Origin of the sequence: Halochromatium salexigens (assembly GCF_016653295.1) — a bacterium.
GTDB classification, from domain to species: Bacteria; Pseudomonadota; Gammaproteobacteria; order Chromatiales; family Chromatiaceae; genus Lamprobacter; species Lamprobacter salexigens.
The window spans coordinates 48,797-106,467 of the sequence record NZ_NHSF01000051.1 but is presented as its reverse complement, the minus strand read 5'-3'; the positions used below and the strand labels follow the sequence as shown (position 1 = coordinate 106,467).

Annotated in this window: 44 protein-coding genes and 5 tRNA genes (1 of these 49 cut by a window edge); 29 read left to right on the top strand and 20 right to left on the bottom strand. The window is 63.1% G+C overall.

Going from position 1 to position 57,671, the window contains the following annotated elements; genetic code table 11:
• A protein-coding gene (modB, locus tag CCR82_RS07775) for a molybdate ABC transporter permease subunit (RefSeq protein WP_201244815.1) crosses the window boundary here: on the top strand, window positions 1–616 show its 3' portion. Its footprint begins 62 nt before the window's first position; 616 of the gene's 678 nt are visible here — the last part of the coding sequence; the start codon falls outside the window, past its left edge; its stop codon occupies window positions 614–616.
• A gap of 68 nt (window positions 617–684) precedes the next feature.
• Window positions 685–1,791, top strand: coding sequence for a molybdenum ABC transporter ATP-binding protein (gene modC, locus CCR82_RS07770; protein WP_201244852.1), 1,107 nt, complete (start codon window positions 685–687; stop codon window positions 1,789–1,791).
• A gap of 43 nt (window positions 1,792–1,834) precedes the next feature.
• Here the strand turns inward: modC and katG are convergent, their stop codons facing one another.
• The 4 genes from katG to CCR82_RS07750 form a co-directional block, all read right to left on the bottom strand.
• The gene (katG, locus tag CCR82_RS07765) at window positions 1,835–4,006 is read right to left on the bottom strand and encodes a catalase/peroxidase HPI (protein ID WP_201244814.1); all 2,172 of its coding nucleotides are present in this window, start codon (window positions 4,004–4,006) and stop codon (window positions 1,835–1,837) included.
• Between the two features lie 72 nt (window positions 4,007–4,078).
• A complete protein-coding gene (locus CCR82_RS07760) occupies window positions 4,079–4,786 on the bottom strand; it encodes a LysE family translocator (RefSeq protein ID WP_201244813.1) in 708 nt (235 codons plus the stop codon).
• 175 nt (window positions 4,787–4,961) lie between these two features.
• Window positions 4,962–7,034, bottom strand: a complete 2,073-nt coding sequence (locus CCR82_RS07755; RefSeq protein WP_201244812.1) for a YgiQ family radical SAM protein — start codon at window positions 7,032–7,034, stop codon at window positions 4,962–4,964.
• Between the two features lie 4 nt (window positions 7,035–7,038).
• A complete protein-coding gene (locus tag CCR82_RS07750) occupies window positions 7,039–7,926 on the bottom strand; it encodes a phosphoribosylaminoimidazolesuccinocarboxamide synthase (protein WP_201244811.1) in 888 nt (295 codons plus the stop codon).
• A 141-nt stretch (window positions 7,927–8,067) separates the two neighbouring features.
• Between CCR82_RS07750 and CCR82_RS07745 the strand changes: the two genes are divergently transcribed.
• From CCR82_RS07745 to recG, 3 genes are read left to right on the top strand one after another with little or no spacing between them, the layout of a single operon-like run.
• Window positions 8,068–8,460, top strand: a complete 393-nt coding sequence (locus CCR82_RS07745; RefSeq protein ID WP_201244810.1) for a Rid family detoxifying hydrolase — start codon at window positions 8,068–8,070, stop codon at window positions 8,458–8,460.
• A 19-nt stretch (window positions 8,461–8,479) separates the two neighbouring features.
• Window positions 8,480–9,607: a lytic murein transglycosylase B gene (gene mltB, locus CCR82_RS07740; RefSeq protein WP_201244809.1), complete on the top strand. Its 1,128-nt coding sequence runs from the start codon at window positions 8,480–8,482 to the stop codon at window positions 9,605–9,607.
• Window positions 9,608–9,624: 17 nt separating this feature from the next.
• Complete coding sequence (gene recG / locus CCR82_RS07735; RefSeq protein WP_338073138.1) at window positions 9,625–11,814, top strand: ATP-dependent DNA helicase RecG; 2,190 nt, start codon at window positions 9,625–9,627, stop codon at window positions 11,812–11,814.
• Window positions 11,815–11,836: 22 nt separating this feature from the next.
• Here recG and CCR82_RS07730 read toward each other — a convergent pair whose 3' ends face one another.
• Genes CCR82_RS07730 through CCR82_RS07690 form a run of 9 tightly spaced genes read right to left on the bottom strand, consistent with a single transcriptional unit; the run spans window position 11,837 to window position 24,589 of the window.
• Window positions 11,837–15,682, bottom strand: a complete 3,846-nt coding sequence (locus tag CCR82_RS07730) for a helicase-related protein (RefSeq protein WP_201244808.1) — start codon at window positions 15,680–15,682, stop codon at window positions 11,837–11,839.
• 28 nt (window positions 15,683–15,710) lie between these two features.
• Window positions 15,711–16,274, bottom strand: a complete 564-nt coding sequence (locus CCR82_RS07725; protein ID WP_201244807.1) for a Uma2 family endonuclease — start codon at window positions 16,272–16,274, stop codon at window positions 15,711–15,713.
• Between the two features lie 41 nt (window positions 16,275–16,315).
• Entirely contained in the window at window positions 16,316–19,510 is a 3,195-nt protein-coding gene (locus CCR82_RS07720; RefSeq protein ID WP_201244806.1) for a DUF1156 domain-containing protein, read from the bottom strand.
• A 5-nt stretch (window positions 19,511–19,515) separates the two neighbouring features.
• The gene (locus CCR82_RS07715; RefSeq protein ID WP_201244805.1) at window positions 19,516–19,878 is read right to left on the bottom strand and encodes a HepT-like ribonuclease domain-containing protein; all 363 of its coding nucleotides are present in this window, start codon (window positions 19,876–19,878) and stop codon (window positions 19,516–19,518) included.
• On the bottom strand, window positions 19,875–20,165 hold the full coding sequence (locus CCR82_RS07710; protein WP_201244804.1) for a nucleotidyltransferase family protein: 291 nt from the start codon (window positions 20,163–20,165) through the stop codon (window positions 19,875–19,877). The genes CCR82_RS07715 and CCR82_RS07710 overlap by 4 nt, the downstream gene beginning before the upstream one ends.
• Before the next feature lie 33 nt (window positions 20,166–20,198).
• Window positions 20,199–20,438 carry a hypothetical protein gene (locus tag CCR82_RS07705; protein WP_201244803.1) on the bottom strand — a complete coding sequence of 80 codons (240 nt, stop codon included), beginning with the start codon at window positions 20,436–20,438 and terminating at the stop codon, window positions 20,199–20,201.
• A gap of 38 nt (window positions 20,439–20,476) precedes the next feature.
• A complete protein-coding gene (locus CCR82_RS07700; RefSeq protein ID WP_201244802.1) occupies window positions 20,477–20,629 on the bottom strand; it encodes a type II toxin-antitoxin system HicA family toxin in 153 nt (50 codons plus the stop codon).
• Between the two features lie 60 nt (window positions 20,630–20,689).
• Window positions 20,690–21,319, bottom strand: a complete 630-nt coding sequence (locus CCR82_RS07695; protein WP_201244801.1) for a DUF7680 family protein — start codon at window positions 21,317–21,319, stop codon at window positions 20,690–20,692.
• Between the two features lie 9 nt (window positions 21,320–21,328).
• Window positions 21,329–24,589: a DUF499 family protein gene (locus tag CCR82_RS07690; protein ID WP_201244800.1), complete on the bottom strand. Its 3,261-nt coding sequence runs from the start codon at window positions 24,587–24,589 to the stop codon at window positions 21,329–21,331.
• Window positions 24,590–24,741: 152 nt separating this feature from the next.
• Here CCR82_RS07690 and ubiA point away from each other — a divergent pair, with 152 nt between their 5' ends.
• Complete coding sequence (ubiA, locus tag CCR82_RS07685) at window positions 24,742–25,659, top strand: 4-hydroxybenzoate octaprenyltransferase (protein WP_201244850.1); 918 nt, start codon at window positions 24,742–24,744, stop codon at window positions 25,657–25,659.
• Between the two features lie 171 nt (window positions 25,660–25,830).
• Here ubiA and CCR82_RS07680 read toward each other — a convergent pair whose 3' ends face one another.
• From CCR82_RS07680 to hemA, 5 genes are all read right to left on the bottom strand, one after another.
• On the bottom strand, window positions 25,831–26,367 hold the full coding sequence (locus CCR82_RS07680) for a hypothetical protein (protein WP_201244799.1): 537 nt from the start codon (window positions 26,365–26,367) through the stop codon (window positions 25,831–25,833).
• A 66-nt stretch (window positions 26,368–26,433) separates the two neighbouring features.
• Window positions 26,434–26,844 (bottom strand): hypothetical protein, encoded by a 411-nt coding sequence (locus tag CCR82_RS07675; RefSeq protein ID WP_201244798.1) that lies wholly within the window; start codon window positions 26,842–26,844, stop codon window positions 26,434–26,436.
• Between the two features lie 13 nt (window positions 26,845–26,857).
• Complete coding sequence (gene prmC, locus CCR82_RS07670; protein WP_338073137.1) at window positions 26,858–27,766, bottom strand: peptide chain release factor N(5)-glutamine methyltransferase; 909 nt, start codon at window positions 27,764–27,766, stop codon at window positions 26,858–26,860.
• Window positions 27,767–27,783: 17 nt separating this feature from the next.
• Window positions 27,784–28,863, bottom strand: a complete 1,080-nt coding sequence (gene prfA / locus CCR82_RS07665; protein WP_201244797.1) for a peptide chain release factor 1 — start codon at window positions 28,861–28,863, stop codon at window positions 27,784–27,786.
• Window positions 28,863–30,137, bottom strand: a complete 1,275-nt coding sequence (gene hemA / locus CCR82_RS07660; protein WP_201244796.1) for a glutamyl-tRNA reductase — start codon at window positions 30,135–30,137, stop codon at window positions 28,863–28,865. The genes prfA and hemA overlap by 1 nt, the downstream gene beginning before the upstream one ends.
• Window positions 30,138–30,350: 213 nt before the next feature.
• Between hemA and CCR82_RS07655 the strand changes: the two genes are divergently transcribed.
• The 6 genes from CCR82_RS07655 to pth all read left to right on the top strand — a co-directional run bounded on the left by CCR82_RS07655 (window position 30,351) and on the right by pth (window position 35,463).
• Entirely contained in the window at window positions 30,351–32,072 is a 1,722-nt protein-coding gene (locus CCR82_RS07655; protein WP_207190943.1) for a tetratricopeptide repeat protein, read from the top strand.
• A 14-nt stretch (window positions 32,073–32,086) separates the two neighbouring features.
• Window positions 32,087–32,965 carry a 4-(cytidine 5'-diphospho)-2-C-methyl-D-erythritol kinase gene (ispE, locus tag CCR82_RS07650; protein WP_201244794.1) on the top strand — a complete coding sequence of 293 codons (879 nt, stop codon included), beginning with the start codon at window positions 32,087–32,089 and terminating at the stop codon, window positions 32,963–32,965.
• Between the two features lie 15 nt (window positions 32,966–32,980).
• Window positions 32,981–33,055: transfer RNA gene (locus tag CCR82_RS07645), tRNA-Gln, on the top strand.
• A 57-nt stretch (window positions 33,056–33,112) separates the two neighbouring features.
• Window positions 33,113–34,066, top strand: a complete 954-nt coding sequence (locus tag CCR82_RS07640) for a ribose-phosphate diphosphokinase (protein WP_338073139.1) — start codon at window positions 33,113–33,115, stop codon at window positions 34,064–34,066.
• Window positions 34,067–34,162: 96 nt separating this feature from the next.
• Window positions 34,163–34,801 carry a 50S ribosomal protein L25/general stress protein Ctc gene (locus tag CCR82_RS07635; RefSeq protein ID WP_201244793.1) on the top strand — a complete coding sequence of 213 codons (639 nt, stop codon included), beginning with the start codon at window positions 34,163–34,165 and terminating at the stop codon, window positions 34,799–34,801.
• A gap of 77 nt (window positions 34,802–34,878) precedes the next feature.
• Complete coding sequence (gene pth / locus CCR82_RS07630; RefSeq protein WP_201244792.1) at window positions 34,879–35,463, top strand: aminoacyl-tRNA hydrolase; 585 nt, start codon at window positions 34,879–34,881, stop codon at window positions 35,461–35,463.
• Between the two features lie 75 nt (window positions 35,464–35,538).
• Here pth and CCR82_RS07625 read toward each other — a convergent pair whose 3' ends face one another.
• Together CCR82_RS07625 and CCR82_RS07620 are read right to left on the bottom strand one after the other, a co-directional pair.
• Window positions 35,539–37,038 (bottom strand): OmpP1/FadL family transporter, encoded by a 1,500-nt coding sequence (locus CCR82_RS07625; RefSeq protein ID WP_201244791.1) that lies wholly within the window; start codon window positions 37,036–37,038, stop codon window positions 35,539–35,541.
• A 280-nt stretch (window positions 37,039–37,318) separates the two neighbouring features.
• Window positions 37,319–38,656: a UDP-glucose dehydrogenase family protein gene (locus CCR82_RS07620; protein WP_201244790.1), complete on the bottom strand. Its 1,338-nt coding sequence runs from the start codon at window positions 38,654–38,656 to the stop codon at window positions 37,319–37,321.
• A 189-nt stretch (window positions 38,657–38,845) separates the two neighbouring features.
• Between CCR82_RS07620 and CCR82_RS07615 the strand changes: the two genes are divergently transcribed.
• From CCR82_RS07615 to tuf (CCR82_RS07535), 17 genes are all read left to right on the top strand, one after another.
• A tRNA-Tyr gene (locus tag CCR82_RS07615) sits at window positions 38,846–38,930 on the top strand.
• A 127-nt stretch (window positions 38,931–39,057) separates the two neighbouring features.
• Window positions 39,058–39,131: transfer RNA gene (locus CCR82_RS07610), tRNA-Gly, on the top strand.
• Window positions 39,132–39,196: 65 nt separating this feature from the next.
• Window positions 39,197–39,272 (top strand) — tRNA-Thr (locus CCR82_RS07605).
• Between the two features lie 96 nt (window positions 39,273–39,368).
• On the top strand, window positions 39,369–40,559 hold the full coding sequence (gene tuf / locus CCR82_RS07600; protein WP_201244778.1) for an elongation factor Tu: 1,191 nt from the start codon (window positions 39,369–39,371) through the stop codon (window positions 40,557–40,559).
• A gap of 82 nt (window positions 40,560–40,641) precedes the next feature.
• Window positions 40,642–40,717: transfer RNA gene (locus CCR82_RS07595), tRNA-Trp, on the top strand.
• 30 nt (window positions 40,718–40,747) lie between these two features.
• Window positions 40,748–41,125: a preprotein translocase subunit SecE gene (gene secE, locus CCR82_RS07590; protein WP_201244789.1), complete on the top strand. Its 378-nt coding sequence runs from the start codon at window positions 40,748–40,750 to the stop codon at window positions 41,123–41,125.
• A gap of 4 nt (window positions 41,126–41,129) precedes the next feature.
• Window positions 41,130–41,663 carry a transcription termination/antitermination protein NusG gene (nusG, locus tag CCR82_RS07585; protein WP_201244788.1) on the top strand — a complete coding sequence of 178 codons (534 nt, stop codon included), beginning with the start codon at window positions 41,130–41,132 and terminating at the stop codon, window positions 41,661–41,663.
• A gap of 143 nt (window positions 41,664–41,806) precedes the next feature.
• Window positions 41,807–42,241, top strand: a complete 435-nt coding sequence (rplK, locus tag CCR82_RS07580) for a 50S ribosomal protein L11 (protein ID WP_201244787.1) — start codon at window positions 41,807–41,809, stop codon at window positions 42,239–42,241.
• A complete protein-coding gene (rplA, locus tag CCR82_RS07575; protein WP_201244786.1) occupies window positions 42,241–42,936 on the top strand; it encodes a 50S ribosomal protein L1 in 696 nt (231 codons plus the stop codon). The genes rplK and rplA overlap by 1 nt, the downstream gene beginning before the upstream one ends.
• A gap of 301 nt (window positions 42,937–43,237) precedes the next feature.
• Window positions 43,238–43,765 carry a 50S ribosomal protein L10 gene (rplJ, locus tag CCR82_RS07570; RefSeq protein ID WP_201244785.1) on the top strand — a complete coding sequence of 176 codons (528 nt, stop codon included), beginning with the start codon at window positions 43,238–43,240 and terminating at the stop codon, window positions 43,763–43,765.
• A gap of 74 nt (window positions 43,766–43,839) precedes the next feature.
• Entirely contained in the window at window positions 43,840–44,220 is a 381-nt protein-coding gene (gene rplL / locus CCR82_RS07565; protein ID WP_201244784.1) for a 50S ribosomal protein L7/L12, read from the top strand.
• A gap of 186 nt (window positions 44,221–44,406) precedes the next feature.
• Window positions 44,407–48,558 carry a DNA-directed RNA polymerase subunit beta gene (gene rpoB, locus CCR82_RS07560; protein ID WP_201244783.1) on the top strand — a complete coding sequence of 1,384 codons (4,152 nt, stop codon included), beginning with the start codon at window positions 44,407–44,409 and terminating at the stop codon, window positions 48,556–48,558.
• Window positions 48,559–48,696: 138 nt separating this feature from the next.
• Window positions 48,697–52,920, top strand: coding sequence for a DNA-directed RNA polymerase subunit beta' (gene rpoC / locus CCR82_RS07555; RefSeq protein ID WP_201244782.1), 4,224 nt, complete (start codon window positions 48,697–48,699; stop codon window positions 52,918–52,920).
• A gap of 422 nt (window positions 52,921–53,342) precedes the next feature.
• Window positions 53,343–53,717 (top strand): 30S ribosomal protein S12, encoded by a 375-nt coding sequence (rpsL, locus tag CCR82_RS07550; RefSeq protein ID WP_201244781.1) that lies wholly within the window; start codon window positions 53,343–53,345, stop codon window positions 53,715–53,717.
• A gap of 85 nt (window positions 53,718–53,802) precedes the next feature.
• Window positions 53,803–54,273 (top strand): 30S ribosomal protein S7, encoded by a 471-nt coding sequence (rpsG, locus tag CCR82_RS07545; RefSeq protein WP_201244780.1) that lies wholly within the window; start codon window positions 53,803–53,805, stop codon window positions 54,271–54,273.
• 52 nt (window positions 54,274–54,325) lie between these two features.
• Entirely contained in the window at window positions 54,326–56,422 is a 2,097-nt protein-coding gene (fusA, locus tag CCR82_RS07540; protein ID WP_201244779.1) for an elongation factor G, read from the top strand.
• 58 nt (window positions 56,423–56,480) lie between these two features.
• Complete coding sequence (gene tuf, locus CCR82_RS07535) at window positions 56,481–57,671, top strand: elongation factor Tu (protein ID WP_201244778.1); 1,191 nt, start codon at window positions 56,481–56,483, stop codon at window positions 57,669–57,671.

The following is a 57,671-nucleotide window of genomic DNA, read 5'->3' as shown; positions in this document are numbered from 1 at the left end:
CACGCTGATCCTGTTCGCGGTCGGCACGCCGGTCGCCTGGTGGCTGGCGCGGACCCGTTCGCGCTGGAAAGGGCCGATCGGCGCCGTGGTCGCGCTGCCGCTGGTGCTGCCGCCCTCGGTGCTGGGCTTTTACCTGCTGGTGGCGATGGGGCCGAATGGGCCGGTGGGGCAGCTGACCGAGCGCCTCGGCATCGGGCTCCTGCCGTTCACCTTCTGGGGGCTGGTGGTGGCCTCGGTGTTCTACTCCTTTCCGTTCATGGTGCAGCCGGTGCAGAACGCCTTCGAGGCCATCGGCGACCGCCCGCTGGAGGCGGCCGCAACGCTGCGCGCCTCACCGCTGGATCGCTTCTTCAGCGTCGCCCTGCCGCTGTCGCTGCCGGGCCTGATCACAGCGGGCATCCTGACCTTTGCCCACACCGTCGGCGAGTTCGGCGTGGTGCTGATGATCGGCGGCAACATCCCAGGGGTGACCCGGGTCGCCTCGGTGCAGATCTACGATTACGTCGAGGCGCTGGAATACGCCAACGCCCACCGGCTCGCGGCGGTCATGCTGGTGTTCTCCTTTCTGGTGCTGTTGATCCTGTATGTCTGGAATCCAGGGGGGAAGAAGCGGTGAACGAGATGGAAGCAACGACTCCACCAACGAGAACCACAGCAACCACGGCCGCTGGCGCCCAAACCGGCATGCTGCCGCAGATCGAGGCGCGTTTCCGGGTCGACTGGCCGGGCTTCACGCTGGCCTTGGATGAGCGGTTTCCGGCGCGCGGCGTCACCGCACTGTTCGGCCATTCTGGTTCCGGCAAGACCACGTTGCTGCGCTGCATCGCCGGTCTGGAGCGCGCCGCGCAGGGATACCTCAGCGTCGATGGCGAGGTCTGGCAGGATGCCAAGACTTGGGTGCCGACCCATCGGCGACCGATCGGCTATGTGTTCCAGGAAGCGAGCCTGTTTCCGCATCTGACGGTGCTCGGGAATCTGCGCTATGGGCAACGGCGCAGCCAGCCAAAGGGCAGGGCGAAGGAGCAGGGGCCAGAGACGGGTCAGGCCACGTTCAGCCTCGAGCAGGCGATCGAACTGCTCGGTATCGGTCATCTGCTGGCGCGCAGACCCGCGGCGCTCTCCGGCGGTGAACGCCAGCGCGTCGGCATGGCGCGGGCGCTCGCGGTCGACCCGCGCATGTTGCTGATGGACGAGCCGCTGGCGGCGCTGGATCTGAAGCGCAAGCAGGAGATCCTGCCGTACCTCGAGCGCTTGCACGATGAACTCGACATCCCGGTCATCTATGTCAGCCACTCCCCGGACGAGGTCGCGCGCCTGGCCGATCACATCCTGGTGATGGACGCCGGTCGGGTACTGGCGAGCGGACCGCTCAACGAAACGTTGTCACGGCTCGATCTGCCGATCCGCCTCGGTGAGGATGCCGGCGTGGTCCTCGATGGTCGGGTCGCCGAGCGCGATGCGCGCTGGCATCTGCTGCGCGTGGCCTGCTGCGGCGCGAGCCTCTGGACCCGCGACACCGGCGCCGAGATCGGGGCGCATGTGCGCCTGCGCATCCTCGCGCGCGATGTCAGCCTCACCCGCGAGCCGAGCCATGAGAGCAGCATCCAAAACACGCTGCCGGCGAAGGTGCTCTCTCTCGGCGACGACAGCCATCCGGCACTGCGGCTGGTCAAGCTCGAGGTCAGCGGCTCCACGGTGTTGGCGCGGGTCACTCGTCGTTCGGCCGAGCTGCTCGGGCTGGAGCCCGAGCAATCGGTCTATGCGCAGATCAAAGCAGTGGCTTTGCTCTAATCCTAGCCTGCGTATCATAGCGCCCGGTTGCCGTGCCGATTCGCTAGCGATCGAAGCGATCCGCGTTCATGACCTTGGTCCAGGCGGTGACGAAATCGCACACGAACTTTCCCTGGTTATCATCCTGTGCATAAACCTCCGCATAGGCGCGCAGGATGGCGTTGGAGCCGAACACCAGATCGACGCGCGTCGCGGTCCATTTGGCCTCGTCGGTCTTGCGCTCACGGATCTCGTAGAGCCCGTCGCCGGCCGGCTCCCAGCGATAGGCCATATCGGTGAGGTTGACGAAGAAGTCGTTGCTCAGCACGCCTTCGCGCTCGGTGAAGACACCGTGCTTGGTGCCACCGTGGTTGGTGCCGAGCACGCGCAGGCCGCCGACGAGCACGGTCATCTCGGGGGCGGTGAGGCCCATCAGTTGGGTGCGATCGAGCATCAGCTCTTCGGGGGTCACGGCGTAGTCCTTTTTCAGCCAGTTGCGATAACCGTCGTGGATCGGCTCCAACGGTTCGAACGACTCGGCGTCGGTCATGGCGTCGGTGGCGTCGCCGCGACCCGGCGTGAAGGGAACCTCGATGTCGATCCCGGCCGCCTTGGCGGCCTGCTCGATGCCGACACTGCCGGCCAGCACGAGGGTATCGGCAACGCTGGCCCCGCTCTCGGTGGCGATGCCCTCGAGCGCGCCCAGTACCTTTGCCAGCCGCGCGGGCTCATTACCCGCCCAATCCTTCTGCGGGGCTAGACGGATGCGTGCGCCATTGGCGCCACCGCGCATGTCGGAGCCCCGAAAGGTGCGCGCGCTGTCCCAGGCGGTGGCGACGAGCTCGCTGACGCTAAGACCGCTGGCGGCGATCTTGGCCTTGACCGCGTTGATGTCATAGTCGGTGCGGCCGGCGGGAATGGGATCCTGCCAGATCAGGTCTTCGTTGGGCACATCGGGGCCGATGTAGCGTGCCTTGGGGCCCATGTCGCGGTGGGTGAGTTTGAACCAGGCACGGGCGAAGACTTCCGCCAGATCATCCGGGTCCTTGTAGAAGCGCTCCGAGATCTTCCGATAGGCCGGGTCCATCTTCATCGCCATGTCGGCGTCGGTCATGATCGGGTTGTAGCGGAGCGACGGGTCTTCGACATCGACTGGCTTATCTTCTTCCTTGATGTCGACCGGTTCCCATTGCCAGGCGCCGGCTGGGCTTTTCTTGAGTTCCCACTCATGGTCGAGCAGCATCTTGAAATAGCCGTTGTCCCATTGGGTTGGGTGGCTCGTCCAAGCGCCTTCGATGCCGCTGCCGACGGTGTCGCGACCGATGCCGCGCTTGGTCTTGTTGATCCAACCTAGGCCCTGATCCTCGAGCGCGGCGCCTTCGGGGTCTGACCCCAACAGCTCCACATCACCGTTGCCGTGGCATTTGCCGACGGTATGGCCGCCGGCGGTGAGGGCGACGGTCTCTTCGTCGTTCATCGCCATGCGGGCGAAGGTCTCGCGGACGTCGTGAGCGGTCTTCAGGGGGTCGGGTTGGCCGTCGACGCCCTCGGGATTGACGTAGATGAGGCCCATCATGACGGCAGCGAGGGGGTTCTCGAGTTCACGCTCGCCGGAGTAACGGCTGTCTGGATTGTCGCTGGTCGCCAGCCATTCCTTTTCGGACCCCCAGTAGGTGTCTTTCTCCGGATGCCAGATGTCATCGCGGCCGAAGCCAAAACCGAAGGTCTTTAGACCCATGGATTCATAGGCGATGGTGCCGGCGAGGATGATCAGATCGGCCCAGCTGATCTGGTTGCCGTACTTTTTCTTGATCGGCCAGAGCAGCCGGCGTGCCTTGTCGAGGTTGACGTTGTCGGGCCAACTGTTGAGCGGGGCAAAGCGCTGATTGCCGGTACCGCCGCCGCCACGGCCATCGGCGATGCGGTAGCTGCCGGCGGCGTGCCAGGCCATGCGGATCATCAGGCCGCCGTAGTGGCCCCAATCCGCCGGCCACCAGTCTTGGCTGTCGGTCATGAAGGCGCGCAGGTCTTGCTTGAGGGCTTCGACGTCGAGTTGTTTGAGCGCTTCGCGGTAGTCGAAGGCCTCGCCCATCGGATCGGTCTTGCGGTCGTGCTGATGGAGGATGTCGAGGTTTAGGGCCTTTGGCCACCAGTCCATATTAGAGGTGCCGGCGGTCGTATTGGCGCCGTGCATGACTGGGCATTGGCCTGAGTGCGTTGGCTGATGCGTTTCCATCGTTGCCTCCGTTCGTGGGTGTGTCGACTGAGCGTCGCTTATCTTGGGTACGAGTAATGCGCAAGCGTCAGGCTACGGCGCGCTGACTGCGGCGGCTAATCGTTTGATTGTCACACTGTCATCGGCGCAACCTATGACGAGATCGTAGGCCAGCCGAGTAGCGCCTGATTGGCTGGCAACGATGATGGCCAGTGCCAAAAGAAGTCCACCGAATAGGCGATCGATGAGTCCGGCATGGCGCGCGAGCAACGGCAGCAGCCCCGCCTGCACGACCACCAGCACGACAGCGGCATACCAGAGCGCATCGATGCCGCCAATGGTCAATACCAGCACTGCCTTCGCCACGAGATCCTGATCGGGACTGGTGAAGGGTGCGAACAGCGCCAGCATGAATATCGCGAGTTTCGGATTGAGGAAGGCGATCAGGAAGCCGTCGCGTGCGGCTGATCCACGGCCACTGAGTGACGTTGCGCGCTCATCGATCTGAGGCACGCGCTCGCGACCGCGCAGGGCGTCGAAGGCCAGGTAGCCCAAGTAGCCGGCCGCGGCCAGCTGCAACAGGGCGAACAGCAGTGCCGAGGAGGCCACCACCGCGGCCAGGCCGGCGACGGTGAGCAGGGCGTAGAGAACGACGGCGAGCCCATGGGCGAGGGCTGCCGCGAGCCCAGCCGCGCGGCCACCGCGCATCAGGCTGCCGAGCACCACAGCGAGGCTCGGCCCCGGCGTCATCGCGCCGAGCAGGCAGAGGAGGGCGAGTGAGAGCCAGGTTGTGGGGCTCATGGAATCACGGAATGAGCGGCTGGTTGAGTCATCGGCCGCCGATACGCGGCGGTGACCCGCCTGAGTGTCGTCACCACTTACGTTTGTCGGCGACGGGCGGCGTGGACAACGGGCGGGTGAGGACCATGGCGCGGGCAGGGAAGGAGCCTGAGTGCTTGATGGATGCCTTCCTTCCTTAGGTCGGGCGTCGTCGGGCGTTACCCGCACGCTGTCGACTCCGATTCGACCGCTTGCCGCTGATCGGCTGGTCGTCTGCTCGAGGCTTTGCAATGCTCGTCGGCTGAAAGCTCGGCACCAGGTGACGCTTGCCATTACCGATCAGGTCGGCGTGGCCCATGCGGCGCAGGGCCTCGCGCAGCAGGGGCCAGTTGTCTGGATCGTGCCAGCGCAGGAAGGCCTTGTGCAACCGGCGCTGGCGCTGGCCGCGCACCACGCTGACGCGCTCGGCCCCGGGTCGCACCGGTCGCAGCGGGTTCCAGCCGCTGTGGTACATCGCGGTGGCCAGCGCCATCGGGGTCGGCAAGAAGCCCTGAACCTGATCCGGACGAAACCGGTTGCGCTTGAGCCAGAGTGCGAGATTGAGCATGTCCCGGTCGCTGGTGCCGGGATGGGCGGCGATGAAGTAAGGGATCAGGTACTGCTCCTTACCGGCCTCGCGCGAGAACTGCTCGAAGAGCTGGCGAAAGCGCTCGAAGCTGCTGATGTCTGGCTTGAGCATCTTCTCGAGTGGGCCGGTCTCGGTGTGCTCCGGGGCGATCTTCAGATAACCGCCGACATGGTGCGTGACTAGCTCGCGCACATAAGCCGGCGAATGCACGGCCAGATCGTAGCGCAGCCCGGAGGCGATCAGCACCCGCTTGACGCCAGGCACCGCGCGCGCCTTGCGATAGAGCTGGATCAGCGCCGAGTGGTCGGTCGACATGTTTTTGCAGACATCGGGGAAGACGCAGGACAGCCGCCGGCAGGCCGATTCGATGGCCGGATCACGGCAGGCGAGGCGGTACATGTTCGCGCTCGGCCCGCCCAGATCGGAGATGGTGCCGGTGAACCCCGGCGTGCGGTCGCGGATGTCCTCGATCTCGGCCAGCACGGAGGCTTCAGAGCGGCTCTGGATGATGCGCCCCTCGTGCTCAGTGATCGAGCAGAAGCTGCAGCCGCCGAAGCAGCCGCGCATGATCGTCACCGAGAAGCGGATCATCTCCCAGGCCGGGATGCGCGCATCGCCATAGGACGAGTGCGGCCGGCGCGCGAACGGCAGCGCGTAGAGCCGATCCATCTCGGCGGTGGTCAGTGGGATCGGCGGTGGGTTCAGCCACAGATCGCGCTCGCCGTGCGCCTGTACCAGCGCGCGGGCGTTGCCGGGGTTGGTCTCCAGATGCAGCAGCCGCGCGGCGTGGGCGTAGAGCATTGGGTCCGCGCGCACCTGCTCGAACGAGGGCAGGCGCAGGACGCAGCGGGTGCGTTCGATGGCTTGCCGTGGGGGTCGGGAGCGATTTCGAGCGCGATCAGCGCCCCCATCCGGGACACTGGCATCGGTTTCGGTCCAGCCCGCGGGCCGCTCGCCACGGCGAGTCAGATAGCCCGTACCGCGCACATTGCGAATCTCCTCGATCGGCTCACTGCGGGCGAGACGGTGGGCGATCTCGCAGATGGCCCGCTCGGCATTGCCATAGAGCAGCAGGTCGGCCTTGCTGTCGATCAGCACCGAGCGGCGCACCTGGTCGGACCAGTAGTCGTAGTGGGCGACCCGGCGCAGGCTCGCCTCGATGCCGCCGAGCAAGATCGGCACCTCCTTGTACGCCTCGCGGGCGCGCTGGGCATAGACCAGCACCGAGCGATCCGGCCGCCGACCGCCGGCACCGGCTGGAGAGTAGGCATCATCGGAGCGCGGACAACGGTCGGCGGTGTAGCGGTTGACCATCGAGTCCATATTGCCGGCGCCGATCCCAAAGAACAGGTTGGGCGGCCCGAGCGCGGTGAAGGCCTCGTCCGAGGTCCAGTCCGGCTGCGCGATGATGCCGACGCGAAACCCCTGCGCCTCCAGCAGCCGTCCCATTAAGGCCATGCCGAACGAAGCGTGGTCCACATAGGCATCGCCAGTGACGATGATGATGTCGCAGCTATCCCAGCCGAGCAGGTCCATCTCCTCACGGGACATGGGCAGCTCGGGGGCGATACCGAGCTTATGGGCCCAGTGCTTGCGGTAGCCGAAGAGATCGGGGGGCGATGTCCATGCTTGAGTGAACATCGCCTCAGGCCGACTCTGTCAGCCGCCGTTCGGCCTCGGCATACTTGGCGGCGGTCTGGCTGATGATACGCTCTGGCAGCCTCGGGCCGGGCGGGGTCTTGTCCCAGTCCAGGGTCTCGAGGTAGTCGCGCACGAATTGCTTGTCGAAGCTCGGCGGGCTGGTGCCCGGCTGATAGTGGTCGACCGGCCAGAAGCGCGAGGAGTCAGGGGTCAGTACCTCGTCGATCAGGTGCAGCCGGCCATCGGTGTCGAGGCCGAATTCGAACTTGGTGTCGGCGATGATGAGGCCGCGCGCGCGCGCATGAGTGGCGCTCTCTTGGTAGAGGCGCAGGCTGATCGCGCGCACCTGCTCGGCGAGTTCGGCGCCGATGCGATCGACGGCGCCGGCGAAGTCGATGTTCTCGTCATGATCGCCGACGGCGGCCTTGGTCGAAGGGGTGAAGAGCGGCTCCGGCAGGCGCTCGGCCTGGCGCAGGCCGGGCGGCAGCGCGATGCCGCTGACCGCGCCGCTGGCCTGGTAGTCCTTCCAGCCCGAGCCGATCAGGTAACCGCGCACGATGGCCTCGATCGGCAGTGGCTCGAGCTTGCGCACCACCAGGGCACGCTCGCCGAGCACGCGGCGCTGCTCGGGATCGGTGACGAAGGTCTCGACCGACAGCGCGCTGAGCTGGTTGGGAACGATGCTTGCAGTGCGCTCGAGCCAAAAGCGGCTGACGCGGCTGAGCACCTCGCCCTTGCCGGGAATCGGCTGTGGCAGCACCACGTCGAAGGCGGAGAGGCGATCGCTGGTGACGATCAGTAGGTGCTCATCGCCGGCGGCGTAGATGTCGCGGACCTTGCCGCGATTCAGCAGCGGCAGTTCGCTGAGGTCGGACTGATAGAGGGTGCTCATCTCATTTGCGGGTGGCTTGGCCGAGCTGCGACTATACCAATCTTGGCGGCACGGTCAGCGGGCCGCTGCGGTCCGCTATACTCGCCATATCCTAGCAGCGGGCGATTCGCCCCGATCGACTGACGAGAAGGAGGCGCCTTCATGGCCAAGCAGATCATCCAGACCGAACAGGCGCCGGCGGCGATCGGTCCCTATTCGCAGGCGGTGCGAGCGGGTGACACGGTTTACCTGTCCGGCCAGATCCCACTGATACCAGACACCGGAGAGCTGGTGACGGGCGATATCCAGCTCCAGGCGCGGCAAGTGTTCAACAACCTCGCCGCAGTGGCCGAAGCCGCTGGCGGCGGGCTCGGCGAGATCGTCAAGCTCAACATCTTCCTGACCGATCTGGCGCACTTTCCTCTCGTCAATGAGGTGATGGCCGAGACCTTTGCCGAGCCCTATCCGGCGCGCGCGGCGATTGGGGTCGCGGCGCTGCCAAAAGGCGCCGAGATCGAGATGGATGCGATCATGGTCCTCGATGCCGACAACTGACGCAAGGCCGCTGATACTGATGTCTCACCTCACCCTGACCGCCGCGTTTTGTCTCGCCTTGGGTCTCGGCGCCTGTGCCTCCCAGCCGGCTCAGCAGGCGGAGGCCGCAGCGCACCCGACCATGGCTTCAACCACGCACGCGAGCGCGGCGAGCCGAGTCAACCGCGGCGACTACGCCGGCCGCGACGATGTCGCGCGTTTCATCGACCAGATGCAGGCCAGGGGGCTGGATCGCGACCAACTGGTGCGCACCTTTGAGCGCACACGCCAGGATCCATCGATCATCAAGTACATGGATCGGCAATGGCGACCCGCCTCGGGCCCAACCGGCGCTTGGACGCGCTACCGCGCCCGGCACATCACCCCGGGGATGCTCGACAGGGGCAGCGCCTTCTGGACCCGGCATGCCAGCACTTTGGAGCGCGCCTCGAAGCAATACGGGGTTCCTCCAGCGTACATCGTCGCCATCATCGGCATCGAGACGCGCTGGGGCGGTTTCATGGGCACGCATCGGATCATCGATGCACTCGCGACCCTCGCCTTCGACTATCCGCGGCGTGCCGATTATTTTCGCAATGAACTCGCTGAGTATCTGCTCAAGGTCGAGGATCAGGGTCTCGATCCGCTGCAGCCGGTCGGCTCCTTTGCCGGCGCCATGGGGCTCGGGCAGTTCATGCCGTCGAGCTGGCGTGATTACGCGGTGGATTTCAATGGCGATGGCCGCCGCGACCTCTGGGACCCGGAAGATGTCATTGGCAGCGTGGCCCATTACTTCCAAGCGCATGGTTGGCAGCCGGGCGCTGCGGTGGCTGTCCGCGCGCGCGGCGGTGCGGGTCTGCCTTGGTCGACCGAGACCGGCTTCAAGACCCGTTATTCGGTGGCGAACCTCAACGCGAAAGGGATTCAGCCGGCGGTGGCGCTTGCCGATGATCGCCAGGTCAGTCTGTTGCGACTGGATGCGGCCGGGGGGGTCGAGTACTGGGTGGGCTTCGAGAATTTCTATGTCATCACCCGCTACAACCACAGTACCTATTACGCCATGACCGTGCATCAGCTCGCCGAGGCACTGCGTGCGCGCCGTGGTCTCGAGCAGCCCAGCTTGCGGGTGAGCGATCCGCCCGAATTCGCCGCCAACGCTGCGGATTGACCGGGCTGAGTGACCGAGTGGCTGACTTAAGCGCGGGCTTGGATCAGACCCCGGTCGAACGGCTCAGGGGCGTTGGGCCGCGCATCTGCGAGCGGTTGCAGCGACTCGGGATCCTGACGCTGCAGGATCTGCTCTTCCATCTGCCGCTGCGCTATCAGGATCGCACCCTCCTGCGGCCGCTCGCCGAGCTGGTCCTCAACGAAGAGGTGTTGGTCGAGGGCGAGGTCGTCGATGCCCAGATCGCGCACGGTCGGCGCCGTTCGCTCAAGGTCCGCATCGATGATGGCCGGGGCGCCCTGCTGCTGCGCTTCTTCTATTTCAGTCGCGCCCAGGTCGAGGCGATGCGCCCGGGGCGGCGTCTGCGCTGCTTCGGCGAGGTGCGGCAAGGGCCGCAGATGCTGGAGATGGTACATCCAGAGCTGCAGGTGCTGGAGGGGGTCGCCGAGCTGGCAATGGGCTTGGCGATCAGCCCGGAAACCGGTTCGGAGGCGGCCCCGGAGGATGACGCGCTGGCTGATGCGGTAGCCGATGTGGCCTCAGAGCGACGGCTGACGCCGATCTATCCAGGGACCGAAGGGCTGCAGCAGGCCAGTCTGCGCGCGCTCACCGACCAGGCGCTCGACTGGCTGCGGCGTGACCCGGATGCGCTCCAGGATTGGATTCCCGCCAGCCTGACAGCGCCGTTAAAACTGCCCGCGCTCGTCGACGCCCTGTTCCTGCTGCACCGACCGCCGGCCGATGCAGGCGCCGAGCTGACCGACGCCTTGCTCGAGCGCAGCCATCCCGCCTTCTTGCGCCTGGCCTTCGATGAGATGCTGGCCCATCAGTTGGCCTTGCGCCGTCTGCGCCGCGCGCGCAGCGCCCAACGCGCGCCGGTGCTCAGCGGCGATGGCGGGCTGCGCGAGCGGCTGCGGGCACGGCTGCCGTTCGCGCTCACGGGTGCTCAGCAGCGGGTGATCGCTGAGATCGCCGCCGACATGGCGCAGTCGCGCCCGATGATGCGCCTGCTGCTCGGCGATGTCGGTTCCGGCAAGACCGTGGTCGCCGCGCTGGCCGCGCTGCAGGTGATCGAGGCCGGTCATCAGGTGGCGCTGATGGCGCCGACCGAACTGCTCTCCGAACAGCATCTGCAGAGCCTGCAACAGTGGCTGGCGCCGCTCGAGATCGAGCTGGCCTGGCTCTCCGGGCGGCACGCCGGCAGCGAGCGCGCGGCGATCCTCGAGCGCATCGCCGCCGGGCAGGCGCGGGTAGTGGTGGGCACCCATGCGCTGTTCCAGGCCGAGGTGCGCTTCGCCGAGTTGGGGCTGGTGATCATCGATGAGCAGCACCGTTTCGGCGTCCATCAGCGCCTGAGCCTGCGCGAGAAGGGCGAGCGCGAGGGGCGCATCCCGCATCAGCTGATCATGACCGCGACCCCGATCCCGCGCTCGCTGGCGATGTCGGTCTACGGCGATCTTGACCTCTCCGAGATCGACGAGCTGCCGCCGGGGCGCCAGCCGGTGAAGACGGTGGCGCTGCCGGAGACGCGCCGCGAGCAGGTCATCGAGCGCGTGCAGGCGAGCTGTCGCACTGGCCGCCAGGCGTATTGGGTCTGCACCCTGGTCGAGGAGTCCGATGCGCTGCAGGCGCAGGCGGCTGAAGACGCCGCCGCCGATCTGCGCGAGCGTCTGCCGGGGCTGCGCATCGGTTTGGTGCACGGTCGCATCAAGGCCCAAGAGCGGGCGCCGGTGATGGCGGCGTTCAAGGCCGGTGACCTCGATCTGCTGGTGGCGACGACGGTGATCGAGGTCGGTGTCGATGTGCCCAATGCGAGCCTGATGATCATCGAGAATCCCGAGCGGCTGGGGCTGGCGCAGCTGCATCAGTTGCGCGGGCGCGTCGGTCGCGGTGCCATCGAGAGCGCCTGTGTGCTCATGTATCACCCACCCTTGACGCATGCAGCGCGCGAGCGCATCGATATCCTGCGCCGTGAAGCGAGCGGTTTTCGCATCGCCGAGGCCGATCTGCGCATGCGCGGCGCCGGCGAGGTGTTGGGAACCCGGCAGGCTGGTGCGATTCAATTCCGGCTGGCCGATCCGATGCGCGACAGTACGCTGATCAACGCCGCGCGGCAGGCGGCCGATCAATTGCTCGCGCACTGGCCCGAGCATGTCGAGCCGCTGATTCGCCGCTGGCTCGGTCGCCGTGATGACTATGGTCAGGTGTGAGGCAAGGCGACTACGCCTCATTTCAGCCGTTTCGCGCTCGTTCGCGCAGTGCCTTGGCGACATTCGGCCCAGTGCGGGTATGCTTCTTCATCTCGCCCAGTTGCCGCAGTAACAAGGCGCGCACGACATCCAGCAACAACGGGTCGCCATCGACCATGATCGCCGAGTCGTTGTTCATGATTGGCCAAAGGAGTTTGTCTTTTAAGGCTAGTATGGCGTTGCGGTCAGGCACCTCGCAGTTGAAGTGGACGACCGGCGTTGGGCGCGTCTTGACGTCCGCTTGAAAGCGTTCGAACTCAGCGATCTGCTGTTTCACCGTGTCCGGGTCTTCTTTGAGCTTCTTGTTTGCGAAATGCGCCGCTGCTGTCTCCAAAAGCACTCGTTGTTGACGCCCCAGTTGGTCGGACTGGGGATAGATGGCCGGTATCGACCGGGACACGAGGGTGATGGGCTGCTCGTCCACCTGTCCTGCTGCTAGGGCATCATCGACACTCGCCAGTCGCTCACCGCCCACTTGCAGGGCCGTCAATGGCCGACGCTCGACCCAGCACTGTTGGATCGTATCAAAGGGTGGCTCCGTGGGCTTGAGCACATGGTCGAGCAGTCGCTCAAAGAGCGGATCACCGTAGGTCGCAAAGTGCAGTGGCCGTCGGTCTTCCTGCCCCAGTCCCTGCTCGAACAACACACGCGAGCTGGTCAATAAAGTCGGCTCAGTGAGCCCAAGCACGCCTTCCAGCACCAATGCCTCGCCCTGCCGGAAGGTGTCGATGCGCGCACCCAGCGCATGCAGATAACCGCCAGGTCGGGCGCTCTCGCTCAACACCTGCCAGAGGCTGTCGAGACTCACGGGCAACGGCTGTATCTTGGCCTCTGCGTCCAGTTGCTCATAGGCGCTCTTTTGCGCTTGCGCTGGAAATTCGGTGAGTCGCTGGCGCTCGCTGATCTGCACGGCATGCGCCTTGGCGCGGCGCATCAGCTCCTCCTCGTCGATCTGCCCAGGCTCATCCTTGGATTTGGCGAAGTCCTCGAAATCCTCGGGCTGTATCGGTAGCAGCGAGAACTGCAGCTCGCCCGAGACGCTGATGGCCTCGCGAAACCGCTTGACCAGCCGTGAATATACCACCTCCTCGACGCTGTCCTGATAGAGGTAGTTGTAGACCTGGATCTGCGCATGATGCTGGCCGATGCGATCGATGCGCCCAATGCGCTGCTCGAGCATCATCGGGTTCCAGGGCAGGTCGACATTGATCAGCAGATCGGCACTCTGCAGGTTCAGGCCCTCGGCGGCGGCATCGGTGCACAGCAGGATGTCGATATGCCCGGCGACGAAGCGCTGCTTGATCGCGGTGCGGTCCATGCTTTCTGGCTGATGCGCGCCGGCCCGGCGCAGGCTGCCGCCGAGCCCCGAGAAGGTGCCGATCGGACACTGCGGGAGGCGGCGGCACAGCTCCTGATGCAAGGCCGTCAAGGTATCCCCGTAACGGGTGAAGACCACCAGCTGACGCACGCGATCAGCGCCCTGGCGTCGCCGCTGCTCGATGTGTTCGAGCAGCCGATGCGTCTTTTTCGGTACGCTCGGTAGCCGCCGCATGTGCTGCAAGAGGGTCTCGACCGCCGTCTGCTCCCAGGTGAGATCGCTCTCGCTGCGATTCTTCAGGACCAGTCCCTCGACCTCGGCCTCGTCGAGTTCCTCCAGTGCCTCGCGATCCTCCTCATCGAGGCTGATCTGTTTCGCTTTATGGTTCAGAGTCTGCTCGATCTTGCTCAGGCGCCGCTCCAGTGAGCAACGCAAGGCATGGAAGGATGAGGCAAAGCGCAAGCGCAGAAAGCAGAGGTAAAAGCCGATGGCCGCGCGCTGCTTGCCTTCCGTCATGTTGGCATTGATGCGATCGGCCAGCTCGGCGCAATACCGTTGCAGGTGCTCGTAGACCTCGAACTCGACGCCCTGCAGCGCGATGATGCACGGATGCACCTCGCGCCAAGCGAGGTTGGCATTCAACAGTCCTTCCTGCTGGTAGGCGCGCAGCAGCGACCGGCTATGGCGCAGCATGCTGCGCCCGAGCGGCGCCAACAGGCTCAGGGACGGTTGCAGCTCGTGCCAACCACCAAGCGGCGGCTGGCCGCTATCGACAAAGTCCTGCAGCCCCATTTTCCCGAACAGGCTCAGCACCTGCTCTTCGACGAACCGCCATTGCGCCGGTGAGGAGGTGCGTGCCTCGCGCAGATAACGGCCAAGCCATTGGGTCTCGTACTCGGCCAGTGACTCGCCTTGCAGCAACCGCTCACGCACCCGATAGAACAGCTCGCAGAGGTCTTCGCTGAACTGCACCGCGCCGGCGGAGGGCATCAGCTTGAGCAGGTCGAAGGCCTCGACGCGATTGAGCTGCATCGGCGTCGCGGTGGCCAGCAGCAAGGCGCGCGATCGGCCGTAAAGCGCATCACGTAGCTCCTGATACAGCTTGTTGTAACGTGGCATCTGCGCGCTGTTGTCCGGGGACTGACGGCGCGCCTTGTGCGCCTCATCGACCAGCACGAGATCGGTCTCCGGGAACTGGGCCAGCAGCCGACCACCCTTGCGGTTGATGATCAACCCGGTCGAGATGATCTCCAGCGGGGCGTCGAACATCCTGCCCTTGCCGCTGATCGGCTCGCCCGTGCGCAGCTCGATGCGCTCCCAATCGCCGCTGCGACGGGTCCGCCGCACGAACGGCAGCATAAACTTCTCGGCCATCTCGTTGAGCCATTGCGAGGTCAGCGAGGCCGGGGCAAAGACACGGATGCTCTTGGCGCGACCGCTGAGCCAGAGCGCCCGAAACGCCAGCCCTGCCTCGATCGTCTTGCCCAGGCCGACCTCATCGCAGAGCAGATGATTGCGCGGATAGGTCTCCAGCAGGCGCCGCGCGACGAACCGCTGATGCGGCCAGGGCTCGATCGGCGTGGTCTCCAGGGCGGCCCGTTCGCCGCCGGGCAGCAAGGGCGCCAGTCGGATCATGGCGAAGCGCAGCCGTTCGCTGAAGCGGGGCGCGACGACCTCATCCGGGTTGTCTTGGGCGTCTCCGTTTGTCTTCTCTGGCGGTGGCATCGGCATCGGCGTGCCGTCGATCTCCCGCAACACACCGGCGCTGTCGGCGATCTGGATCAGGCGCTCGCGCACCGCCTCGGGCAGCGACAGTGTGCGGATAAAGGCATGCTTGCCCCGCCACAGCGTCTCGAAGCTCGCCCGCTTGCTCGCCAACAGCTTGCGGTTCCAGTCGATCCAAGACGGCTGCACGGTGATGTTCTCGGCATTCACCGCCAACGCGGTCTGCGATTCATTCATCGAGCCGGAGATGAACAGCGCCTCTTGGCCATCGCTGAAGATCGCCCACTTCTCATGCAGATAGCCATCCTGGGCATAATCCAATGGCTTCGGCGTTCCTTGATCTGGCCCTGGTTGGCCATGCACCCGTAAGCCAACACGCACCTGCAAACAACCATGGGCGATCATCCAGCCCAGCAGCTCCACACCTTGGCGCACCGACGCTGGCCACTCTGGCGCCCCCGCCAGCGCGGCCAACATCGGCTCGGCGGCACGCTGCTGATGACCCTGCAGAATGGCCTCGGCATCCTCGGGCGTTAGTTGCAGACCGACGATGAAACGCGCCTTGCCACCCTGCGCGACGAAGCGCGAAAACCCTTGCGAGGCCGCCGCCAACGAGGTCGAGGTGAAATAGCCGGCAACGCGGTCATAGCGCAGCGAGCGCGAGAGGGCCGGGATGTAGAAGTCGTGCAGGATGTCGACCGGCTGACCGTCAGGGCGCAGATCCGAGGTCGCGTAGCATTGCTCCCAGTCATAGGCCTTGAGGCTGAGCGACGCCGTTGCTGACATGGCTGCAGTTCCGCGCTAGCCCGCCGCGCTAGACCCAAAGCACGGCGAGCTTGAGCTCCAGTGCCTCGAAGGGTGGCGCCCGCACGCTGGTCGCTTCGGCGGCCTCGAGTAGCAACCGCCAGGTGCCCTGTTCGAGTCCATAGACCTCCAAGGTGCGCCGCGTCGGATCGACGAGCCAGGCGTATGCGACGCCATAGTGGGCATAGAGCGGTAGCTTGATCTCGCGGTCCTTGCTCGCGGTCGAGGGCGAGAGGATCTCGCAGACCCAGTCCGGCACCACCTCGAAACGATGGCCCTCGGGGATGCGCGGCATCCGTTCGCGTCGCCAGCCGGCCAGATCTGGCACGGCGACCTCCTGGTCGCGCAGGAAATGGACCTCGGGCTCGACCAGAATCCACCAACCGCCAGGGCCGCCGTCGCCCTCATCGTAGCCACGGCCGATGCGCCGATCGAGACCCACGCTGACCCGCCCATGCGGCCCACTCGGACGTGGTTGGGTATAGAGCTGTCCATTCAGGATCTCGCCGGTCAAGCCTTCAGGCAGCGCCTGCAATTGCTCATAAAGAGTGAGTTGATAGGCCAAGGAGACCATGTTGTCGATACCGGTTGCCCTGTTCTCGTTGAGCGCTGGCGCTAAAGCTCGTAGTCGATCAACAGCGCCTCGCGGCGCAGCGCCTCGTCGTCGCACTCGTTGGCCCAGACCTTGAGCAGTCCGCGTAGCGCGGCGCTGTCGCGTTTGTCGTGGGTGCCGAGGTAGTTACGCGCGGCGACGATACCGCCCTCGCGATAGATGCTGATCAGCCCGCAGAGCACGTCCCAGAGCGCCTGCGGATGCTCGAGGCGTTGCTCGGCGCGCTCCTCGGGCTTGAGCAGCCGCAGCTTGCTGCCGCGAATCGCCAGCGGTGCGGCCCGTTCACCGTCGCTGGCACTGGCGTAAGCGACCAGGTCATCGCTGACGCGATAGTTGCCGTTGCGCTGTTGGAGATGGAAGCTCAGCGAGCGGCTTATCTGCAGCGCATCATCGAACGCGAACTCGCCCAGCCCATTGATGCCGAGCGCGATCACCGCCAGGCGCGATTCGCTGTCGAGATCCTCGACCGTCACCAGCCCACCGGAGAGGCGGCTGACCTCCTCCTCGGCCACCACGCGCGCCGCCTCCTGCATGGCGCGGGTAGGCGGCACGTCTTCATCGCCGTCTTGGACCGGCCAATGTTCCGAGTAGACGCGCAGCGCCCGGCCCCAGGAGGCAATCATGCGATCGACCGGGTTCAGGTTCAGACGTGCAAACTCGGTCAGTCCCTCGCGCACCGCCGTCTCCAGTCGGCCACGCACCTCGTAGGCCCAGCTCGACGGCTGGCGTGCGCTGCGATCGGCGGGGCGGCAGGCGATGAAGATGGTCGAAGCCGCTGCGGCTAGGTTCATCTGATGTGTGGAGTAGCCGCCCTCCGACTGGACTGGCATGCAGGCGGTGATGTCCCAGCCGGCCTCGATCAGGGCGTTGGTCAGGGTCTCCCAGGCATCGGCGCCCTTGTGGGTGAACATCAGCGTCATCAGGCCCTCGGGCTTGAGCACCCGGCGGCACTCGGCGAAGGTCTCCTGCATCAAGGTTTCATAGCGCGCCTTGGCCAGTTTCGCCGAGCCATCGCGCGCAGGATTGGCGACCACCTCGTTTTGCTTGTCGGTGACCTCGTCGTCGAACCAGCCCGGATAGAGATCGCCGAGCGAGCGTTTTTGCCAGACGTAATAGAAGTCCGACAGCTCGCTGTACTGCACGTTGTCGTAGTAGGGCGGGTCCATGACCACGGCATCGACGCTCTGATCGGCGATGCCTTGGAGCTGTTGCGATGGTCCCAAGGTTTGAATCAAATCACCCGGCTGCAAGCCTTGCTGGTGGCGGTTTGCTAGCAGTTCGGCGATGCCTTGGTAGGCATCCAACACCTGCGAGATTCCCCAGCGGAAGCCCGAGGATGGGCCGGAGAAGACCATTTCGCCGAAGGTCCATTGAAGCGCGAAGTTGTGCCGGCTGAAGGCTCCCTTGACAATCCCTTGCGTATATTCCCAGCGCGTATGGCTGCAGTTGTAATCGATGCCCTTATCGAGCATAAACTGGAGATAGGTCACCACAGCCCGTCCTTTCTCCTCCCCCAGTTCCTCGAGAATCCTCGGCTTGGCCTCGCTCAGTGCTTCCATCACCGTCAGATGTCCAAGCAACTGGCGCGGCGTGAACATGTCAATCCACAGGTTCTCGCCATACATGCGATGACCGCGGTCGTAGTTGGAAATCTCGCCGATGGACTCATTCGGCACCAACCCCTTCATCTCGAAGTCGAACCGCCGTGCCTCCAGCTCCGCCGAGGCCGCCGCAAGCGCCTGCTGATCGATCTCGTTGGGCGCGCGGAAGTAGCGCACCTTGCTGGTCTTGATCTCGCCCTTGCGCGCGCCGCTGGCGAAGCGCTGCACCTCGCCATGCTTGTCGAGCTTTGGCTCCAGACGAATGCCGACCACGCAATAGAGCACATCCTGCCAACGTCCCAGCTCGGACTCGCCGCGCGCCTGACGCTTGATCTCATCGCCCGCGATTGCCTGATGGCAGTGCACGCACTGGCCAACGCCGCGCGTGACGGTGCCGGCATCCAACGTGCGCGCGTCTGGCTTGCGCCCCTCGCTGCCCAGCACATAGGGCTCGAAGCGCACCGTCTTGTCCGCTTGCGGCTGCACATCGACCGCCCATTGCTCGCCCTCCTTCGATAGCCAAAGGGAGTTGAGCAGCGGTGCCTCGCCGCCACAGTGGGGGCAGGTGACTTGGCGGCAGTAGAGCAGCCCCATGTGGTCGTGCTCGGTCGCGTACTCATCCACCAAATCAGGGCGTCGCTGGAGATGCCGCTCAAGCGCCACGCGCTGATCTGACGGGATTGGGCTGAACGGCGTGAACGGCGCCATCTTCGCTTCGACGGTCTCGCGAAGGGTATCGCCCCAGCGCGCGATGTCCTCCAGCAAGGCCAGCCCGTAACGCGCCGGATAATCCAGCGTCGCTTTGAGGATCACGCTCGCCACCGGATTCAGCTCATTGGCGATCACTCGATGACCAAGGCGCAAGGCCTCGAATGGGATCGATCCGCCACCTGCGGTTGGATCGAGCACGACCTTTCGCTGCGCCTCCGGCAACGGTTTGGTTGGGGTTTCAAAGGCGCGTGAGTAACCGTAAGAGTCCTCGTCATCCCAACGCAGCGATCTGCCTAAAATTACCTGGACATCATCGCGCTTGGCAAAGGCGATCTTGTCCTTGACTCCGGCTGGATCGGCAACTGCCTTGATGACTTGGAGTGCATTGCCGGGTTCAATCGCAATGCTAGGCAGCGCTTGTACTTCCGCTTGCCAAGCTTGAAGCACCGGATCATTGGCATAGTCTGGACCAGCTGATTCCAACTGGACGATGAGGTCACGACAGCGTGCCCGACGCTGGTGTTCTTTATCGAGCGCAGCAAGCACGGTGTCGTCGATCGGCAGTAGCCAATGCTCTGGATCGTTGTCATCGCGGACCAGGCGTTTTGTGATGGTCTCGCTGATCAAGGTCCAACGCTCATCTCCGATTAGCGCTTGCCAACGTACGATGCCAAGATTGCGGATGAAGGCTTCCGGGTCAGCATCTGCCGGCAGCAAAGAGGCCAGGATCGCCGCGCGGCTCGGCGTCAGCGGGCGGCGTGCCCACCAGACATGCAGGCGATGCGTCGGCGGTGCCTTGCCGGTGTCACGCTCGCGCCGGGTCTCCGCTCCCACTTGATGGCAGGGAAAACCGGCCTCGATCAGGCGTAAATCGTCTTTGGCCATGGTCTTTACGCCTTGAGTTGAGAAACTAGGCTTTGAAGTTGAACCCGAAGATCAGGCAGATCGCGCTGCACAACGGTCCACACAATCTCGAGATCCACGGACCAGTAGCCATGACTGATTCGGTTACGCATGGCATACAGCGCAGACCACGGAATGTCTTGATGCTGCGCGATCAGATCAGGTCCGTGGAGTTGGACGTTGCGAGAGGCCTCGCCAATGATCTCGAGGTTGCGGATCACCGCATCTTGAAGCTGCGCGTTATCGACGAAGGCCTGTTTAGAGGCTTGATCGGTATAGGCTTGAATGCGATCGATGGCCTGCAAGATGTGTCCCAGATAGTCTGGCACGCGCAATGTCTTGCTGTTCATACCGGCCGCGCCTCACTGAGAACCCGATCCCGAAATTCGCTCGGCAGGGCCTTCGGTGTCAGCACATCGATCGGAATGCCAAGTTGCGACTCCAATTCCACCTGGATGCGAGCGATATCGAGCAAGGAGGTTTCTGCTGTTGGCTCAACCAGTAGATCCAGATCGCTTTCCTCACCATCGGTGCCCAGCAGCACCGACCCGAACACGCGCGGGTGACTGGCCCGGTGCGCGGCAACGATGCGACGGATGGTTTCACGGTGTTGCTCAAAGGCAATGGAGGGTTTCATGGTATGGTCCCATGTGAGATTAACTGTTGCGGTTCATGCCATTGCGGAAATCTTCTCCACCATACCTCGGCCAGCGGTTGGGGGAGGCAAAGGATGTCCATCTTGTTTGATCAGCTCTATCCACTCATCGACGATCTTGCAGAGTTCCGAGTAGACCTGCTCTTCGTGATCACCGTGACAGCACGGCCCGATGATCCCAGGACACTGACCGACAAAACACTGGTCCTCATCAGACCACTCGACAACTTTGAGATACCGAGCGCTTTCTTTCATTGCTTCGACTCTTTGATCTTTTGTTTCACCTCGCGCTCCTAGTATGGCTTGGCGTCATCGCCAAGATTCTCCGAGAGCGTCATTCGAGAACCCTTGTGATGTTGAAGGTTCCTGTGGCTTCCTTTTCCGCCGCGATTCACAAAGCCGGCCCGCTCAAGATCGCGAAGCAATTCTCGTATCTTTCGAGGCATTTTTCGTTATTGTCAGAGTAGCAACTGTTGCTGCCTTAGCGCGCCAACAAGGCGTTCAGTCTAGCCCCGCGCGCGGATACGCTCCAACACCAGCGGTAGGCGCTGGTCGCCCGCATCACCACACAGCATCAGCCGCAAGCCGCTGATCGCCCAACTGCGCAACACCGGGTCGGCGGTGGTGACATTGGCCAGCCAGTAGACCGCCTCTTCGCGCGAGAGGAGCGCCACACGCCGTCCGATCAGCTCGATGCGCGTGACATCCTTGACCTTGCCTTGCAGCCGAAAGAACAACGCCAGACGCGCCCCGGCCGCCTCATCGAGGGGCAGATTCAGATCGGTCTCCTGCAGACCTTGCGCGGACATGAAACGCTCCAGCCCCAGCGCAATGCCTTGGTCATCCTTGACCGCTTCGAGGATGCGCCTGAGCACGGGCAAACAGGCGCGCACCCCGTCGCCATGCAGACTCCCGCGCTCGACGTGTTTGGCGCGCGGGTTGGTCAAGCCCGCGGTGTCGTCGCGATCCTCGGGGGCGATGCGCTCCTTGACGATCAGCAGGGGCGGCGGCAGGTCGCTGCGGCGCGTGATGCGCAACAGATAGGGCGCGCGCTTGGCTTGCTTGGCCAGTTGGGCGTGATCGGCGGGAGCGCCGGGACGCGCTCGCCGCGAGGTCGCCTGAGCAGAGGTGGGCATGAGGCGGAATTATCCTTCGAGTTGCTTGAGCAAGCTCAGGAACTTGCAGTTGGGGTCAGGCTCGCCGAGGGTCAGGCGGACCTCGCCGTTGTTGTCGAACTGCAGCCGGTTGTTCAGCGCGGCGAACAGGGCGCGATTGTCGACCAGGTCGCCAACCGTGGTGGAACTCACCGCGAACTGGAAGGGCGCCTTGTCGTGCAGTTGAGCCTCGATATTGAGCATCGCCACTTGGGTCTTGGATTGGCTGAGCGCGGTGCCGGCGAGCAGATTGAGGATCTGCTTGATCTTATCCTTGTCGCGCAGGGTGAACTGTTGCTGCTGGACCTTAGGTGGACTGATCCAGCCGCGCGCCTGGGCCTCATGGTAGGGCATGACGATGCCGGTCTTCAGCGCATCCAGCGGCAGGCTGTCACCGGTCCGGGCCTGGTCTGGGTCGGGGGTGCCGGCGGCATCGAAGGACTCGGCGGGAAAGACCACCAGTTTGCGCTGCGCGAGGAGGTTGGTCAGTTGCTGGCTCAGCACGTTGGGATCGACCTTGTCGTGCTCCTGCTCGACGCTTGCGGTCAACGCCTCCAGGTCGAGTGTCGTGCGGCTCTCGATGGTCTGCTCCAGCCAATCCGCGACGGTATCGGGTCGGCGCTCGATGTCTTCCAGCCAGCCCAGTTGCTTGGCGTGCTCCTTGGTGCAGAGGATCCAGCCGCCAGGCTCGGCCAATGGCTCGACGGTGAGCGGTGGTGGGTTCTCCTTGTGGTAGAGGGCTGTGGGCTTATGCGCCTTGGGGTCCGGCATCTCGCCCAGGCACCAGGCGCCGCGCTTGCTGCCCTCGACCAGGATCGGGGCCAGCAGGTCCGGACGCTGCAGGATCGGCCAGTGGCGTCGGGTGGCGAAATGCATGACCAGCGTGCTCACGCTGACCTGCGGGTACTGATCGAAGAACAGTTTGCCGAGCAGGGTCTGGGTCTCGGCGGTCGGTGCGCGCGCTTCGGTGATCAACTCGCCCTCGTCGGCCAACTGCCTGAGGATGGCATCTTCCAGGTGCAGCCCACCGGAGCCGCCAGCGGTCGGTCCAGCGCCGCCTTTGCCCAGGTCGCGCGTGGCCACCCGTCCTTGGTCACGACTGGGAAACAGCAGGTAACGGTAGGACGTTTCGATCGCGGTGCGCAGCTCGGCCGGACTCTTGGCCGCGCGCTCCTTGAATTCGGTCTTTTGCAGTTGGTCGTGGCTCACGCCCCAGTTCTCGGGATTGGCCTTGAGGCGCTCGACGGCGATGGCCTTGTGCGCCAGGGCCAGGATGTGTTGGCGTGTGCGGCGCTCCTGCTGGGTGCGGGTCTCGTTCCAGACCGACTCTTTGATGTAGACGACGCTGGGTGCGAGCAAAAAGACCTGGTTCTGATACTCACGGATCGCGCTCCCGCGCTGTTCGATGAAGCGCACCGGGTCGAGTTCGGCGGTCTCGAAGCGGATGATGCCAAGCTGTGGTTTGGGCGATTTATCCGGGATCGCTTCACCGTCGCTGATGTTGGCGTGAACGTCGAAGACCGCAGACCGATCGACCAGCGTCCGCACGACTTGCTCGACCCGATCCAGCGCTTCGTCATCGGACACATTGCCCTCGATGCGGCGCAGGATATTGTTCAGCGTCGGCACGGTGTCGGCGTACAGGCGCCCGTTGCGGTTGCGCAGGTAGTTCGCTTCGGATTCGATCTGCGCGAGGGCGGAATGGACGGTCGCCGGTTTGATGGCCGGCGAGGCCATTTCGTACACCGCTGAGGCCAGATCGATGCCAAATTTCTCATCCTGCAGACCGCCGCCGCGGCCGACCAGGCTGTGCAGGAATACCACCCGCCAGGACCATTCATGCACCGGGTAGCCGTCTGGATGCGGGTTGCCGTGATCCAGCTCGCCGGCGACGCTGAGGCCGGTCGCGGCGGTGCCGGCGACCTTGCTGATGTCGGCGTCGAGCACGGCTTGCAGGTCGGTGTTGCCGGTCTTGCCCAGCAGCTCGCCGCGGATGGTGCTGTCGGCGAGATCGAGGTGCCCGGTCTGGATCAACGGGATCGCCAGCTTGGCCTCCCAGATGCGCCGCACCGCACGCGCCAGAGTGCGCAGCAGCCCGCGCGTGCTCTGGAAGGTCTCGACCTGTGCGAGTTCTTGGGAGAGGAATTCGATCAGCTTGGGATGGAAGGGGTAATGGGCGATGAGTTCGTCATGGCGGCGCGGATTGCTGGCTTCGGCGGGCAGGTCGGTGCCGGCCTGGCGATAGGTCGCGGTGAAGGCATCGGCGATCTGCACAGCCGCGTCCTGGTCGACGCGGGTAAACAGACGTTTGGCCATGATGCGCGAGAGATCGCCCTCCTGCACCGGGGTCGTCGCACCGGCGGCGCGATTGACGACATCGCGCATCTCCTTTTGCGCATCCGAGACGATCGCCTCGGCTTGACTCTGGCTCATGCCGTGGGTGCTCTTGAGCTGGCGGATGAGCTTGTTGAAGTCGCCAAAGGCGTTGCTGACCGAGGCCAGGCTGATGACGACCGCGATGTTCGGGCGCGACTCGGTGTAGGTCGACAGCGACATCAGGAACGCCGCCGCCTGCTGGGCACCGAGTCCTGGGAAGGCCGCCTCCATGCGCGAGAGATACTGCGCGATCTCGTCGATCAGGATGAGGGTCGGCCGCTCACCGAGCAGGGCGTCGAAGAAGGCTTCCGAGCCGGGGGCCGAGGCGTCATCGAGGCGGGCCTGGATCGGCACTTGCTGTTCGGGGGTGAGGATGTCTTGGGCGATCAGCCACCAGAGCGTATTCGGCTTGGGCTGTCCACCGTCGACGCCTTCGCGCAGGGTATCGACCGTGTCCCCGATCACGCCGACGACGCGAATCGCACCCGGCGGCGCGAGGCGTTCGGCCGGCACGATGCCTGCAAGAGGCTCGGTGAGGGCTTGGCCCTGCTTGGCGGCATGGGTGAGCGCGATCAGGGTGTGGGTCTTGCCGCCGCCGAAGGCGTTGTCGATGCGCTGGATCGCCGGACGGGACAGATCGCCCTGATTGAGTCGCGCCAGGACATTATCGAGGATGCTGATCAGCCCTTGCGTGGGGTAGGTCGCATCGCGGAAGAAGGCGACCGGATCGGAGTACAGGGCGCTTGCTCCCTCGCGCGCCTGCCCCTTGGCGTAGTCGGTGAGCACACGGCTCAGGCGGGCGGTGAAGATCTCGGGGTTGAAGGTGCCGGCGAGGATTTCGGGGCGCGGTTGGCAGCTCGATAGGACGTCTTGCATGTCAGCTCCCTGCGGTTGTGAACGTACTCTTTCACGGCCTTGGCGGATTGTACAGCGACCGCTAGTGTTCCATGACCCTCGATGAGCGATAACAGGATACAATCGGCGCCCAAACAGGCTCAGGGATGAAATTCGGAGTGAAAAAAATTGCAATGAGTGTTCGCGAGACCAAGCTTCACGATCACCGCCCTCTTACGTCACAGCTCGGCTGGCGGGTTCGGCTCGATGCCTACTATCGGTTGATTCGGCTCAATAAGCCGATCGGTATCTTCCTGTTGATGTGGCCGGCGCTCTGGGCGCTCTGGCTCGCCGGTGAGGGCCAGCCGCCCTGGCCGGTGGCGCTGATCTTCGTCGCTGGCGTGGTGCTGATGCGCTCGGCCGGCTGCGCGATCAACGACTATGCCGACCGTAAGCTGGATGGCCATGTCGCGCGCACCAACACGCGGCCGTTGGCACAGGGCCTGATCAGCCCGATCGAGGCGGTGGCGGTGTTCGTGCTCCTGAGTCTCGCCGCCTTCGCGCTGGTGCTGCTGTTGAATTGGCAGACCATCGCCATGTCGGTGGTGGCGGTGACGCTGGCGATGATCTATCCGTTCATGAAGCGCTTCACCCATGTGCCGCAACTGTTCCTGGGCGCGGCCTTCGGCTGGGCGGTGCCGATGGCCTTCACCGCGATTCAGGAGACGGTCCCGCTCTATGCCTGGGTGTTGTTCGTGGCCACGGTGATCTGGGCGCTGATCTATGACACCGAATACGCGATGGTCGATCGCGAGGATGATCTGAAGATCGGCATCAAATCGACCGCGATCCTGTTCGGCCGCTGGGATCGGCTCATCGTCGCGCTGCTGCAGGTGCTGATGCTGCTGATCCTGATCTGGGTCGGCGTCCAAGCGGGGCTGGGCGCGGCCTATTTCGTCGGACTCGCCGTCGCTGGGGCACTGTTCGGTTACCAGCAATGGTTGATTCGGGCGCGCGCGCCGGCGCGTTGTTTCGAGGCCTTTCTCAACAACAACTACTTCGGCATGGCGGTGTTCCTCGGTCTGGTCTTCGACTATCTGCTCGCGCCCTGATCCAGCGCCGCACTGGCTGCCCATCTCTGACCCCGATGAAGACCTTGGGAGGAATCCGATGACCGCGCAATCCCTGTCCTCGGACGCTATCTAGACAGGCAGCAGTGGCCGTTGCAGAAGCCATTCAGGCACGGAACTGGACCGCCGCGCGAGCCGGATGTCAGGTGCTTCTCAGGCGACAGCATTGGGAGTGGGTTCCTCTTCGATGGGCTTGGCTTCAGGATTCGGAAACCGCTCAACTACCCAAGCCGGCAGCTTGGCCTGATGGGCATGATAGAGGGCGTCGGATTCGATGATGATCAGCACCAGCACGGTGACCATGATCGGCAGGATGCCGGTGCCGACGACCAGCGCGATGGCGGCCTCCTTCATCAGCCCGCCATAGGTATGGCCGAGCCAGCCGAGCGTGATGACCAGGCCCGATAACACCAGCATGCCGATGAACAGGCGGCTGCGCCGCGCGCAGACCTGCCAATGACACATCACGTACCAGGGATCGCGGCCGATCGAGCGGCGCGCGCGCCAGAGCGTAAAGCCGAGCAGCGAGAGCGAGACGGCCGGAATCACCGCCATCACCCAGGGAAAACTCCCCGCGATCCCTCCGGCGGCGACGGCCATTAGGATATGATTGCCGATCAGGTTGGTGAGAAAGAGTTCGTGCGGGATCTTGGCTTTCTTGATCTCGTGGTCGCTGACGTCAAAGCGCATCGATGACTCGGTATGATCCAGGGAATCCCTGGATCATATAAGACGGATCGAAGACTGTCATCTCTATCAGAGATATCGGCGCCAATGCTCGGGACGGGGATCGCGACAGCCGTGCTCGAGGTTCTCCCAGCGTTTTGCGAACACCAACTTAGTGGAATTGCTATCGCTGCGTGCCCAGCCGTGGTTCTCGCGATAGGTCTCTTCGGTGTAGTAATAGAGTGAGCGTTTGAGTTTGAAGAGCAGGGCGCCGTCGAGGTGCAGCCCGAGTTCGCCCAGGGCGGTTTCGAGTTCCTCAAGGCAGGTCTTGCGTAGGTCGTAGGTCAGATCAAGCAGGATTGGCGACAGGGGCTCGGCTTGGATGACACCGTCGACCTCGGCCAGGAAGACTGCCGCAGTGCGCGCGTCGTTACGCTCTGGATGCAGATCCCGAAAATGGATCTGACGATGTTTGATGCGGTCTGGGTCGGGCTTTTCCATAGGCGAAGTATGCTCAATCGAGCGGACGCTGATCAAGGTTTTCGTGCGGGCGCGCGTTCAGGCGAGGGCTGAGGATCGCCTGTGTCACCCGTTCCTGACCGGCAAGGTCGCGCCAGGTTTCAATCGCCTCAAGCCCCTGCTGCTGCATGAGCGCGCGCACGTCCGCGCCCTGATCCCAGCCGTGCTCGATCGCGAGCAGTCCGCCGGGTTTCAGGCAGCGGGGCGCATCGGCGATGAGCGCGCGAATGGCGAGCAGACCATCGGCCCCGGCGACGAGCGCGGCCCGGGGCTCGAAGCGCAGATCGCCCTGGCCGAGATGCGGATCATCGGCACGCACATAGGGTGGATTGGCGATGAGCGCATCCAAGGAGGCGCGGCCCAGTGCGCTCGACCAGTGGCCGCGCATCAGACTGAGGTTGTCGAGCTGAAGCCGCGCCGCGTTCAGGGCCGCGATGGCGAGTGCATCGGGGTCGCGCTCGAGGCCGATCAGAGACCAACGGGGGCGCTCATGCGCGAGCGCGGCGGCGATGGCACCGCTGCCGGTGCCGAGGTCGGCGACGCGCAGTGCTTGGTCCGCCGGCAGGGCTCGCAGGGCCAGCTCCACCAGGGTCTCGGTCTCCGGCCGCGGGATCAGAGTGGCGCGGCTGACACGAAGCTCGAGACTCCAGAACGCGCGCTGTTGCAGCAGGTAGGCGATTGGCTCGCCGGCGACGCGCCGTGTCAGCAGTTGTTCGAACCGCTGCCGCTGGGCAGCGTCGACCGCTCGTTCGGGCCAAGCGAAGAGCTGCCCGCGCTCGAGTCCCGTGGCGAGACTCAACAACAGGTCGGCCTCGAGTGCGGCGCTGGCATAGCCGGCTGCCGCCAGGCGCTGGCTGGCCGCGCGCCGCAGTTCGCCAATACCGTCGTCCGCTGCGGCGCTCACGGGGGCGGATGCGCCGCTCAGGCGGTCGTCAGTTCGGCGAGCAGGTCGGCCTGATGTTCCTGCCGTAGCGGCTCGACGACCTGATCGAGATGGCCCATCATCACCTCATCGAGCTTGTAGAGGGTCAGGTTGATGCGGTGGTCGGTGAGGCGGTTCTGCGGAAAGTTGTAGGTGCGGATTCGCTCGGAGCGATCACCGCTGCCGACCTGCAGCCGGCGCGAGGCGCTCTGCTCGGCGGTCTGTTCGTCCTGCGCGGCCGAGAGTAGCTTGGCCTGCAGCAGCGCGATCGCTTTGGCGCGGTTCTTGTGCTGCGAGCGCTCGTCCTGGCATTCAACGACGATGCCGCTTGGCAGATGGGTCAGGCGGACCGCGGAATCGGTCTTGTTGACGTGCTGACCACCGGCGCCGGAGGCGCGATAGGTGTCGACCCGCAGATCATTGGGGTCGACGCTGATCTCGTCGACTGCATCGACCTCGGGCAGGATCGCGACGGTACAGGCCGAGGTATGGATGCGTCCCTGGGATTCGGTCTCAGGGACGCGCTGCACGCGGTGGGCGCCGGACTCGAATTTGAGCCGAGAATAGACGCTACTGCCGCTGATGCGGACCGCCACCTCTTTATAGCCGCCCATCTCGCCGTCGCTGGCGTTGATGATCTCGTGGCGCCAGCCTTGTAGCTCCCCATAGCGCAGATACATGCGCAGCAGATCGCCGGCGAAGAGGGCCGCCTCGGCGCCCCCGGTGCCGGCCCGGACTTCGAGGTAGATATTGCGATGATCATTGGGGTCCGGCGGGATCAGCAGTCGGTTGAGTTCGGGCTCGAGCTGTTCGCGTTGCTGCTCGGCGGCGTCGAGTTCCTCGCGCGCGAGCGCGGCCATCTCCTTGTCGGCGAGCATCGCGCGGGCCGAGGCGCTCTCGGCCTCGAGATCCAGATAGCGCTGCCAGCAATCGATCAGCGGCTCGAGCTGCGCGTATTCGCGCCCGAGGTCGCGGAACTGGTTTTGATCCGACTGCACCTCGGGCTCGGCTAGCAGGGCGGTGATCTCGGCAAAGCGCTCGGCGAGCCGATCGAGCTTGCCCCGAATGGATGGGTTCATCAGTTGCCGGTGTCTTGACCCTGGGAGAGCTGGAACAGCTCATTGGCGGCGTCAAGCAGCTCCGATTGCCCCTCGCGACCGGCCTGTCGTAACCGCACGCTGGGCTCATGCAGGAGCTTATTGGTTAGTACGTGGGCCAGATGGTGCATCACCTCGTTGGCGGGCTTGCCGGCGGCGAGTTGTCGCGCGGCGCGCGAGACGGCCTCGTCGCGCACGCATTCGGCGCGGGCACGGTAATCCTGGATCAGGGAGACGGCATCCAGCGAGCGCACCCAAGCCATGAACTCGGTGGTATGCAGGTCGATGATCTCGACAGCCTGCTCGGCGGCATGGTTGCGCGAGCGCATGCCCTCGTCGACCACGCCTTGCAGATCGTCGACGGTGTAGAGATAGACATCGCGCAGCTGCCCGACCTCGGGTTCGATATCGCGCGGTACCGCGATGTCAACCATGAACATGGGCCGATGCCGACGCTGCTTGAGCGCGCGCTCCACTGTGCCCTTGCCGAGCACCGGCAGCGGGCTAGCGGTCGAGGAGACGACGATGTCGGCCTCGGGCAGATGGCTCGCCAGCTCGGTCAGGGCGATGGCGTAGCCGTCGAATTGGACCGCTAGCCGGTGTGCACGATCGACGGTGCGGTTGGCGACGATGATGCGCCCGATGCCGTGTTGATGCAGATGCCGGGCGGCGAGTTCGACCGTCTCGCCGGCACCGACCAGCAGGGCGGTCTGCTTGGAGAGATCGCTAAAGATCTGGCGTGCCAGGCTGACCGCGGCAAAGGCCACCGAGACTGGACTGCTGCCGATGGCGGTGTCGGTGCGCACCTGCTTCGCGACTGCGAAAGTGCATTGGAATAGCCGTCCCAGGAGCCGGCCGCTGCTGCCACCCTCGCAGGCGGTCTTGAAAGCGGCCTTGACCTGCCCAAGAATCTGCGGCTCGCCGAGGACCATCGAATCCAGCCCGCAGGCGACCTTGAAGAGATGAGTCACGGCGTCACGATCCTTATGCATATAGAGATGCTGGGCGAACAGCTGCGGCTCGATGCCATGGAATTGGCCGAGCCAGTCGCGCACCGGCACCTCGATATCGCGGCTCTCCGAGGCGCAATAGATCTCGGTGCGATTGCAGGTCGAGACGATGATCGCCTCGTCTGCTGGGCTTTGTTCGAGCAGCGTCCGCAGTGCGGCGACAATGACGTCCGGCCCGAAGGTCAAACGTTCACGGATGTCGACAGGGGCTGTCTTGTGGTTGAGTCCGAGTACGATCAGTGGCATGGCGGAATGAAGGGCTAGCCGGTTGTCTGCGATGCTCTCCGGCCCGCACAACGGCAAGGACGGTGCTTCGGGGCCGCGAGTGGTTGCTTTCCGCGATAGGAACTGCATGAGTATACTGCGATCGAAGCACTTAACCGGCTGATCGCGGTCAACCATCTGCCTGCCCCTTGATCTATGCGCAACCGAACTCTCGCCCCATTTCTTTTAGTCCCGATGCTCGTGTTGATCGCCTTCGCGAGCAATGCTGATCAGCCGCCATCCCATGCGACTCCAACCGAGTCGACTGCGGCGCCTGGCTCATCCGCACCCGCGCCCGCCGTTGCGCAATCACCGACTACGCTGAGTCCCGAACTCATCTATGCCGCGCTGGTGGCGGAGGTCGCGCTTCAGCGCGGCGATTACGACGCGGCCTTCGAGCATTTTCTGCGCGCCGCCGAGCTAGCGCGTGAGCCGAGCCTAGCCGAGCGCGCCGTGCGTTCGGCGTTAAACGCCAAACGCTCGGCGGCGGCGCGACAGGCACTCGACCTCTGGACCGACCTGGAACCCGATGCTCCCCAGGCCCATCAACTCGCGGCCTTTCTGGCGTTGGAGGCGGGTGATCAGGAGTGGGCCTTGGCCTCGCTGGAGCGGGTGATCGAGCTCGCTGGGGTTCCGGGTCAGGGCTACCTTCAGGCCGCGCAAATCCTCGGCCGGCTCCCCGATCCGGCGGATCGCCTCAGGGTGATGCGGAGGTTGGTCGATGCGCTCGACGCGCAGGAGGATGCCGACGCACAGTTTGCGCTCGCGACCTTGGCTGCCGCCGCCAATCAGGATGAGGTCGCGATACAGCTTGCTGAGCGCGCTGCAAAGCTGCGTCCAGGCTGGAGCGATCCGCAATTGTTTCTGGTGCGCCTATTGGTCAGGCGCGAGCAGATCGAACAGGCGCACGCGATGCTTGATCGCTACCTCGGCGAGGCGCCTGCCGATCCTGAACTCAAGCTGATGAAGGCGCAGTTGCACATGGATGCCGAGGAGCCAGAGCAGGCATTGGCGGTCTTCGATGAGCTGCTCAAGCGTGACCCGGAGCGTCCGGATGTCTTGATGGCCGCGGCTGTTTTAGCCCTTGAGATTGGCGACCTCGATAAGGCGCGACGCTTTCTCGAAGCGCTGCAACGCCTTGAGGAGCGTCCGAATGATGTCGCCTTCTTGCTCGGCCAGGTCGAGGAGCAATCGGGCAACAGCGACGCGGCATTGGCGCTGTATGAGCAGGTGCGCGGGCAGAACCGGACCAGTGCGCAGGTGCGGATCGCTAGCCTGTATGCGAAAGCAGGCGAGATAGCGCGCGCGCGCGAGCTGCTTCAGCAACTGCGCGATCAGTCTCCCGGCCAAGACGTGACCTTCTATCTGATTGAGGGTGAGTTGTTACGCGCGCAGGGGCTCGACCAGCAAGCTCTCGATGTTTACGACAGGGCCCTCGCGGAGCAGCCGGCTCATGTGGATCTGCTTTATGCCCGCGCGATGCTGGCCGTTGGTATGGACAAGGTTGGGATGCTTGAACGCGATCTGCGGCGCATCCTGGTTGATCACCCCGATCACGTCGACGCACTCAATGCCCTCGGCTACACTTTGGCAGATCGCACGGATCGCCTCGATGCCGCCCAGGCCTTCATCGAGCGCGCGCTGCAATTGCGCCCCGATGATCCCGCCATTCTGGACAGCATGGGCTGGGTGCTCTACCGCAAGGGCCAGGCGGAAGACGCCGAGGATTATCTGCGCAAAGCGCTCGAGCAAGGCTTCGATGCCGAGATCGCGGCCCATCTTGGCGAGGTACTCTGGTCCCTGGGGCGCAAAGATGAGGCGCGGGAGGTGTGGGGGCACGCGCTCGACGAGGCGCCGGAGCATGAGTATCTGTTAAGGGTGCTGAGTCGCTTCCGCTTCTCGCACACCGATCACTAATGGCGCCGGCGCCGATGGGAATTCCGCAACCCGCGTCGGATGGCGCCTGGCTGGCGCCCGCGAAGCTCAATCTAATGCTGCGTGTACTCGGGCGCAGGCCCGATGGCTATCATCGATTACAGACCGTTTTTCAGTTTGTCGACCAGTGCGATCGGTTGTTCTTCGAGCCGCGTGCGGATGGGGGCATCGAACGTCTTGGTGGGCCGCCCGAGATCCCGCCCGAGCAGGATTTAGTCGTGCGCGCGGCGCGCGCGCTCCAAGAAGAAACCGGCTGTGACGCGGGAGTGGACATCCGCCTCGAGAAGCACTTGCCGATGGGTGGTGGACTCGGCGGTGGCAGTTCGGACGCGGCCACGACGCTGCATGCCCTGAACCGGCTTTGGGGAACCGCGCTTGCCACCGAGCGGCTCGCGGAGATCGGGCTGCGGCTTGGCGCCGATGTGCCGGTATTTGTGCGCGGGGATGCAGCCTGGGGTGAGGGTGTTGGCGAAAGTCTGGTCCCGGTTGAGCTGCCAATGCCTTGGTATCTCGTGCTCATACCGCCGTGTCAGGTCTCGACTGCGGCGGTCTTTGGCGATCCGGGATTGACAAGAGATTCGGCGCCGATCACACTAGGCGACTTTCTGCGCGGCAATGCTAACAATGATTGTCTTGCCACGGTGCTCGCGAACTATCCTGTGGTGGCCAATGCCTACCGTTGGCTTGCCGAGCGCGCGGAAGCCAAGCTCACTGGAACCGGAGCCTGTCTCTTTGCGGCTCTGCCGGATCGAGCGGCGGCCGAGCAGTTGCTCAGCGAGGTGGCGCCGGAGATTCCGGCGTTCGTCGCTCGCGGGCGGAACAGGTCGCCGCTGTTTGCCTCGCTTTACGGCGAGGGATCAGGGCCAACCGGCTGAGCTGGATCAATCGATTGGGGCGTCGCCAAGCGGTAAGGCACTGGGTTTTGATCCCAGCATTCCCAGGTTCGAATCCTGGCGCCCCAGCCACACTTTACCAGACCAAGAGTGGCCATAACGGTGCCCCTTGAGACAAAAGGACAATCCGTGCAGGCCAGCACCTTGATGGTGTTCTCGGGGAATGCGAATCCCGCGCTCGCCAGTGAGATTGTTGCGCACCTGGGTTTGCCGCTGGGCAAGGCCGTCGTCGGCCAGTTCAGCGACGGCGAGGTCATGACCGAGATCCAGGAAAATGTGCGCGGCCGCGATGTCTTCATCGTCCAGCCAACCTGCGCGCCTACTAACGACAACCTGCTCGAATTGATGGTGATGATCGATGCCCTGCGCTGGGCATCGGCAAAGCGCGTCACTGCGGTGATCCCGTACTTCGGTTATGCCCGTCAAGACCGGCGCCCGCGCTCAGCCCGGGTGCCCATCACCGCGCGCTTGGTCGCTAAAATGATCGGCTCGGCGGGCGCCGACCGTGTATTAACGGTCGACCTTCATGCCGATCAAATCCAAGGTTTTTTCGACATTCCGGTCGACAATGTCTACGCCTCGCCGATCCTGCTTGGCGATATCTGGCGACAGAAGCACGAGAAGCTGATGGTGGTCTCACCGGATGTCGGGGGCGTTGTGCGCGCGCGCGCTCTAGCGAAGCGGCTTGATGATGCCGATTTGGCTATCATCGACAAGCGGCGTCCGCGTGCGAATGAGGCGAAGGTGATGAACATCATCGGTGATGTCCGTGGGCGCTCCTGCGTGCTCGTCGACGACCTAGTCGATACCGCGGGCACGCTCTGTCAGGCTGCCGCGGCGCTGAAGGAACAGGGCGCATCACGGGTGCAAGCCTACTGCACTCATCCGGTGCTCTCGGGGCCGGCGGTGGATAATATCTCGGCCTCGTCCCTTGATGAGCTGGTCGTCACCAACACGATCCCCTTGCGCCCCGATGCGCGCGAGTGCCCGAAGATCCGGCAGCTCGGGATCGGCGAACTCCTCGCCGAGACCATGCGCCGAGTATCGAACGAAGAATCGGTCAGCTCGCTCTTCGTCGACTGACCAAGGCGAATGCGCATTGCGCGCATGTCCTGACTGGCGCCGGCATCTGGTCGCGGATGTCGGCGTTTTGTCGTTATCTAATCTGGAGACTCTGTCATGAGTGATGTATTTGAAGTCGCGGCCCAGCCGAGAAGCGACACGGGGAAGGGTGCGAGCCGCCGCCTGCGTCGTACCGGGCTGGTGCCGGGCATCGTCTATGGTGGTAACGACGAGCCGGCGATGATTGCCGTGCCTCATAGCGAGCTCGAGCGTCAGCTCGACTATGAAGCCTTCTATTCGAGCTTGCTTGATCTGAAACTGGGCAATAAAACCACCAAGGTCGTGCTCAAGGATCTGCAACGGCATCCGGCCAAGCCTTTCTTGTTGCATGTGGATTTCCTGCGCGTGAGCCGTGATGAAAAGCTGCGTTTGACTGTTCCGATCCACTTCGTCAACGAAGAGGGTTGCCCCGGTTTGAAGATGGGCGGCACTATCTCGCACAACATTACCGAGATTGAGATCAGCTGCTTGCCGGGCAATCTGCCTGAGTATCTCAGCGTCGATATGGCCGAGATGACGCTCGGCGATGTCATTCATGTCTCGGAACTCAATCTCCCGCCAGAGGTAGAGCTGACCCACTCGCTTGATCCCGAGACCCCGGTGGTCATGATCTTCGCGCCGCAGTCGGAGAGCGCGGACGCTGATGATAGCGCCGAGGGCGAAGCCGCGCCTGGTAGCGGGCCTGGCTCGGATTGATCAGCAATCAATTGATCAGGATTCAGGGAGGCGGACGATGAGCGATTGCACTGGGCGGTCATCGGCCTGTTAGCGCGATGGAGGAGCAAGGCATTCAGTTGATTGTGGGGCTCGGTAATCCTGGCCCTCAGTATGCCGGAACGCGGCACAATGCCGGCTATTGGCTGGTCGATCGCATCGTTGAGCGTGCTGGCGTGGAGTTGCGGCCAGATGCCAAGTTCCAGGGTTTGCTGGCTCGCGTCAGTGGCGACGGGGGCGACCTGCGATTGCTGAAGCCGACAACGTTCATGAATCACAGCGGCCGTGCGCTAGCGGCTGTTTGTCGCTATTTCGATATCAGGCCTGAGGCGGTGTTAATCGCCTACGATGAACTCGATCTCCCGGTGGGCTCGGTCAAGCTCAAGCTTGGCGGTGGTCATGGTGGTCACAATGGGATACGCGACAGCATGGCCGCGCTCGGCAGTCGCGACTTTTGGCGGCTGCGTATTGGGATCGGCCATCCTGGGGCCAAGGAGCAGGTGATTGGTTATGTACTGAGTCGGCCCTCGCGCGTTGATATGGACGCAATTCTCGAGGTTGTCGATCAGGCTGAAGGCTGCCTTCCGGAACTCTTGGCGGGTGAGTATCAGCGGGTAATGAATCGCTTGCACGCGCGTCCCTGAGCAGGGGCTCTGCGGATGAAAATGCAGCAAACTGCCTGTTGGCGGTTTGCTGCTCCTCCTTTGGTTTTTATTCGGTCAGTAGAGCCAGGCGAAATTCACGCCCACCTCATACTGGTGCATCTTGATTTCCGGGGCCTGGCTGCCGGTGAACTCCCCAGGCCCAGAGATGCTGCCCTCCGGCGCATACATGCCCCAGAAGGTCAGCTCGAAGTTGTCTTGGAGCAGGTAACTGGCGCCGAGCGTGAAGTGGTTTTCCGGTGTCGCCGGGGCTAGGGTGTTGAATGCCACCTGACTGCCATCGATCGGGTTATCGGCGTGGCTGTATCCGGCGCGCAGCTGCAGCTTGTCATTCATTGTGTACTGGACGCCGAATTTGAACACCGTCATATCGTCCCAGCCGAAACCGGCACCCTCGGAGCCACCGAGACAGTAACGCGCATCATAGGTCGCGCCGGGTGCGCTCGGTTGGCCAAAGGCGGCGTTGAGGTCGCAGCGCAGTGCGAGATGGTTGTCATTGGCGATCGCGGGGACGTCGCTATACCAGATCTGCTGAACGTCGAAGGCGAACGCCAGTTGATCAGTCGGCTTGAAGGCGATGCCGAAAGTGCCGACCGCAGGAATGTCAAAATCACCGCCCTCGGCGAACAGGTCTGAATATTTGTCGAATTTGTCCATATACATTTTGGTCCGGTACGAGGCGCCGAGCGAGAGCATCGGGTTGACCTCCCAGAGACCGCCGACCTGGAAGCCGTAACCCCAGGACGAATCCTTGCCGTTATCGCTCAAGTTGGACGGCGAGACAGCGCTCCTTGTCTGGCTCGCGAGCATGCTTTGGGTGAAGGTCTGAGTGAAGCCCTGAAAGGCACCGACGCCCTTGACCTCGATGGTCTGATAACCGAGCAGAAAGGAAGCGCCGAGACTGAATCCGTCGGCCACTTCGCGCGAGTAGGCAAGCGAAAAACCGAGTTGCTCGAGGTTGACGCCGGCGTTGCCTGCGCCCTGTGCGCTCGTACCCGGTATCTGCATGCCGGCGCGCAGGTCAGGTGGTAGATACGCCGGCGGGTTTGCCAATCGGTTGTTACCGCCGAAGGTACCAACCCCCATGAAGGTATCGCTGCTGCGGTAATCGGTATTCATACCACCGTTGGCGAAGATCGCGATACCGATGGCGCTGCGGTCGTCAAGGGGCTGAGCGTAGCCGAAGTTCGGGATTAGAAAGTCGTTATTCTCACTTGTGACGCTGCCGGTGCCGCGCGCGCCGCTGCCGATTGGCCCGAACGCGCCTTGTTCGCAGCCGGTTTCGCAGAATGGGTCCGAAGGTGTGACCCCCTCATACTTTCGGCGCGGGCTGAACCACGCTAAACCGACATCGGCGCGCCGGCCGATCTTGCTGACACCGGCCGGGTTGGCCACGATCGCCAATGTATCTTGTGGCATGGATACCGCGCCCGCTCCTGCCATGCCCTTGGCTACTGGCGAATAACCGTGCGACATATAGCCATTGGTGGCATGAGCGACGGGCGCCAGTGAACCGCAAGCCAGCGCCAAGGCGCTGGCTCGAATCTTTTTATGCATGATTGGGGAACCTCCTCCCTCTCTCCTCGCTGACCGGCTGCGTGGTGAGCGCCGGTTGATGTGGTCAAATGTGTTTCAGCATTGAAACATTCTGTGGCGCAATGTGACTTCTTCGCGAAGCATTGTCAATCATTCGATTGCGAATTGTCATGCACTCTCGGGGCAGGCGCACGCAGGCGGCTGTCGCTTGCAAACCGGCGACTTCGCGAGGAGGAGGATTCATGGCCGGGTTGCGCGAGCGCGCAACCCGGCTGGGCGTTTTGCCGAGGAGGGCAGGGGCTCAGGCGGGGCAGGCAGGCTCACGCCCGATCGAGACATAGGTGACCCCGGCGGCCGTGACTTGGGTGGGATCGAACAGGTTGCGCCCATCGAAGATGACCGGCGTGTTCAGCTGCGCCTTAATGTCGGCAAAGTTAGGGCTACGGAACTCGCTCCATTCGGTGACGATGACCAGCGCATCGGCGCCTTCGATCGCGTCCATGCGATTCTCGACCAGTTCCAGATCGCTGCGCTCGCCATAGATTCGCCGCGCCTCCTCGGCGGCGACCGGATCGAACGCGCGCACGCGCGCGCCAGCGGCCCAGAGTTGCTCCATCAGGCGGCGACTCGAGGCCTCGCGCATGTCATCGGTATTCGGCTTGAATGCCAGGCCCCAGAGGGCGAAGGTCTTGCCTTGGAGGGCGCCCTCGAAGTGGCGCTCGATCTTGCTGAACAGCCGCTCCTTCTGACGGTGGTTGACCGCCTCGACCGCCTGCAGGAGTTCGGCCTTGTAGCCGGAGGTGGTGGCCGTGTGCTCGAGCGCGCGGACATCCTTGGGGAAGCAGGAGCCGCCATAGCCGCAGCCCGGATAGATGAATTGGTAGCCGATGCGCGGGTCGGAGCCGATGCCGACGCGCACCATCTCGATATCGGCACCGACCGCTTCGGCGATGTTCGAGAGTTCGTTCATGAAGCTGATCTTGGTCGCGAGCATGGCGTTGGCGGCGTATTTGGTCAGCTCCGCAGAGCGCACGCCCATGACCATGACGCGATCGTGATTGCGATTGAACGGGCCATAGAGGGCGCGTAGCAACTCGCCGGTGCGCGGGTTGTCGGTGCCGACGATGATGCGGTCTGGACGCATGAAGTCTTCGATCGCGGCGCCTTCCTTCAAGAACTCAGGGTTGGAAACGACGTCGAAATCGATGTGATGTCCGCGCTCCGACTGTGCCGCGCGCATGGCCTCGGCGACGCGATCAGCGGTGCCAACGGGGACTGTCGATTTATCAACGATGACGCGATACCCCGTCATGCGTTCGCCAATCGATTTGGCCACCGCGAGTACATGCCGTAGATCGGCCGAACCATCCTCGTCTGGCGGGGTGCCGACGGCGATGAATTGGAACAGCCCGTGGGCGACGCCTTCATCTGGGTCGGTGGAGAAGCGCAAGCGGCCAGCTTGGCGATTCTTGGCGATCAGGTCGTCGAGCCCGGGTTCGAAGATCGGGACACCGCCGGCGTTGAGCATGGCGACCTTGTCCTCATCGACATCGATGCAGATGACCTGATTGCCGACTTCAGCCAGGCAGGCGCCGGTCACCAGGCCGACATAGCCGCTTCCAAAGATGGTGACGTCCATCGAGAGTCCTCTTATTCGTCGTGGGGGAATGAAAAACGCTCACACTCGCGAGTCTACCGTAAACGTCGCTCGGCATTGTTCGGCTGGATAGTGAATCTGCTCGCCAGTCCATCCGCCGCTCGCAAAATCTGCCGTCTTGGTGTTGACGAGCAGGTGAAGGCGCGGTATTCTGCCGCGCTCGGCTGACTTGGAGGGGTTCCCGAGCGGTCAAAGGGATCAGACTGTAAATCTGACGGCTCAGCCTTCGGAGGTTCGAATCCTCCCCCCTCCACCATATTAAATCGGTCGCCACCCTCTTGACGTGAAGCGTCTCTTCATACGGAGCATAGGGGTGCGACCAGGGCCGGCAACTCGGGCGAGATTGAAATCTTGCTGTAAGGCTGTCGTAACCCGTCTGACATGCGGGTGTAGTTCAATGGTAGAACCTCAGCCTTCCAAGCTGATGGTGTGGGTTCGATTCCCATCACCCGCTCCATGCCCAGTGCTCGCCGAATCGTGAGCGCGATATTCAACTCAAGTTAAGTTGACTCAAAAGCATTTGCCCATGTAGCTCAGTTGGTAGAGCACACCCTTGGTAAGGGTGAGGTCACCGGTTCAACTCCGGTCATGGGCTCCATTTCTGTCTATGGTGGCTCGGTCATCGGGCTCGTTCGACGACTCGTGGCGGCAGACTGGTAACAAGACGACATCCAAGCGCGCGGAGATAGGGTCAGTGTCCAAAGAAAAGTTCGAGAGAAAGAAGGCGCACGTCAACGTTGGCACGATCGGCCACGTTGACCATGGCAAGACCACGCTGACGGCGGCGATCACGGTCCACCAGGCGAAGAAATATGGTGGTCAATCGCGGGCCTACGACCAGATCGACAACGCCCCCGAGGAGCGCGAGCGCGGTATTACCATTGCCACTGCGCACGTCGAATACGAGACCGACACCCACCACTACGCCCACGTCGACTGCCCCGGCCACGCCGACTACGTCAAGAACATGATCACGGGCGCGGCGCAGATGGACGGGGCCATCCTTGTGGTCTCGGCCGCTGACGGCCCCATGCCGCAGACGCGCGAGCACATCCTGCTCTCGCGCCAGGTCGGCGTGCCCTACATCGTCGTCTACCTCAACAAAGCCGACATGGTCGACGACGCCGAGCTGCTCGAACTCGTCGAGATGGAAGTGCGCGAGCTGCTCGACAGCTACGACTTCCCGGGTGACGACACTCCGATCATCACCGGCTCCGCGCTCAAGGCGCTCGAAGGCGACGACAGCGAGATCGGCGGCCAATCCATCGACAAGCTCATGGAAGCGCTCGATAGCTACATCCCCGCGCCCGAGCGAGCCGTCGACGGCGCCTTTCTGATGCCGATCGAAGACGTCTTCTCCATCTCCGGTCGCGGCACCGTGGTGACCGGACGCGTCGAGCGCGGTGTGATCAAAGTTGGCGCGGAAGTCGAGATCGTCGGCATCAAAGACACCGTCAAGACCACCTGCACCGGTGTGGAGATGTTCCGCAAGCTGCTCGACCAAGGAGAAGCCGGCGACAACATCGGCGCCCTGCTGCGCGGCACCAAGCGCGATGACGTCGAACGCGGCCAAGTGCTGGCCAAGCCCGGCTCGATCACCCCGCACACCCACTTCGAAGCCGAGGTGTACGTGCTGAGCAAGGAAGAAGGCGGGCGCCACACGCCCTTCTTCAACGGCTACCGCCCGCAGTTCTATTTCCGCACCACCGACGTCACCGGCGCCTGCGAGCTGCCCGAAGGCATTGAGATGGTCATGCCCGGCGACAACGTGAAGATGACCGTGCAGCTGATCGCGCCGATCGCGATGGAAGAAGGGTTGCGTTTCGCGGTGCGCGAAGGCGGACGCACCGTCGGCGCCGGCGTCGTCGCGAAGATCATCGAGTAAGCCATCATTGGCAAAGGTCTTGAGCAGGTCGCTCTGCTACCTGCTCGGCACAAGGATGTGATCGACAGGAATCGATTTTTCTAGGCCAGTAGCTCAATTGGCAGAGCAGCGGTCTCCAAAACCGCAGGTTGGGGGTTCGAGTCCCTCCTGGCCTGCCAAACACGCGCCGTCAAGGTGCCCAATACGTCATGAATGCACGAGCTGAGGCCACTTCGACCGGTCTTGATACGGCCAAACTCGCCGTCGCGGCCTTATTGTTGGCCGGCGGCATTTGGGCTTTTTACTTTTTCGCGGGTTACTCGGTGCTCCTGCGCACCCTGGGTCTGCTCGTCATCGCGGGTGGGGCTGCGGCCTTGGCGCTGACCTCTGCTCAGGGGCGTCAGCTCTGGCGCTTTGTGCTCGACTCTCGCATGGAGGTCCGCAAGGTTGTTTGGCCGACACGTCAGGAAACCATCCAGACGACGCTGATCGTCATGGTGATGGTGTTTATTATTGGCCTCATTCTGTGGTTGTTCGACACGATCTTGCGCGCGATCTTCAATATTTTAGTCGGGCATGGCGGCTGATTCTATGGCCAAGCGGTGGTATGTAATTCACGCCTTTTCCGGTTTTGAAGGCCATGTTGCGAAGTCTCTTCGTGAACGGGCGGCGCGCGCCGGCATGGAAGAGGCGTTCGGCGAGATCCTGGTGCCGACCGAAGAGGTGGTCGAGATCAGGAATGGACAGCAGCGCAAAAGCGAGCGCAAGTTCTTCCCGGGCTATGTCTTCGTCAATATGGAGATGAGCGACGAGTCCTGGCATCTCGTCAAAGACGTGCCGAGGGTGATGGGGTTCATTGGTGGCAAGGGCGATCGTCCGGCGCCGATACCCGATGCCCAAGCCGATGCCATTCGGCAACGTGTTCAGGATGGTGTCGAAAAGCCGCGTCCAAAGGTGCTCTACGAACCTGGAGAAGTGGTGCGCGTCACCGATGGCCCCTTCACGGATTTCAACGGCGTTGTCGAAGAGGTCGATTACGAGAAGAGCCGGGTCAAGGTCTCGGTCTCCATCTTTGGGCGTTCAACGCCTGTCGAACTCGAGTTTAGTCAGGTCGAAAAGGGCTAAGCCTCGAGCCTCTTTATCCTCGGTGGGTTGGTGGTTATTGATCGACTGCCCATCGATTTCTTCCACGGCCGCGTCATGTGCGGTCTACACGTCGGGGAGCTGGTCGCGCGACCAGCGTTTGCACCCACAGGAGCCTCAATAGGATGGCGAAGAAAGTCACCGCCTACATTAAATTGCAGGTCAAGGCCGGCGAGGCCAATCCGAGCCCGCCAGTCGGCCCAGCCTTGGGTCAGCACGGCGTCAACATTATGGAGTTCTGCAAGGCCTTCAATGCGAAGACCCAAGAACTCGAAAAAGGACTGCCGACGCCGGTCGTGATCACCGTATATTCGGATCGCAGTTTCACCTTCATTACGAAGACGCCGCCCGCGTCCATTCTGCTTAAAAAAGCGGCTGGTGTGGCCAAGGGCAGTAGTACGCCGAATACCGCCATTATCGGCACGGTGACGCGCGAGCAGATCGAGGAGATCGCCAACACCAAGATGCCGGATCTGAATGCGGCGGATCTCGAGGGCGCGGTGCGCACCATCGCCGGCAGCGCGCGGGCCATGGGACTGAAGGTTGAGGGGGTGGCGTAATGGCAAAGCTGAGCAAACGTCAGTCGGCGATTCGTGAGCGCGTGGAGTCCGGTCGTCCCTATGCGGCCGAGGAAGCGTTCGAGCTCCTGAAATCGCTCTCGAGTGTCAAGTTTATCGAGAACATCGACGTTTCCGTCAACCTAGGCGTTGATCCCCGCAAGTCCGATCAAGTGGTACGTGGGTCCACCGTCTTGCCGCATGGCATCGGTAAGCAGGTACGCGTGGCCGTCTTCACCCAGGCGACGAATGCTGAGGCGGCCACCGAAGCCGGTGCCGATCGCGTGGGCATGGAAGACCTCGCTGAAGAGATGAAAGGTGGCAACCTCGATTTCGATGTGGTCATCGCCTCGCCCGATGCGATGCGGGTTGTCGGACAGCTCGGTAAGCTGCTCGGGCCGCGCGGTCTGATGCCGAATCCAAAGGTGGGCACGGTCACGCCAAACGTGGCCGAGGCCGTGCAGAATGCAAAAGCCGGTCAGGTGCGCTATCGCACCGATAAGGCCGGCATCATTCACTGCCCGCTCGGCAAGATCGATTTCGAGGCCGATAAACTGCGAGAAAATCTCGAGGCACTCTTGGCCAATCTAGCTAAGGCTAAGCCGAGTGCAGCTAAGGGTGTTTATATGAAAAAGGTCACAGTCTCATCGACCATGGGGCCAGGGCTGATGATCGATCACGGCGCGTTGGCGTTCTGATCGCTTTAACAAGATGCTGGGATGTGGCACGCGTGCTTCGGTGGAGCGCGCGAGGCCGCACCGTTCGAGCTTTGGGGCAGCGGTCGAATGACCGTCGTCCGTCAAAGACCGCAGGCGTTGATCCGCGCGCGAGGGATGCGCGTGGCTCGGCTTAATCGCTGCCTGCGCAGATGGTGTCCCGGAACCAGTTCTCTGGCAAGGGTACACGTTCAATGATCAGCTTCTCGTCAGGGATCGAGGGACTGGTTTTCTTAAAGTTAGGCTTTCAATCTAACTTCAAATCGATCAGGAGGTGACGTCTGTGGCACTGACCTTTGCCCAGAAAGAACGCATCGTCGCCGAGGTCGCGGAGGTGGCTCAGAGCGCCTACTCGGCGGTCGGAGCCGAGTATCGGGGGCTGACTGTCGAGCAGTTGACCAAGCTGCGCGTCGAAGCGCGTAAAGCCGGGGTCTATGTACGGGTGGTCAAGAATACGCTGGCTAAGCGTGCGCTGGCCGGCACTGAGTTTGCCTGTATGGATGAGGCGCTGAGTGGTCCGCTGCTGCTTGCTTTCGGACAGTCCGATCCAGGTTCCGTAGGGCGAGTCGCTGAACACTTTGCCAAGGAGCACAAGCACTTTCAAGTCCGCATGATCGCGGTCGGCGGAGCGCTCATGGATGGCTCCGAACTCAGCAAGCTCGCGAAGCTGCCAACCTACGATGAGGCGATCAGCCAGCTGATGTCGGTGATGAAAGCACCGACGCAGAAGCTGGCGACAACGCTCAACGAAGTCCCGAGTAAGCTGGTGCGTACTCTCAGTGCTGTCCGCGACGCGAAAGAGGCGGCTTGATCCTCGCTCCGGGTATGCAGGCCCGACGATCGTGGTCAATCATTGCAACGAATCATTAAATCGGAGATTAGCCCATGGCTGTTTCTAAAGAAGACATCCTCGACGCCATTGCCAATATGACGGTAATGGAGGTCGTTGACCTCATCAGTGCGATGGAAGAGAAGTTTGGCGTCACCGCAGCGGCTGCCGTCGCGGCGGCTCCGGCAGCGGGCGGTGGCGCCGAGGCGGCACCGGTCGAAGAGCAGACCGAGTTCGACATTGTCCTGGCCTCGTTCGGCTCCAACAAGGTCGCGGTCATCAAGGCCGTGCGCGCCCTGACCGGCCTGGGCCTGAAGGAAGCGAAGGACGCCGTCGAAGGCGCTCCGGCGACGCTGAAGGAAGGCGTCTCGAAGGAAGATGCCGAAGCAGCGAAGAAGGCACTCGAGGAGGCGGGGGCAACCGTCGAGATCAAATAATACGCGCTCCTTGCACCCCGCCCTAAAGCCGGGATCGACCAAGGCTGGCGGCTTCAGGCCGCCGGCCTTTTGCCGTTTCCGATTATAGGGCTGGCGCCGGGCTGGGATGCGGGCGCCCGATTCAGCATCCGCTCTTGTGGCGGACGTCCAAGGCTTATTCAAAGACCTATTACGAGGGAAGGCAGCATGCCCTATTCGTTTACCGAAAAGAAGCGCATCCGCAAGAACTTCGGCAAGCGCCCGACGATCATGGAGGTCCCGTTCCTGCTGGCGACCCAGATCGATTCTTATCGTGACTTTCTTCAGCTAGAAAAGGGGCCGAAGGAACGCGACGAGGTCGGTTTGCACGCCGCGTTCCGGACCGTGCTGCCCATCGAGAGCTATTCCGGTAACGCGGTCCTAGAATACGTGAGCTACCGGCTCGGCGAGCCGGCCTTCGATGTTCGTGAATGCCATCTGCGCGGTGCGATCTATGCCGCGCCGTTGCGCGTGCTGCTGCGTCTGGTGATTTACGATAAGGATGCTCCAGCGGGCTCCAAAGTGGTCAAGGACGTGCGCGAGCAAGAGGTCTACATGGGCGATCTGCCGCTCATGACCGAGACCGGCACCTTCATCATCAACGGCACCGAACGCGTGATCGTCTCGCAGTTGCATCGCTCGCCCGGCGTCTTCTTCGATCACGATAAGGGCAAGACGCATTCCTCGGGCAAGCTCCTATTCTCGGCGCGGGTGATCCCCTATCGGGGTTCCTGGCTCGACTTCGAGTTCGATCCAAAAGACAACCTCTATGTGCGCATCGACCGCCGACGTAAGCTACCGGCGACGGTGCTGCTGCGCGCGCTCGGCTATAGCGTTGACGACATCCTCGAGATGTTCTTCGAGACCGATACCTTTCATCTCGGCGACGCGCTCGAGCTCGACTTGGTACCGGAGCGCCTGCGCGGCGAGACAGTCAATTTCGAGATCAAACTGGGCGACGAGGTCTTGGTCGAGTCTGGCCGGCGGGTCACGGCCAAACATATTCGCGTCTTGCAGAAGGCTGGCGTTGAGCGCCTCGCGGTGCCAGACGAGTTTTTGGTCGGACGCACCCTAGCGCGTACCCAGATCGACACCGAAACCGGTGAGATCATCGCCGAGGCCAATGCCGAACTCACCGAGGAGCTGCTCGAAGCCTTGCGTGAGAAGGGCATCACGCGAATCGAGACGCTGTTCGTCAACGATCTCGACCATGGTCCCTATCTCTCCGAGACCCTGCGCATCGATCAAACCACGAACGATCTCGAGGCCCAGGTCGAGATCTACCGGATGATGCGCCCAGGCGAGCCGCCGACCAAGGAGGCCGCTCAGAACCTGTTCCACAACCTGTTCTTCGCGCCCGAGCGCTACGACCTCTCGGCCGTTGGTCGGATGAAGTTCAACCGCCGCCTGCAGCGCGAGGAAACCGAGGGTCCGGGGATCCTCTACGACGGGCGCTACTTCTCCCAGCGCAGCGATGCCTTCGCGACCAAGCTGGTCGAAGAGCAGGGCGAGCGCTCCGATATCGTCGATGCGCTCAAGGTGCTGGTCGAGCTGCGCAATGGCCGCGGTACCGTCGATGACATCGACCATCTTGGCAATCGGCGCATCCGCTGCGTCGGCGAGATGGCCGAGAACCAGTTCCGTGTTGGCCTGGTGCGCGTCGAACGCGCGGTCAAGGAGCGCCTCTCGCTGGCCGAGTCCGAGGGCCTGATGCCGCAGGAGCTGATCAACGCCAAACCGGTCTCGGCGGCGATCAAGGAGTTTTTCGGCTCGTCACAACTGTCGCAGTTCATGGATCAGAACAACCCGCTCTCGGAGGTCACGCACAAGCGGCGTGTCTCGGCGCTTGGTCCGGGCGGTCTGGCGCGCGAGCGTGCCGGCTTCGAGGTCCGCGACGTGCATCCAACCCACTATGGCCGCGTCTGCCCGATCGAGACCCCGGAGGGGCCGAACATCGGTCTGATCAACTCGCTCGCGGTCTATGCCCGCACCAACAAGTACGGCTTCCTCGAGACGCCGTATCGACGGGTTAAGAACGGTGAGGCCACCCACGAGATCGTGCATCTCTCCGCGATCGAGGAGGGCAGCTATGTCATCGCTCAGGCCAACGCGACGCTCGACGACGACGGTCGGCTGACGGATGCCCTCGTCTCATGCCGGCACATGAACGAATTCACCATGAAGGTGCCCGAAGAAGTCGAATTCATGGACGTCTCGCCGCGGCAGATCGTCTCGGTGGCGGCTTCGCTGGTGCCCTTCCTCGAGCACGATGATGCCAACCGCGCCTTGATGGGCTCGAACATGCAGCGCCAGGCGGTGCCGACGCTGCGTGCCGAGAAGCCGCTGGTCGGCACCGGAATGGAGCGCGTCGTGGCCAAGGATTCGGGCGTGGTGGTCTGGGCGCGGCGGGGTGGCGTGATTGAGGCGGTCGACGCGGGTCGTATCGTGGTGCGGGTCAATGATGATGAAACCGAAGCCGGTGAGGCCGGTGTCGACATCTATACCCTGACCAAGTACACCCGCTCGAATCAGAACACCTGCATCAATCAGCGCCCGCTGGTGGTGCCCGGCGATCAGGTGGTGCGCAACGACGTGCTCGCCGATGGTCCGTCGACTGATATGGGCGAGCTGGCGCTGGGGCAGAACCTGCGCGTCGCCTTCATGCCCTGGAACGGCTACAACTTCGAGGACTCGATCCTGATCTCGGAGCGCTTGGTGCAGCAGGATCGCTTCACCAGCATCCATATCGAGGAGCTGACATGTCTGGCTCGCGATACCAAGCTCGGCCCCGAGGAGATCAGTAGCGACATCCCGAATGTGGGCGAGGCCGCGCTCGGCAAGCTCGATGAGTCCGGCATCGTCTATGTCGGCGCCGAGGTGCGCGATGGCGACATCCTGGTCGGCAAGGTCACGCCTAAGGGCGAGACCCAGCTCACGCCCGAGGAGAAGCTGCTGCGCGCGATCTTCGGCGAGAAGGCCTCGGACGTGAAGGACACCTCGCTGCGGCTACCGTCCGGGATGGCCGGAACCGTGGTCGATGTTCAGGTCTTTACCCGCGATGGCGTCGAGAAGGACAAGCGCGCGACCCAGATCGAGGAACTGGAACTCGAACGGGTGCGCAAGGACTTGGCCGATCAGCTGCGGATCATGGAGCAAGACACTTTCCAGCGCGTCGAGAAGATGCTGGTCGGCAAGGTGGCCGATGGTGGTCCCGGTGGTCTCAAGGCGGGCGACAAGATCACCAAGAAGTATCTAACCGATCTCGCCGAGGGCCAAGGTAAGGATAAGTGGCTCGAGATCCGTATCCGCAGCGAGGAGGCCGCAGCGCAGCTCGAGGCGGTCGCGGCGCAGATCAAGGAGCAGCGCGAGGTGTTCCGTGAACGCTTCGAGATCAAGAAACGCAAGATTACCCAGGGCGACGAGCTGCCGCCGGGCGTGCTCAAGATGGTCAAGACCTATGTCGCGGTCAAGCGGCGCGTCCAGCCCGGCGACAAGATGGCCGGCCGGCACGGCAACAAGGGTGTGATCTCGCGCGTGGTGCCGCAGGAGGACATGCCGTTCAGTGCCGACGGTGAACCGGTCGATATCGTGCTCAACCCGCTCGGCGTGCCCTCGCGCATGAATGTAGGGCAGGTGCTCGAGACCCATCTCGGCTGGGCTGCAGAGGGGCTCGGACAGCGCATCGATGCCATGCTGCGAGCGCAGGCTGATGTCGAGGAGATACGGATCTTTCTCGGTAAGGTCTATAACAGCAGCGGTAAGCTCGAGGCGCTTGACAGCTTCAGCAACGACGAAGTGCTGGAGCTGGCCGCCAACCTGCGCGGTGGCGTACCGCTCGCGACCCCGGTCTTCGACGGCGCGACTGAGGAAGAGATCAAGTACATGCTCGATCTCGCCGGACTCTCGACCACCGGACAAACCACGCTCTACGATGGCCGTTCTGGCGAGCCGTTCGAGCGCCCGGTGACCGTCGGCTATATGTACATGCTCAAGCTCAACCATCTAGTCGACGACAAGATGCATGCGCGCTCCACCGGTCCCTACAGTCTGGTGACCCAGCAGCCGCTGGGCGGCAAGGCGCAGTTCGGTGGTCAGCGCTTCGGCGAGATGGAGGTCTGGGCGCTCGAGGCCTATGGCGCGGCGCACACCCTGCAGGAGATGCTGACGGTGAAATCGGATGACGTCACCGGGCGGACCAAGATGTACAAGAACATCGTCGATGGCGACCATCGCATGGAGGCCGGTATGCCGGAGTCGTTCAACGTGCTGGTCAAGGAGATCCGCTCGCTCGGCATCAACATCGAACTCGAGCAGGATTGATCTGCCGCCCTTAGCCCTTGGGGTGGAGGCGCCGTGCCGTCTCCGCCCCGGGCCACCTTGATGGCAACCCCCTGATCGTACGAATACTGGCTGTTGGCCCTTGGCCGTCGGCCCACTCTTTCCTAAGGAGGCTAGGTCGTGAAAGATCTTCTCAGAATCATCAAGCAGCAGGGGCAGGCGTTGGAGTTCGACGCGATCCGCATCGGCCTGGCATCGCCGGAGATGATCCGTTCCTGGTCCTATGGCGAGGTCAAGAAGCCGGAGACCATCAACTATCGCACCTTCAAGCCGGAGCGCGATGGGCTGTTCTGCGCCAAGGTGTTCGGCCCGGTCAGCGACTACGAATGCCTGTGCGGTAAGTACAAGCGCCTCAAGCACCGGGGTGTGGTGTGCGAGAAGTGCGGTGTCGAGGTGACCCTGGCCAAGGTGCGGCGCGAGCGCATGGGTCATATCGACCTCGCGAGCCCGGTCGCGCACATCTGGTTCCTGAAGTCGCTGCCCTCGCGCATCGGGCTGCTGCTCGACATGACGCTGCGCGATATCGAGCGCGTGCTCTACTTCGAGTCCTTCGTCGTCATCGATCCGGCGATGACCGATCTCGAGCGCAATCAGCTGCTCACCGACGATCAGTATCTGGAAGCGCTCGAGACCCACGGCGACGAATTCGATGCGCGCATGGGCGCCGAGGCCGTGTTCGAGCTGCTGCGCAACCTGGATCTCGACGCCGAGATGCGCAAGATGCGCGAGGACATGGAAGCCACCAATTCTGAGACCAAGCTGAAGAAGCTGACCAAGCGCCTGAAGCTGATCGAGTCGCTGCAGGTGTCGGGCAACCGTCCGGAATGGATGATCCTGACCGTGCTGCCGGTGTTGCCGCCAGAGCTGCGGCCGTTGGTGCCGCTCGACGGCGGTCGCTTCGCGACCTCGGATCTCAACGATCTGTATCGGCGCGTGATCAACCGCAACAACCGCCTCAAGCGCCTGCTCGATCTGATCGCACCCGACATCATCGTGCGCAATGAGAAGCGCATGCTGCAGGAGTCGGTCGATGCGCTGCTCGATAACGGCCGTCGTGGCCGGGCGATTACCGGCACCAACAAGCGCCCGTTGAAGTCGCTCGCCGACATGATCAAGGGCAAGCAGGGCCGCTTCCGGCAGAACCTGCTTGGTAAGCGTGTCGACTACTCCGGCCGCTCGGTGATCGTCGTCGGCCCGACGCTGAAGCTGCATCAGTGCGGCCTGCCCAAGCTGATGGCGCTGGAGCTGTTCAAGCCGTTCATCTTCAGCAAGCTGCAACTGCGCGGCCTGGCGCCGACCATCAAGGCGGCGAAGAAAATGGTCGAGCGCGGCACCGCCGAGGTCTGGGACATCCTCGAAGAGGTGATCCGCGAGCATCCGGTGATGCTCAACCGCGCGCCGACCTTGCACCGCCTTGGCATCCAGGCCTTCGAGCCGGTGCTGATCGAGGGCAAGGCGATCCAGCTCCATCCGCTGGTCTGCACCGCCTTCAACGCCGACTTCGACGGCGACCAGATGGCCGTGCATGTGCCGCTCTCGCTCGAGGCGCAGCTCGAGGCCCGCGCGCTGATGATGTCGTCGAACAACATCCTCTCGCCGGCCAATGGCGAGCCGATCATCGTGCCGTCGCAGGACGTGGTGCTCGGCCTCTATTACATGACTCGCGAGCGCATCAACGCCAAGGGCGAGGGGCTGGTGCTGTCCGGCATCGACGAGGCGCGGCGCGCCTACGAGACCGGTCAGGCGGCACTGCAAGCGCGCGTGAAGGTGCTGATCCGCGAGGTGGTGCGCGAAGAGGACGGCCGCGTCGAGGAACGTACCGGCGTGCGCGAGACCACGCTTGGCCGCGCGCTGGTGTGGGAGATCGTGCCCGAGGGGCTGCCGTTCGAGCTGGTCGACCGGCCACTCGGCAAGAAACAGATCTCGAGCCTGATCAACACCTGCTACCGCGTGCTCGGGCTGAAAGACACGGTCGTCTTCGCCGACCAGATCATGTACATGGGCTTTCGCATGGCAACCCGGGCTGGCGTCTCGATTGGCCTCGAGGATATGGAGGTCCCTAGCCAGAAGGCACGCATCATCGGCGATGCCGAGAGCGAGGTGAAGGAGATCGAGGATCAGTACACCCAAGGGCTGGTCACCAACGGCGAGCGCTACAACAAGGTCGTCGATATCTGGTCGCGTACTAATGATCAGGTGGCCAAGTCGATGATGAGCAAGCTCGGCAAGGATCGGGTCATCGACCGCGATGGTAACCAGGTCGAGCAGGATTCATTTAACTCGATCTACATGATGGCCGACTCCGGCGCGCGCGGCTCGCCCGCGCAGATTCGTCAGCTTGCCGGCATGCGCGGACTCATGGCCAAGCCCGACGGCTCGATCATCGAGACGCCGATCACCGCCAACTTCCGCGAGGGACTGAACGTCATCCAGTACTTCATCTCGACCCACGGCGCGCGCAAGGGCTTGGCCGATACGGCGCTGAAGACCGCCAACTCGGGTTACCTGACTCGGCGCCTGGTCGATGTGGCGCAGGATATGGTGGTGCTTGAGGAAGACTGTGGTACCGAGCTGGGTCTGACCATGATCCCGATCATCGAGGGTGGCGACGTCGTCGAGCCGCTGCGTGAACGCATCCTCGGTCGAGTCACTGGCGAGGATCTCTATCGTCCCGGTACCGACGAGATTATCTGTGAGGCCGGTACCCTGCTCGACGAGGGCTGGGTCAAGCAGCTCGAGGCCGAAGGTATCGATCAGGTCTTGGTGCGCTCGGCGATCACCTGTGAGTCGCGCTTGGGCGTCTGCGCCCAATGCTACGGACGCGATCTGGCCCGTGGTCATCGCGTCAACATGGGTGAGGCGGTTGGCGTCATCGCCGCGCAATCGATCGGTGAGCCGGGTACTCAGCTGACCATGCGCACCTTCCACATCGGTGGTGCCGCGTCGCGGGCGGCCGCGGTGAGCAATGTGCAGGTCAAGGGTGCCGGCACCATCAAGCTGCACAATATCAAGACCGTGCAGCACCACAGCGGCAACCTCGTCGCGGTTTCGCGCTCTGGTGAGCTAACCGTCGCTGACGAGAAGGGCCTGGAGAAGGAGCGCTATAAGATCCCCTACGGCGCCACCGTTGCGATCAACGATGGCGACAAGGTTGAAGCCGGCGCCGTCGTTGCCAACTGGGACCCGCACACCCATCCGGTCGTTACCGAGGTTGCCGGTGTGCTGCGCTTCGAGGACTTCATCGATGGCGTCACCGTGCAGAGCAAGACCGATGAGGTCACTGGCCTCGCCTCGCTTGAGATCATGGACCCGAAACAGCGTCCGGCTGCGGGTAAGGACCTGCGCCCAATGGTGAAGCTGCTCGATGCTAGTGGTGCGGAGCTGAACATCGCCGGCACCGATCTACCGGCGCGCTACTATCTACCCGCGCTGGCTATCGTTACCGTCTCCGATGGGGCTGAGGTTGGCGTCGGCGACATCCTCGCCCGCATCCCGCAGGAATCTTCAAAGACTCGCGACATCACCGGTGGTCTGCCGCGTGTGGCCGATCTGTTCGAGGCACGCAAGCCGAAGGATCCAGCCCTGCTTGCGCAAGCCACGGGAACGGTCAGCTTTGGTAAGGAGACCAAGGGTAAGCAACGCTTGGTCATCACCACCGACGACGGCGAGACGATCGAGGAACTCATCCCGAAGTGGCGGCATGTAAACGTGTTCGAGGGCGAGCGCGTCGAGCGCGGCGAGATCATCTCTGACGGTGAACTCAGCTCGCATGATATCCTGCGGCTGAAGGGTCTTACCGCACTCGCTGAGTATCTGGTCAAGGAGATCCAGGACGTTTACCGGTTGCAGGGCGTGAAGATCAACGACAAGCACATCGAGGTCATCGTGCGCCAGATGCTGCGCAAGGTCGAGATCACCAACGCCGGTGATACCAACCTGCTGCGGGGTGAGCAGGTGGATCAAGCGACGGTCTTGGTCGAGAACGAGCGCGTGAAAGCTGAAGATAAGCATCCAGCGCTCTACGAACCGCTGCTGCTCGGCATCACCAAGGCCTCGTTGGCGACCGAGTCGTTTATCTCGGCGGCCTCGTTCCAGGAGACCACGCGCGTCCTGACCGAAGCGGCGGTGCGTGGCGCGGTCGATGGCTTGAACGGGCTCAAAGAGAACGTCATCGTCGGTCGCCTGATCCCTGCCGGGACTGGGTTGGCGCATCACAATGAGCGTCGGCGGCGGCGTCAGCCCGATGGCGGGGGAGACGCGGCGGAGCGCATGGAAATGGCGACCGAAGAATTGACGGCCGCATTGAAGCAAGCGCTGAACACGCAGGAGTCCGAGGCCGACTGAACCTGAACGAACGTCCTATTGGGGGATTCGTCATCGTTCTGCAATCCCCTGTTGACAGGGGTGACAGAGCTGAATATACTTCTCGTCTTAGCTCGCCGGCATACACTTGTTGCCGGCGAGTTGTTTGAGTGGTAGGCCACCGCGGCACGCCCTTCTCGTCGACTTATCCGCCGTCCATCTGTGGTTTCGCCGTGTATTGGCGAGTTCCCTAGTCCGGTTTTTCTGGGGTGGGTAGATTGGCCGCGACCTGTTCTACGCGTCGCGTTGCCGTCTTGTATTAAAGCCAAGGCGGCAGTCGAGGGTGCTCCAAGCGCTACGGTAGTGTCCTCAAACCGAAATCCCAAGATCGAGCGTCGCTGGCTAGGGCTGCGGGCTCGGACTTTTAGTGCATATACGTTGCATTCAAGCCGTCGGAGTCAGTCATGGCGACAGTCAACCAATTGGTGCGTCATCCGCGCAAGCGTCGCGCGGTTAAGAGTGCGGTTCCCGCGCTTGAGGCTTGCCCTCAAAAGCGTGGTGTCTGCACCCGGGTTTATACCACCACGCCAAAAAAGCCTAACTCGGCGTTGCGAAAGGTTGCGCGCGTTCGGTTGACGAATGGCTACGAGGTCGCGTCCTATATCGGCGGCGAAGGGCATAACCTGCAAGAGCACTCGGTCGTGCTGATTCGAGGCGGTCGCGTCAAGGACTTGCCGGGCGTACGCTATCATACAGTGCGCGGCACGCTTGATGCGTCCGGTGTCGAGAAGCGCCGCCAAGGTCGGTCCAAGTATGGCGCTAAGCGCCCGAAGAGCTAAGGCGCTCTTTGTTCATCGCCTCGTCCATCGCCTCGCTGGTCGAACGCGCTAACCCTTGTATTAGGTAGTCGGAGCCTGAAAAGCAATGCCGAGAAGACGCATCGTTGGTCGTCGCCAGATCCTACCGGACCCGAAACACGGTAGTGAACTGCTCACCAAGTTCATCAATATGCTGATGGAAGACGGCAAGAAGGCCGTTGCCGAGCGTATCATTTATGGCGCGCTTGATCGGGTGGTCGAGAAAAAAGGCGCTGAGCCGATCGAGCTGCTTGACAGTGCAATGGAAAACGTACGCCCCATGGTTGAGGTTAAGTCCCGCCGTGTCGGTGGTGCGACCTATCAGGTTCCGGTCGAGGTCCGGCCATCGCGGCGTAACACCTTGGCTATGCGCTGGTTAATCGACGCCTCGCGAAAGCGCTCCGAGAAATCGATGGCGCTTCGCCTCGCCGGTGAGCTGATGGATGCAGCAGACGCGCGTGGCACCGCGGTGAAGAAGAAGGAAGACACGCATCGTATGGCGGAGGCCAATAAGGCCTTCTCGCATTATCGCTGGTAGCGCAAACGCGCGCAGCTCCTGGCATTCACCTCAGGCAATAGGCAACGCAGTCGTGGCACGTAGCACAGCAATCGATCGGTACCGAAACCTCGGCATCATGGCGCACATCGATGCCGGCAAGACGACGACGACTGAGCGCGTCCTGTTTTACACCGGCCTCTCGCATAAGATCGGCGAGGTGCATGACGGCGCTGCGACCATGGACTGGATGCAGCAGGAACAGGAGCGCGGCATTACCATTACGTCCGCCGCCACGACTTGTTTCTGGCGCGGCATGGATCAGCAGTTCCCCGAGCATCGGATCAACATCATCGATACGCCCGGGCACGTTGACTTCACGATCGAAGTAGAGCGTTCGCTGCGAGTGCTCGATGGGGCCTGCACAGTGTTTTGCGCCGTCGGTGGCGTCGAGCCGCAGTCGGAGACCGTTTGGCGTCAGGCCGATAAATATGGTGTCCCGCGGATTGCGTTCGTCAACAAGATGGATCGCATGGGCGCTAACTTTCTGCGCGTCGTCGCTCAGGTGGAGAGTCGTCTCGGCGCGGTTGCGGTACCGCTTCAGTTGCCGATCGGCGCCGAGGAAAACTTTGCCGGCATCGTCGACCTGGTTCGGATGAAGGCAATCTACTGGAACGATGAAGACAAGGGGCTGACTTACGACGCCCGCGAGGTGCCTGCCGAGATGGCAGATGCCTGCGCCGAATGGCGCGAAAAGCTGGTCGAGGCCGCTGCCGAAGCCACCGAAGAGATGATGGAGAAATATCTCGAGGGTGGTGAACTCAGCGAAGACGAGATTCGTGCTGGCATCCGCAAGCGTTGTATCGCCAACGAGATCGTGCCGATGCTTTGTGGCTCGGCGTTTAAGAATAAGGGTGTGCAGGCGATGCTGGATGCCGTCATCCACTATCTCCCGTCGCCCCCCGAGGTGCCGCCGATCAAGGGTGTGCTGGACGACGCCGCCGAGACCCTCGAGGAGCGTCCATCAAAGGATGACGCTCCGTTCGCGGCACTGGCGTTCAAGATCGCGACTGATCCCTATGTTGGGACATTGACCTTCTTCCGCGTCTATTCGGGTGTGTTGAACGCCGGCGATAGTGTGTTGAACCCGGTCAAGCGCAAGAAAGAGCGGGTTGGGCGCATCCTGCAGATGCACTCAAACGATCGTAAGGAGATCAAAGAGGTCCGCGCTGGCGATATCGCGGCTGCGGTGGGCCTTAAGGATGTCACCACCGGTGAGACCCTGTGCGCGCTGGATAAGCCGATCACGCTCGAGCGGATGGAGTTCCCGGAGCCAGTGATTTCGGTGGCGGTTGAGCCAAAGACAAAAAGCGACCAAGAGAAGATGGGCGTGGCGCTGCAGAAGCTAGCGCAGGAAGACCCATCGTTCCGGGTGCGCTCGGACGAGGAGTCGGGCCAGACCATCATCTCCGGTATGGGCGAGCTGCATCTGGAGATCATCGTCGATCGGATGAAGCGTGAGTTCAACGTCGAGGCCAATGTGGGCGCGCCGCAGGTCAGCTATCGCGAGACGTTGCGTACCACGGTCGAGCAAGAGACCAAGTTCGCTCGGCAGTCGGGTGGTCGCGGGCAGTATGGCCATGTCTACATTCGACTTGAGCCGCAAGAGTCAGGCGCTGGCTACGAGTTCGCAAACGAGATCGTCGGTGGCGCAGTACCGAAAGAGTACATCCCGGCCGTCGATAAGGGCATCCAAGAGGCCATGACCAATGGTGTGATTGCGGGTTTCCCTGTGGTCGATGTCAAGGCAACGCTCTATGACGGCTCCTATCATGAGGTTGACTCGAGTGAGATGGCGTTCAAGATCGCCGGCTCGATGGCCTTCAAGGAAGGTGCGACCAAGGGTAAGCCAGTCCTGCTCGAACCGATCATGAAGGTTGAGGTGGTCACGCCCGAGGAGAACATGGGCGATGTCATGGGCGATCTGAACAGCCGCCGCGGCATGATTCAGGGCATGGAAGATACGCCCTCTGGCAAGATTATCCGCGCCGATGTGCCGCTGGCATCGATGTTCGGTTATGCCACCGACTTGCGTTCGGCAACGCAGGGGCGTGCGAGCTACAGCATGGAGTTTGCTAAATACAACGAGGTCCCGGCCAGTATTGCCGAGACCGTCGCCAAGAAACGATAGCGTCGACCCACGGTTGGCGCTCGCTATGATTGCAGTGGATCTCTGAGGGGATACGGGCATGTCCAAAGAAAAGTTCGAGAGAAAGAAGGCGCACGTCAACGTTGGCACGATCGGCCACGTTGACCATGGCAAGACCACGCTGACGGCGGCGATCACGGTCCACCAGGCGAAGAAATATGGTGGTCAATCGCGGGCCTACGACCAGATCGACAACGCCCCCGAGGAGCGCGAGCGCGGTATTACCATTGCCACTGCGCACGTCGAATACGAGACCGACACCCACCACTACGCCCACGTCGACTGCCCCGGCCACGCCGACTACGTCAAGAACATGATCACGGGCGCGGCGCAGATGGACGGGGCCATCCTTGTGGTCTCGGCCGCTGACGGCCCCATGCCGCAGACGCGCGAGCACATCCTGCTCTCGCGCCAGGTCGGCGTGCCCTACATCGTCGTCTACCTCAACAAAGCCGACATGGTCGACGACGCCGAGCTGCTCGAACTCGTCGAGATGGAAGTGCGCGAGCTGCTCGACAGCTACGACTTCCCGGGTGACGACACTCCGATCATCACCGGCTCCGCGCTCAAGGCGCTCGAAGGCGACGACAGCGAGATCGGCGGCCAATCCATCGACAAGCTCATGGAAGCGCTCGACAGCTACATCCCCGCGCCCGAGCGAGCCGTCGACGGCGCCTTTCTGATGCCGATCGAAGACGTCTTCTCCATCTCCGGTCGCGGCACCGTGGTGACCGGACGCGTCGAGCGCGGTGTGATCAAAGTTGGCGCGGAAGTCGAGATCGTCGGCATCAAAGACACCGTCAAGACCACCTGCACCGGTGTGGAGATGTTCCGCAAGCTGCTCGACCAAGGAGAAGCCGGCGACAACATCGGCGCCCTGCTGCGCGGCACCAAGCGTGATGACGTCGAACGCGGCCAAGTGCTGGCCAAGCCCGGCTCGATCACCCCGCACACCCACTTCGAAGCCGAGGTGTACGTGCTGAGCAAGGAAGAAGGCGGGCGCCACACGCCCTTCTTCAACGGCTACCGCCCGCAGTTCTACTTCCGCACCACCGACGTCACCGGCGCCTGCGAGCTGCCCGAAGGCATTGAGATGGTCATGCCCGGCGACAACGTGAAGATGACCGTGCAGCTGATCGCGCCGATCGCGATGGAAGAAGGGTTGCGTTTCGCGGTGCGCGAAGGCGGACGCACCGTCGGCGCCGGCGTCGTCGCGAAGATCATCGAGTAA

What these genes read in the sequence shown, in the direction of transcription:
- ubiA (WP_201244850.1), top strand. Translation starts at nt 24,742, where the DNA reads ATGAGTGTTCGCGAGACCAAGCTTCACGATCACCGCCCTCTTACGTCA.
- CCR82_RS07745 (WP_201244810.1), top strand. Translation starts at nt 8,068, where the DNA reads ATGGCCAAGCAGATCATCCAGACCGAACAGGCGCCGGCGGCGATCGGT.
- CCR82_RS07700 (WP_201244802.1), bottom strand. Translation starts at nt 20,629, where the DNA reads ATGCCTCGAAAGATACGAGAATTGCTTCGCGATCTTGAGCGGGCCGGC.
- CCR82_RS07750 (WP_201244811.1), bottom strand. Translation starts at nt 7,926, where the DNA reads ATGAGCACCCTCTATCAGTCCGACCTCAGCGAACTGCCGCTGCTGAAT.
- CCR82_RS07725 (WP_201244807.1), bottom strand. Translation starts at nt 16,274, where the DNA reads ATGGTCTCCTTGGCCTATCAACTCACTCTTTATGAGCAATTGCAGGCG.
- CCR82_RS07620 (WP_201244790.1), bottom strand. Translation starts at nt 38,656, where the DNA reads ATGGACGTCACCATCTTTGGAAGCGGCTATGTCGGCCTGGTGACCGGC.
- CCR82_RS07760 (WP_201244813.1), bottom strand. Translation starts at nt 4,786, where the DNA reads ATGAGCCCCACAACCTGGCTCTCACTCGCCCTCCTCTGCCTGCTCGGC.
- prfA (WP_201244797.1), bottom strand. Translation starts at nt 28,863, where the DNA reads ATGAACCCATCCATTCGGGGCAAGCTCGATCGGCTCGCCGAGCGCTTT.
- CCR82_RS07710 (WP_201244804.1), bottom strand. Translation starts at nt 20,165, where the DNA reads ATGAAACCCTCCATTGCCTTTGAGCAACACCGTGAAACCATCCGTCGC.
- rpsL (WP_201244781.1), top strand. Translation starts at nt 53,343, where the DNA reads ATGGCGACAGTCAACCAATTGGTGCGTCATCCGCGCAAGCGTCGCGCG.
- CCR82_RS07625 (WP_201244791.1), bottom strand. Translation starts at nt 37,038, where the DNA reads ATGCATAAAAAGATTCGAGCCAGCGCCTTGGCGCTGGCTTGCGGTTCA.
- mltB (WP_201244809.1), top strand. Translation starts at nt 8,480, where the DNA reads ATGTCTCACCTCACCCTGACCGCCGCGTTTTGTCTCGCCTTGGGTCTC.
- CCR82_RS07730 (WP_201244808.1), bottom strand. Translation starts at nt 15,682, where the DNA reads ATGTCAGCAACGGCGTCGCTCAGCCTCAAGGCCTATGACTGGGAGCAA.
- rplL (WP_201244784.1), top strand. Translation starts at nt 43,840, where the DNA reads ATGGCTGTTTCTAAAGAAGACATCCTCGACGCCATTGCCAATATGACG.
- rpoB (WP_201244783.1), top strand. Translation starts at nt 44,407, where the DNA reads ATGCCCTATTCGTTTACCGAAAAGAAGCGCATCCGCAAGAACTTCGGC.
- nusG (WP_201244788.1), top strand. Translation starts at nt 41,130, where the DNA reads ATGGCCAAGCGGTGGTATGTAATTCACGCCTTTTCCGGTTTTGAAGGC.
- CCR82_RS07635 (WP_201244793.1), top strand. Translation starts at nt 34,163, where the DNA reads ATGAGTGATGTATTTGAAGTCGCGGCCCAGCCGAGAAGCGACACGGGG.
- secE (WP_201244789.1), top strand. Translation starts at nt 40,748, where the DNA reads ATGAATGCACGAGCTGAGGCCACTTCGACCGGTCTTGATACGGCCAAA.
- rpsG (WP_201244780.1), top strand. Translation starts at nt 53,803, where the DNA reads ATGCCGAGAAGACGCATCGTTGGTCGTCGCCAGATCCTACCGGACCCG.
- hemA (WP_201244796.1), bottom strand. Translation starts at nt 30,137, where the DNA reads ATGCCACTGATCGTACTCGGACTCAACCACAAGACAGCCCCTGTCGAC.
- ispE (WP_201244794.1), top strand. Translation starts at nt 32,087, where the DNA reads ATGGGAATTCCGCAACCCGCGTCGGATGGCGCCTGGCTGGCGCCCGCG.
- rplK (WP_201244787.1), top strand. Translation starts at nt 41,807, where the DNA reads ATGGCGAAGAAAGTCACCGCCTACATTAAATTGCAGGTCAAGGCCGGC.
- CCR82_RS07680 (WP_201244799.1), bottom strand. Translation starts at nt 26,367, where the DNA reads ATGCGCTTTGACGTCAGCGACCACGAGATCAAGAAAGCCAAGATCCCG.
- modC (WP_201244852.1), top strand. Translation starts at nt 685, where the DNA reads ATGCTGCCGCAGATCGAGGCGCGTTTCCGGGTCGACTGGCCGGGCTTC.
- CCR82_RS07715 (WP_201244805.1), bottom strand. Translation starts at nt 19,878, where the DNA reads ATGAACAGCAAGACATTGCGCGTGCCAGACTATCTGGGACACATCTTG.
- CCR82_RS07690 (WP_201244800.1), bottom strand. Translation starts at nt 24,589, where the DNA reads ATGCAAGACGTCCTATCGAGCTGCCAACCGCGCCCCGAAATCCTCGCC.
- CCR82_RS07755 (WP_201244812.1), bottom strand. Translation starts at nt 7,034, where the DNA reads ATGTTCACTCAAGCATGGACATCGCCCCCCGATCTCTTCGGCTACCGC.
- CCR82_RS07675 (WP_201244798.1), bottom strand. Translation starts at nt 26,844, where the DNA reads ATGGAAAAGCCCGACCCAGACCGCATCAAACATCGTCAGATCCATTTT.
- CCR82_RS07720 (WP_201244806.1), bottom strand. Translation starts at nt 19,510, where the DNA reads ATGGCCAAAGACGATTTACGCCTGATCGAGGCCGGTTTTCCCTGCCAT.
- rplA (WP_201244786.1), top strand. Translation starts at nt 42,241, where the DNA reads ATGGCAAAGCTGAGCAAACGTCAGTCGGCGATTCGTGAGCGCGTGGAG.
- CCR82_RS07655 (WP_207190943.1), top strand. Translation starts at nt 30,351, where the DNA reads ATGCTCGTGTTGATCGCCTTCGCGAGCAATGCTGATCAGCCGCCATCC.
- CCR82_RS07695 (WP_201244801.1), bottom strand. Translation starts at nt 21,319, where the DNA reads ATGCCCACCTCTGCTCAGGCGACCTCGCGGCGAGCGCGTCCCGGCGCT.
- katG (WP_201244814.1), bottom strand. Translation starts at nt 4,006, where the DNA reads ATGGAAACGCATCAGCCAACGCACTCAGGCCAATGCCCAGTCATGCAC.
- pth (WP_201244792.1), top strand. Translation starts at nt 34,879, where the DNA reads ATGGAGGAGCAAGGCATTCAGTTGATTGTGGGGCTCGGTAATCCTGGC.
- CCR82_RS07705 (WP_201244803.1), bottom strand. Translation starts at nt 20,438, where the DNA reads ATGAAAGAAAGCGCTCGGTATCTCAAAGTTGTCGAGTGGTCTGATGAG.
- tuf (WP_201244778.1), top strand. Translation starts at nt 56,481, where the DNA reads ATGTCCAAAGAAAAGTTCGAGAGAAAGAAGGCGCACGTCAACGTTGGC.